This is a genomic window from Cohnella silvisoli (assembly GCF_021190915.1).
Classification (GTDB): Bacteria; Bacillota; Bacilli; order Paenibacillales; family Paenibacillaceae; genus Cohnella; species Cohnella silvisoli.
In genome coordinates this window covers 57,672-115,342 of sequence record NZ_JAIOAP010000015.1, presented here as the reverse complement: position 1 = coordinate 115,342, position 57,671 = coordinate 57,672, and the positions used below count along the sequence as shown (strand labels likewise).

Annotated in this window: 46 protein-coding genes and 2 riboswitches (2 of these 48 cut by a window edge); of the genes, 33 read left to right on the top strand and 13 right to left on the bottom strand. The window is 48.5% G+C overall.

Annotated elements, in window-relative coordinates:
- From K7P76_RS24450 to K7P76_RS24440, 3 genes are all read left to right on the top strand, one after another.
- Positions 1-123 carry the 3' portion of a DinB family protein gene (locus K7P76_RS24450; RefSeq protein WP_373692478.1) on the top strand. It extends 405 nt beyond the left edge of the window, so only the last 123 of its 528 coding nucleotides appear in the window; the start codon falls outside the window, past its left edge; it ends in the stop codon at positions 121-123.
- A 292-nt stretch (positions 124-415) separates the two neighbouring features.
- A complete protein-coding gene (locus K7P76_RS24445; RefSeq protein ID WP_232188102.1) occupies positions 416-598 on the top strand; it encodes a hypothetical protein in 183 nt (60 codons plus the stop codon).
- Positions 586-882, top strand: coding sequence for a type II toxin-antitoxin system RelE/ParE family toxin (locus tag K7P76_RS24440; RefSeq protein WP_232188100.1), 297 nt, complete (start codon positions 586-588; stop codon positions 880-882). The genes K7P76_RS24445 and K7P76_RS24440 overlap by 13 nt, the downstream gene beginning before the upstream one ends.
- A 146-nt stretch (positions 883-1,028) precedes the next feature.
- Here K7P76_RS24440 and K7P76_RS24435 read toward each other — a convergent pair whose 3' ends face one another.
- From K7P76_RS24435 to K7P76_RS24410, 6 genes are all read right to left on the bottom strand, one after another.
- Positions 1,029-1,823 (bottom strand): CBS domain-containing protein, encoded by a 795-nt coding sequence (locus K7P76_RS24435; RefSeq protein ID WP_232188091.1) that lies wholly within the window; start codon positions 1,821-1,823, stop codon positions 1,029-1,031.
- Positions 1,820-2,173 carry a hypothetical protein gene (locus K7P76_RS24430; RefSeq protein WP_232188089.1) on the bottom strand — a complete coding sequence of 118 codons (354 nt, stop codon included), beginning with the start codon at positions 2,171-2,173 and terminating at the stop codon, positions 1,820-1,822. The genes K7P76_RS24435 and K7P76_RS24430 overlap by 4 nt, the downstream gene beginning before the upstream one ends.
- A gap of 13 nt (positions 2,174-2,186) precedes the next feature.
- Complete coding sequence (locus tag K7P76_RS24425; protein WP_232188087.1) at positions 2,187-2,942, bottom strand: EAL domain-containing protein; 756 nt, start codon at positions 2,940-2,942, stop codon at positions 2,187-2,189.
- 31 nt (positions 2,943-2,973) lie between these two features.
- Positions 2,974-3,058, bottom strand: a riboswitch (cyclic di-GMP riboswitch).
- A gap of 160 nt (positions 3,059-3,218) precedes the next feature.
- Complete coding sequence (locus K7P76_RS24420) at positions 3,219-3,395, bottom strand: hypothetical protein (protein WP_232188085.1); 177 nt, start codon at positions 3,393-3,395, stop codon at positions 3,219-3,221.
- A 72-nt stretch (positions 3,396-3,467) separates the two neighbouring features.
- Positions 3,468-3,556, bottom strand: a riboswitch (cyclic di-GMP riboswitch).
- A gap of 396 nt (positions 3,557-3,952) precedes the next feature.
- The gene (locus K7P76_RS24415) at positions 3,953-5,029 is read right to left on the bottom strand and encodes a phosphodiester glycosidase family protein (protein WP_232188083.1); all 1,077 of its coding nucleotides are present in this window, start codon (positions 5,027-5,029) and stop codon (positions 3,953-3,955) included.
- Positions 5,026-5,457, bottom strand: a complete 432-nt coding sequence (locus K7P76_RS24410; RefSeq protein WP_232188075.1) for a hypothetical protein — start codon at positions 5,455-5,457, stop codon at positions 5,026-5,028. Before K7P76_RS24410 ends, K7P76_RS24415 begins: the two co-directional genes overlap by 4 nt.
- A 245-nt stretch (positions 5,458-5,702) precedes the next feature.
- Here K7P76_RS24410 and K7P76_RS24405 point away from each other — a divergent pair, with 245 nt between their 5' ends.
- The 7 genes from K7P76_RS24405 to K7P76_RS24375 all read left to right on the top strand — a co-directional run bounded on the left by K7P76_RS24405 (position 5,703) and on the right by K7P76_RS24375 (position 19,658).
- Positions 5,703-7,463, top strand: a complete 1,761-nt coding sequence (locus tag K7P76_RS24405; protein ID WP_232188073.1) for a sensor histidine kinase — start codon at positions 5,703-5,705, stop codon at positions 7,461-7,463.
- A 6-nt stretch (positions 7,464-7,469) separates the two neighbouring features.
- Positions 7,470-9,128: a response regulator transcription factor gene (locus K7P76_RS24400; RefSeq protein WP_232188066.1), complete on the top strand. Its 1,659-nt coding sequence runs from the start codon at positions 7,470-7,472 to the stop codon at positions 9,126-9,128.
- A gap of 95 nt (positions 9,129-9,223) precedes the next feature.
- On the top strand, positions 9,224-10,948 hold the full coding sequence (locus K7P76_RS24395; RefSeq protein ID WP_232188064.1) for an extracellular solute-binding protein: 1,725 nt from the start codon (positions 9,224-9,226) through the stop codon (positions 10,946-10,948).
- 94 nt (positions 10,949-11,042) lie between these two features.
- Positions 11,043-11,924, top strand: a complete 882-nt coding sequence (locus K7P76_RS24390; protein ID WP_232188347.1) for an ABC transporter permease — start codon at positions 11,043-11,045, stop codon at positions 11,922-11,924.
- 18 nt (positions 11,925-11,942) lie between these two features.
- Positions 11,943-12,827, top strand: a complete 885-nt coding sequence (locus K7P76_RS24385) for a carbohydrate ABC transporter permease (protein ID WP_232188061.1) — start codon at positions 11,943-11,945, stop codon at positions 12,825-12,827.
- A 36-nt stretch (positions 12,828-12,863) separates the two neighbouring features.
- A complete protein-coding gene (locus tag K7P76_RS24380) occupies positions 12,864-14,120 on the top strand; it encodes a Gfo/Idh/MocA family protein (protein ID WP_232188059.1) in 1,257 nt (418 codons plus the stop codon).
- A gap of 345 nt (positions 14,121-14,465) precedes the next feature.
- On the top strand, positions 14,466-19,658 hold the full coding sequence (locus K7P76_RS24375; protein ID WP_232188057.1) for a metallophosphoesterase: 5,193 nt from the start codon (positions 14,466-14,468) through the stop codon (positions 19,656-19,658).
- Positions 19,659-19,733: 75 nt separating this feature from the next.
- Here K7P76_RS24375 and K7P76_RS24370 read toward each other — a convergent pair whose 3' ends face one another.
- Genes K7P76_RS24370 through K7P76_RS24355 form a run of 4 tightly spaced genes read right to left on the bottom strand, consistent with a single transcriptional unit; the run spans position 19,734 to position 23,740 of the window.
- Positions 19,734-20,606, bottom strand: a complete 873-nt coding sequence (locus K7P76_RS24370) for a carbohydrate ABC transporter permease (RefSeq protein WP_232188055.1) — start codon at positions 20,604-20,606, stop codon at positions 19,734-19,736.
- Positions 20,596-21,516: a carbohydrate ABC transporter permease gene (locus tag K7P76_RS24365; RefSeq protein ID WP_232188053.1), complete on the bottom strand. Its 921-nt coding sequence runs from the start codon at positions 21,514-21,516 to the stop codon at positions 20,596-20,598. Before K7P76_RS24365 ends, K7P76_RS24370 begins: the two co-directional genes overlap by 11 nt.
- Positions 21,509-22,864, bottom strand: coding sequence for an ABC transporter substrate-binding protein (locus K7P76_RS24360; RefSeq protein WP_232188044.1), 1,356 nt, complete (start codon positions 22,862-22,864; stop codon positions 21,509-21,511). The genes K7P76_RS24365 and K7P76_RS24360 overlap by 8 nt, the downstream gene beginning before the upstream one ends.
- Before the next feature lie 30 nt (positions 22,865-22,894).
- Entirely contained in the window at positions 22,895-23,740 is an 846-nt protein-coding gene (locus K7P76_RS24355) for an AraC family transcriptional regulator (protein ID WP_232188034.1), read from the bottom strand.
- Positions 23,741-24,006: 266 nt separating this feature from the next.
- Between K7P76_RS24355 and K7P76_RS24350 the strand changes: the two genes are divergently transcribed.
- The 5 genes from K7P76_RS24350 to K7P76_RS24330 all read left to right on the top strand — a co-directional run bounded on the left by K7P76_RS24350 (position 24,007) and on the right by K7P76_RS24330 (position 29,239).
- A complete protein-coding gene (locus K7P76_RS24350; RefSeq protein ID WP_232188032.1) occupies positions 24,007-24,855 on the top strand; it encodes a DUF72 domain-containing protein in 849 nt (282 codons plus the stop codon).
- A 23-nt stretch (positions 24,856-24,878) separates the two neighbouring features.
- On the top strand, positions 24,879-25,868 hold the full coding sequence (locus tag K7P76_RS24345; RefSeq protein ID WP_232188031.1) for a Gfo/Idh/MocA family protein: 990 nt from the start codon (positions 24,879-24,881) through the stop codon (positions 25,866-25,868).
- 154 nt (positions 25,869-26,022) lie between these two features.
- Positions 26,023-27,417, top strand: coding sequence for a sialate O-acetylesterase (locus K7P76_RS24340; RefSeq protein ID WP_232188029.1), 1,395 nt, complete (start codon positions 26,023-26,025; stop codon positions 27,415-27,417).
- An 80-nt stretch (positions 27,418-27,497) separates the two neighbouring features.
- Positions 27,498-28,313, top strand: a complete 816-nt coding sequence (locus K7P76_RS24335) for a nucleotidyltransferase domain-containing protein (RefSeq protein ID WP_232188027.1) — start codon at positions 27,498-27,500, stop codon at positions 28,311-28,313.
- 113 nt (positions 28,314-28,426) lie between these two features.
- Complete coding sequence (locus K7P76_RS24330) at positions 28,427-29,239, top strand: alpha/beta fold hydrolase (protein ID WP_232188026.1); 813 nt, start codon at positions 28,427-28,429, stop codon at positions 29,237-29,239.
- A 189-nt stretch (positions 29,240-29,428) separates the two neighbouring features.
- Here the strand turns inward: K7P76_RS24330 and K7P76_RS24325 are convergent, their stop codons facing one another.
- Entirely contained in the window at positions 29,429-31,810 is a 2,382-nt protein-coding gene (locus K7P76_RS24325) for an AraC family transcriptional regulator (RefSeq protein WP_232188024.1), read from the bottom strand.
- 552 nt (positions 31,811-32,362) lie between these two features.
- On the opposite strand from K7P76_RS24325, the gene K7P76_RS24320 reads away from it, so the two are divergent.
- The 9 genes from K7P76_RS24320 to K7P76_RS24280 all read left to right on the top strand — a co-directional run bounded on the left by K7P76_RS24320 (position 32,363) and on the right by K7P76_RS24280 (position 44,361).
- The gene (locus K7P76_RS24320; RefSeq protein WP_232188022.1) at positions 32,363-33,262 is read left to right on the top strand and encodes an ABC transporter permease; all 900 of its coding nucleotides are present in this window, start codon (positions 32,363-32,365) and stop codon (positions 33,260-33,262) included.
- A gap of 12 nt (positions 33,263-33,274) precedes the next feature.
- The gene (locus K7P76_RS24315) at positions 33,275-34,177 is read left to right on the top strand and encodes a carbohydrate ABC transporter permease (protein WP_232188020.1); all 903 of its coding nucleotides are present in this window, start codon (positions 33,275-33,277) and stop codon (positions 34,175-34,177) included.
- Positions 34,178-34,272: 95 nt separating this feature from the next.
- The gene (locus K7P76_RS24310) at positions 34,273-35,829 is read left to right on the top strand and encodes a DUF3502 domain-containing protein (protein ID WP_232188018.1); all 1,557 of its coding nucleotides are present in this window, start codon (positions 34,273-34,275) and stop codon (positions 35,827-35,829) included.
- A 94-nt stretch (positions 35,830-35,923) separates the two neighbouring features.
- Positions 35,924-40,705, top strand: coding sequence for a stalk domain-containing protein (locus K7P76_RS24305; RefSeq protein WP_232188016.1), 4,782 nt, complete (start codon positions 35,924-35,926; stop codon positions 40,703-40,705).
- Positions 40,706-40,845: 140 nt separating this feature from the next.
- Complete coding sequence (locus K7P76_RS24300; RefSeq protein ID WP_232188009.1) at positions 40,846-41,139, top strand: hypothetical protein; 294 nt, start codon at positions 40,846-40,848, stop codon at positions 41,137-41,139.
- Positions 41,140-41,559: 420 nt separating this feature from the next.
- A complete protein-coding gene (locus K7P76_RS24295; RefSeq protein ID WP_232188007.1) occupies positions 41,560-42,387 on the top strand; it encodes a helix-turn-helix transcriptional regulator in 828 nt (275 codons plus the stop codon).
- Complete coding sequence (locus K7P76_RS24290) at positions 42,384-43,052, top strand: phytanoyl-CoA dioxygenase family protein (RefSeq protein WP_232188005.1); 669 nt, start codon at positions 42,384-42,386, stop codon at positions 43,050-43,052. Before K7P76_RS24295 ends, K7P76_RS24290 begins: the two co-directional genes overlap by 4 nt.
- 179 nt (positions 43,053-43,231) lie before the next feature.
- Positions 43,232-43,729: a hypothetical protein gene (locus K7P76_RS24285; protein WP_232188003.1), complete on the top strand. Its 498-nt coding sequence runs from the start codon at positions 43,232-43,234 to the stop codon at positions 43,727-43,729.
- 269 nt (positions 43,730-43,998) lie between these two features.
- Complete coding sequence (locus K7P76_RS24280) at positions 43,999-44,361, top strand: winged helix-turn-helix transcriptional regulator (RefSeq protein ID WP_232188002.1); 363 nt, start codon at positions 43,999-44,001, stop codon at positions 44,359-44,361.
- A gap of 66 nt (positions 44,362-44,427) precedes the next feature.
- On the opposite strand, the gene K7P76_RS24275 is transcribed toward K7P76_RS24280, so the two are convergent.
- Positions 44,428-45,498 carry an SDR family oxidoreductase gene (locus K7P76_RS24275; protein ID WP_232187993.1) on the bottom strand — a complete coding sequence of 357 codons (1,071 nt, stop codon included), beginning with the start codon at positions 45,496-45,498 and terminating at the stop codon, positions 44,428-44,430.
- Between the two features lie 276 nt (positions 45,499-45,774).
- Between K7P76_RS24275 and K7P76_RS24270 the strand changes: the two genes are divergently transcribed.
- The 5 genes from K7P76_RS24270 to K7P76_RS33520 all read left to right on the top strand — a co-directional run bounded on the left by K7P76_RS24270 (position 45,775) and on the right by K7P76_RS33520 (position 52,807).
- A complete protein-coding gene (locus tag K7P76_RS24270) occupies positions 45,775-47,592 on the top strand; it encodes an RNA polymerase sigma factor (protein WP_232187991.1) in 1,818 nt (605 codons plus the stop codon).
- Positions 47,589-48,704: an extracellular solute-binding protein gene (locus K7P76_RS24265; RefSeq protein ID WP_232187988.1), complete on the top strand. Its 1,116-nt coding sequence runs from the start codon at positions 47,589-47,591 to the stop codon at positions 48,702-48,704. The genes K7P76_RS24270 and K7P76_RS24265 overlap by 4 nt, the downstream gene beginning before the upstream one ends.
- The gene (locus tag K7P76_RS24260; RefSeq protein ID WP_232187986.1) at positions 48,704-49,834 is read left to right on the top strand and encodes an extracellular solute-binding protein; all 1,131 of its coding nucleotides are present in this window, start codon (positions 48,704-48,706) and stop codon (positions 49,832-49,834) included. The genes K7P76_RS24265 and K7P76_RS24260 overlap by 1 nt, the downstream gene beginning before the upstream one ends.
- A 156-nt stretch (positions 49,835-49,990) precedes the next feature.
- Positions 49,991-51,334 carry a helix-turn-helix domain-containing protein gene (locus K7P76_RS24255; protein ID WP_232187984.1) on the top strand — a complete coding sequence of 448 codons (1,344 nt, stop codon included), beginning with the start codon at positions 49,991-49,993 and terminating at the stop codon, positions 51,332-51,334.
- A gap of 15 nt (positions 51,335-51,349) precedes the next feature.
- Positions 51,350-52,807 (top strand): VOC family protein, encoded by a 1,458-nt coding sequence (locus K7P76_RS33520; RefSeq protein ID WP_232187974.1) that lies wholly within the window; start codon positions 51,350-51,352, stop codon positions 52,805-52,807.
- A 148-nt stretch (positions 52,808-52,955) separates the two neighbouring features.
- Here the strand turns inward: K7P76_RS33520 and K7P76_RS24245 are convergent, their stop codons facing one another.
- Positions 52,956-53,420: a MarR family winged helix-turn-helix transcriptional regulator gene (locus K7P76_RS24245; RefSeq protein ID WP_232187966.1), complete on the bottom strand. Its 465-nt coding sequence runs from the start codon at positions 53,418-53,420 to the stop codon at positions 52,956-52,958.
- 176 nt (positions 53,421-53,596) lie between these two features.
- Here K7P76_RS24245 and K7P76_RS24240 point away from each other — a divergent pair, with 176 nt between their 5' ends.
- The 4 genes from K7P76_RS24240 to K7P76_RS24225 form a co-directional block, all read left to right on the top strand.
- The gene (locus K7P76_RS24240) at positions 53,597-54,475 is read left to right on the top strand and encodes an SDR family NAD(P)-dependent oxidoreductase (RefSeq protein ID WP_232187964.1); all 879 of its coding nucleotides are present in this window, start codon (positions 53,597-53,599) and stop codon (positions 54,473-54,475) included.
- A gap of 45 nt (positions 54,476-54,520) precedes the next feature.
- Entirely contained in the window at positions 54,521-56,731 is a 2,211-nt protein-coding gene (locus K7P76_RS24235) for an MMPL family transporter (protein ID WP_232187962.1), read from the top strand.
- Between the two features lie 282 nt (positions 56,732-57,013).
- Positions 57,014-57,220: a hypothetical protein gene (locus tag K7P76_RS24230; protein ID WP_232187960.1), complete on the top strand. Its 207-nt coding sequence runs from the start codon at positions 57,014-57,016 to the stop codon at positions 57,218-57,220.
- Between the two features lie 103 nt (positions 57,221-57,323).
- A protein-coding gene (locus tag K7P76_RS24225; RefSeq protein WP_232187958.1) for an ABC transporter substrate-binding protein crosses the window boundary here: on the top strand, positions 57,324-57,671 show its beginning. Its footprint extends 1,032 nt past the window's final position; only the first 348 of its 1,380 coding nucleotides appear in the window; its start codon is at positions 57,324-57,326; its stop codon lies beyond the right edge, outside the window.

The window sequence follows — 57,671 nt, the reverse complement described above, 5'->3', positions numbered from 1 at the left end:
AAAGAAGAAGAGTTCTGGTATAAAAAACAAGCTAATCATTATTTTATGTGGTTCCACGTTTTTGAAGATGAAATCAATCATAGAGGTCAGATCAGAATGATTAAGAAGAGACTGAAGGTATAACAAAGAAGATTTGAGCTTCACCTAACACCATATTCACGCATCGGGCCATTCGGCCCTCGGTCCGGCAGATGTTAGAAGCGGATTCGAAGAGGCATCTCAGCAGCAGGAAGTAAATTCAGCCGGACACGTCCTTCCCCCTTAGATAGGAGCTATCTAAGGGGGAAGGACGTCGTCAATACAAGAACGTTATACGAAACATGAAGTCAAGTCAGAAGTGCAATAAGCAACTAACATCTTCAGCATTTGTGTATTATAATAAAGTGATAATTCAGACCAAAAGAGGTGATCTCTAATGAGTGTAAAAGATGAAGTGATAAAACTGATTCAGGATCTTCCTGATAATGCTACGGTTGAAGATATATTATATAAATTATATGCACGAGCTAAGATTGATGAGGGCATCAATGAACTTGATGCTGGTAAAGGACTAACCCATGGAGAGGCAATGGATAAAATAAAAACATGGCTGAATTAATATGGTCCCCAAGGTCTCTTAAGGACCTTGAAATAATTTACGAATACATTAAACAAGATTCAGTTGAAGCTGCAAGTGAATTTGTTAATGAACTGATCTTCGAAGCCATAGGGATCACAAACTTTCCTTACAAGGGGAGATCAGTACCTGAATTAAAAAAAGACCAAATAAGAGAAAAAATCTATAAAAGCTATCGAATCGTATATAGAATAACAAATGCAAACATAGAGCTAGTAACGTTTTTACACCAATCTAGAAGACTCATAAGACAAGAATTTAAATGACATCATGACGTTTGATAATCATGATGTCTTTCGTTTTTGAAAGAGCTTTGTGAGCTAGTTCAAGTATGCTTCGTATATTACGATATTCACGCTTTTTTCAATAGGATGATTATCATCACTAATGATCTAAATGACCGTCTCCACTATTACCTACCAATAGAAAGCTTTGCTTTCGTAGATAATAAACTGGCTCTGGATATGAGTTCGCGTAAAGGCAATTGAAAAAATTCAGGCTCGTTCCTCTCGTTTACCCATCCCACGTCAGCCGAAATGCTGACCTTTCCGATAATCAATTGATCGGATAATTCCTCGATTAATTGTCGGACGGTTGAATCCGACTTCATCGTAATGACGGTAAATTCGTCACCGGCGTAACGGCAAATAAAATCCTCAGGTCCGAAAAGCGATCTAAGCTTGTCGGCAAACCCTCGAATCATATCGTCCCCGACCGGATGGCCGAATTGTTTGTTCACTTCGCCGAAGCGGTTCAAATCGACAAACAAAAGCTGGAAAGGCTCTCCGCGAGCCAATAATTCTTCCCCTATGGCATGAATGTAAGGAGAACGGTACATCTTTGTCATCGAGTCATTCCATTCCGCTAGTTTAGTAACTAGCGATTCCCGAGTCACGATGCCTGCAATCTGATCGTCTTGAACGACTATGAGTCGTTCGATGACTTCTTGTTCCATGGTACGTAGAGCATCCCATAGAAAAGCATGCATCGGCACGCTGACAGGATCCGGCGTCATCGCATCGGCCACGATCCGGTTAGGGTGAGCCGCACGCACATCCCGAGAAGTAATGATGCCGGTAACCTGGCCGGCATCCATCACCACCAGCGATCCGATGCGGAGATCTGCCATTACTCTCGAGGCATGCCAAACGCTTTTACCAGAAGATACAGTATGTACAGGCACGGTCATGACATCGGCTACTTTCAAGACATATCCACCTCACGGTGTACCGAAACTTCGACTTTTAATTCCGAACGGATTACCATGGAGTCACTGATCATGTTCTCCGTTTCCTCCATGATAATGCCTAACAGCACGTTCTCGTCCAGCATTTGCAGCAATGAATTGCGGACCAAGACGGCTTCGATTTTGGGATGCTCTATTTTGATGATGGAAAATTGTTCCGGGGACAATGCTTCTGCCATTCGGCGTACCGCTTCCGGACCGATCGGAGCTCTTTTTCCAATGATCAATAAATCCTGCATGGGAGGCATCTCAAACTCGGAAAATTTTAAGGACAGCATGGCTCTTCTTGAATAATTAGTTCTGGGATCCAATTCAATAACTCCCTTAATCTTCGATTGAGCAGAACACCGTTAGAGAAGTGCCTGGCAGAGGTTGAGGTTTGGTCAACAGATAACCCTGACCGAGCGTTACGCCTAGGTTATGAGCCTGAAGTAAATCCTCGGGTTCTTCAATTCCCTCCAATATGAGGTTGGATTCATCTGCGCAGTAATCCACGAAGAACTTTATCATTTTCTGTTTCTTTTTGCTGCTGGACAGATTTTTACCGAAAAACCGATCCATTTTAACGAAATCTGGGGTAAGCTCGATCATTCTCTTTAAGGTAGTGGCCCCTTCTCCCACGTCGTCGAAAGCAATCAAGAAGCCGTGTCTTCGCATAAGGTTGATATTCTGGGTAAACAAACGGTTATTCCAATCATCCATTTCCGACCTTGATTCATTGATTTCGAACACGATTCTGGGGGACAATTCCCCATATTGCCGTACGACCTTATCGAGGAATACCGGAAAAGCTTCTTCGATCAGAGTTGAGGGGAAAATGTTGACGAATAAATATTCGTTCGATTCCCTTCGGTCGGCTGTGGAAAAATAAAAAGCAATCGCGTTGTAAACGGACAAAGTGTCGAGATCGAACAATTTGCCCTGTGCTGTTGCAGCTTGAAACAGTTTATCAGTCCCTGCGATGGTTTTGCTGCGGATCAGCGCTTCATAACCTAGTATTTGTCTGCTGGGGAGTTGACAGATCGGTTGAAAAAGGTGGTAAAGGTCATCTTGTGCGAATAGAGCCGTGATCGTTGGCATGAATGGCTTCCTTTCTGGAAAGAACGACAATTTCGGCAACCCGGCTGCCTTAGACGGAAATCTTTAGGCCCGTAGTTTTGCGCCCCAATCTTTCAAATGGTTTGCGATTATCCAACTGAATGTACCCGCCGAAAGGACTAGTTTCGATCCTTTATACCTACTCTATTCGATTCGCCATATAACGACAGATTCCTACAAAACATATGTTCCTTTTTACAGAATTATGTAGGAAAGCCGCTCTATCCCTCTTTCGGATGAGCGGCTTGTCCAAAAATTTTAATGATAGGTACGAACAATGGATGTGTAGATAATTTCCAAAGACTGAATAAGTTCTTTTAATTCGTTTGAATCCAGGCCCATCACGATGTCTTTGGCTAGTTGTTCAACCCAGTAATCGGGTGGCTCATTTCCTTCGGAATAGGAAATGGAATCCGAGATTTTAAGCAGCGGCATTATTGTCCCCCTGATCGATTCGAATTGACAGCAAATAATCGCGTCATGATCAAATAGGGTTTGAAATCACCCTTTGGTAGCTTGGCGATCCTAGTTCTTCGCAGAACCTTAGACCCATCGCTTTGCGTCCTTGCCTTTCAGCAAGTCTGCCTTTGTCAGTGAGTAGAGATAGTCGGCTGTACATTTAACATAACAGGGTTAATCTCTTGTAGTCAATAAGGACCAATTCATTTGAACTATAAAACGACAATAATTAGGTCTTTATGACTACTAATTGTGCCGAAAGAAGGTCAGTCTGAGTGGTCTAGCGACGCATCGGCCTCCGTAACGATCAATAAAGCCGCTACAGCCCCCGTTACTAAGGTAAGTTGTGCTGTAACGGCCAATTTGATCGTTTCAATGCTCAAAATGTCTCTATTGATATTCGTTTGTCCTCCGTAACGGCCTTTTACACCTTTTCGACAAATATGAAACACGCAAAGAAGCGGCGAGGGGCAGGAATAAACCCGCCCTCTGCCCAATCAACTTCATGGAGAATTTGGGTCTTTATTGGCTGTTTACTTGAAAAACAAAAAATTCGTAGGAAGCTTGCGAAGCTGGCCATCGGAAGGATTGTTGATCACGCGTCCGTTGAACACGAGCGACGTTGAGCCGCCGCCGTCCAGGTTGTATGCGTCTAGGGCGCCGTAACGTTGCAGCAAAATCTGCATTTCGGCCAAAGTTGCGCCGGAGCTGCCTTTCTCGTTGTAACCGTCGGCGACAAGGAACAGCAATTGGTCATCCTTGTAGCTGGCGATAACCGTTCGCGGCGCTCGCTTCGGGCTGTTTTGCCATTTGGCGGGAATCGCCGTCTTCTGACCATTCTTCAGAAGCACCGGCACGAAGGATGCCCCGAACTTAGGGCCAAGCGCGTCCAATTGCTCCTTGCTTGAGAATTGGCCTCCGACGAGCTTGTTGTCGCCGTTAAGCCCAACGAAGAACAAATCCTTATAGGTAGCCTCAAAACCCCCTATGTACTTCCTGTTAACTACGGTTGTACTGAGCGGATACCGTTTGCCGCCGCTATCCGCGAACCCTCCGGCATTGACTCCAACGGCAGCTTTATACCGATTAACCGCGGCAAGAGTTGTCTCGGCTCCGCCGTGCTTATCATTGCCAAGTACGAGTTTCACCGCATCTTCCTTCTTTAGCTTGATCTTCAAGGCATAGCTTCGGAAGTTCTGCGTTCCCAAGTAGAACAGTTGAGCTTGAAGCTTGTCCGAGCGTATCGTGGCAGCCGGGCTTCCCAGCTTGCTGGTAATTCGTCTATCGTAAATTTGATAAGGTCGTGCGGCTTGAGTCGAAGCAAGAGATGCAATCTTCTTCATATCTGCATTCGTTTGATTATACAGCTTCAGTTGCTTCTGTATGGATTTGCCGGTTCCCTTGGCAATCGCTTGGGCTTGTCCAAGCCCCTCTAATGCTTTGGCGCTTGCCGCACTCTGGTTTACCGATTCGACGGTTCGCTGCGGAAACGAGTTTTCCGGCAGTTCGACCCGAATATTCGCGGCGAGCAGCCAAATCATCATCCCAAGAAACGGGGAGCAGGCCAGGAGGATCGTCCGATTGACATAACGAATCGTTGGCGCGCTCATTTAAGCACGTCCAACGTTTTTTTCAGCTCGCTGAGCTGTTTCTTCACTTCAGCCAGCTGCGTATACAGCTTGTTGCTATTGTCCATCTTACTGTCGGCATTGTCCTTCGTGAACGTAAGCAATTCGTTCAAAGCTTGGATTTTACCCTCCATCCGGGTAAGCTGCTCCTTGTAGCCATTTTCCAGCTTCGTCAATCGGCTGTCGTAATCCTGTTGCATGACGGAGATTTGGCTGGCCGTTTGGCGCTCCAAATCCGCGGACACCTGACTTTGAATGCGGTCGGAATAGGCTTTGGCGCCTGCAACTCCGGCTCCAATTAGTACAATCCATACAATGAAATAAAGGATAAGAGCGCTTCTTGTTTTTTTCCTGGGAGGCGTCTTCGGGTAAGTGTCGGGGTAAACGTCTTCAATCGCGGATTGTCTCATTTTTTGTTCTTTTACACCTCTCTTGTTGTCTTCGTATAACCGGACTTCAGAATGACTTGACCTACTATGAACGAAAAAAGGCTGGAAAAGTTGCGGATGTCATGGGATTGTAACATACAAGTGTTAAAACTAGGCAGCTAATCGCACAAAGGATATCAATCCAGTCAGGTCGAATAGTTAATGCTTAAAATCCAAGCCCCTATTGTGATGGCATCGTCAGGGTAATCGGTATGAGGAGGAAGGGTATGGGGAGACTCGCGGCGCTTTCCAAATTGCATGTCTATCAAAAGGTTATTATCGTATTCGTGGCGATGATAGCTCCTGTTTACTTGATCAATTTATGGATGAATATGATGGGTCTGTCGTTCATTAAAGAGGACGTTTCGAATTCGATCAAATCCAACGTCAAATTTTATTCGAAGCAGTTGGATGATCAGATCGTGTTCATCCGCAACCTGCAGCTGCAGTTCTTAAACGACGTCGAATTGCAAAAGCTCAGCTTTCTGGGGAAGAGGATCGACGGCTTCGAGGAAATGCAGCTGGTTAACCGGGTTAGAGACAGGTTGTCGACGATATTAAACTCCAGCAACTATGTGATGAACGTCGGCGTATACTTGAAGTCTTACGGCAGGACGATTTCCACCCAACACGGCATCGTCAAGCTGCCGAATCAGGAGCACAACTTGATCGCGACGTATTTGGAAAATCAACCGGTCTCTTTTCCGTATTTCCATAACGACAAGCTGTATTTTATCGAAACGGCCAACAATTCTACTATCGTCGTCTATCTGGAAGTATCCGTCAACAAAATGAAAGACACTTTAAGCCAGCTTGTTCAATACTACAACGATTCGGGGGCAATGCTGGCCGATGAACGGTTCCACCGCACGATCACCTTAAAGATTGATGACGAGGTAGCGGTACGTATTCAGGAAGGTATTTTACGGCTTCCGCCTGCAAAGTCTTACGACAGCTTCCTGCTGAAAGTCGATGACCGGGGCAGCTATAGAATTACGTACGACGGTATCAATTCGCTAGGATTAACGCTTTATACGTATGTAAACGAAAATGAAATTACCGGCCCGTTAAAACAATTCAACATTTGGTTCATTATTCTTTCTATTGCGTCCATCTTCGTCATCATCGTGTTTGCATTTTCGGTCAATTGGATGATTCACAAACCGCTTAAGAAGCTCATATCGGCGTTTAAAATACTGGAAACGGATAACTTGAACGTGTCGATCCGTCCGAAAGGCGGCAACGAGTTCAGTTATTTATACCGCAGCTTCGACCGGATGGTCGAAAAGATGAGGCAATCGATCCAAGAAAATTACGAGCAAAAAATCGCTCTGCAGCATTCGGAGCTGAAGCAGCTGCAATCGCAAATCAACCCGCACTTTCTGTACAACAGCTTTTTCAACATTTACATGATCAGCAAAAGCGGCGATATCGACAACGCCACCTTGCTGGCGCAAAAACTCGGCAGCTATTATCAATTCATTACGCGCAGCGGAAAGGACGAGGTGCCGCTCGATCAAGAATATCGCCATGCGCTCGATTATTGCGAGATTCAGAGCATCCGCTTCTCGAACCGGATCCATGTCGAGGCCGAACCGCTGCAGGAGTGGTGCAAGTCGTTAATGGTTCCGCGTCTGATCATCCAGCCTGTAGTCGAAAATGCCTTCGAGCACGCATTTGAGCAAACTTACGAAAACGGGGCGCGGCACCGCAATGTACGGTTATCGGTCGCATTCGGCGGCGGGGGCGAAGACGTGCTTCGCATTACGGTGGAGGACAACGGGAACGCGTTAACCGACGAATCTCTGGAAGCGCTAAGGAAGCAGCTTGACGATGCATCGAACGCGCCCGAGAAGACGGGATTGATCAACGTTTGCCGGAGAATCCGGTTAAAGTTCGGGCCTGGCAGCGGAGTGTTCGTTTCCCGCGGAGCTTCGGGCGGGCTGAAAGCGGACATTGTCATCGATTATTTACGTCATGGAGGCTGAGAGCGAATGTACAGGTTATTGATCGTGGACGACGAACCGGCTATTGTCGACGGATTGGTGCAGCATTTTCAAGAATTGGAAGACATCGAATTGGACGTTTGCAAAGCGTATTCCGCAATCGAAGCGCTGGCTATAGTCAAAAAGACGAAGATCGATCTCGTCATCAGCGACATTCGAATGCCGGGCAAAAGCGGCCTGCAATTGGCGGACGACGTTTTGTATTATTGGCCTGCCTGCAGGATCATCTTGTTGACCGGTTACAGCGAGTTCGATTACGTCTATTCGGCTATTCAAAAAAACGTGGACAATTACATCTTAAAAACCGAAGGCATGGAAGCGATTGTCGGTGCGATTAAAGCGGCGGTAAGCAAGCTCGACGAGGAAACCCGCAATAAAGACATGTTAGAGCTGGCTAAACGGCAAATGGCGGCGGCCGAACCGCTGCTGAAAAAACAATATTTCGAAGCGCTGTTGCTCGGTGAAAAAGCGTCGGATATCCGGCATTCGGCCTATTTTGCCGATCTTGCTATCGACATGGACGATGAGCGGCCGCTCCTGATCGTAGTCGGCAAGGCGGACCGAAGCGCTCGCGATGAGACGTATACGGAGAAGCTTGATCTGTACGATTCGATCCAGGACGTATTTGCCCGTCAACTTCATTCTCTGTTTGCCGTCGAACAAGCGGTTCACGACCATTCGTTGCTCGTCTGGTTTGTTCAGCCTGCAGCGGATACGGATAAATTCGCGAGTACAGACGGAGGCACGGATTGGCGCGGCATCACGACCTATTTGAAAGGAATGCTCGAGCCGGTGCAAAACATATGCCGCAGCGTTCTCGGCGTAGAAGTATCGTTTGCCTTGTGCCGCAGCGAAGTCGAATGGGACGGAATAGGCAAAGAGTACGAGCTGCTGAAATCGGCATTGAAACAGCATGCGGTGTTCGGGCAGCCGATGGCCGTTATTGATCTTGGGTTGCCCGACGGTTTGTTTAAACCGGAGGCTGCTAAGCCAGCGGCGGATGCAAGCCAGTTCAACAAGAAGCTGGGGGAACTGACGAGAAGCTTGGAAAAGGGCGATGAGGCGAACGCCGATCAATTGGCTAAAGTGCTGCTGTCCGAGATCAAAAACGACCTTGCCGCCAATTATTTGCTCGGGATGGAGCGGTATTATCATTTTCTGCTGGCCTTTATCGGACAGATGAACGATGTTCTACCCGCCGGATTGCCGGTTATGGATTTGCCGATTCAATGGGGGGCGGCTGAAAGCCAATTTGCCGGACTTGTGCAGACGATTTGCAACCAGCAAAAAGCGCAGGTGGAAAAGGGAGAGAACATGCTTGTCGAGCGAATCCACCAGTTTATCGAACATAATATGGGCGGCGACTTGTCGCTTGCGCGAATCGCGGAAGCCGTCTATTTTAACCCCTCTTACTTGTCCCGTTTCTATAAACAGCTGACCGGCCGCAATTTATCCGATTATATGAATACGGCGAAATCCGAAGCGGCGCAAAGCATGCTCGCGGAAACGCAGCTGAAGGTAAACGAAGTGGCGCTTCGGCTCGGCTTCGAGTCGCCCTCATATTTCACCGCCTTTTTCCGCAAAATGACCGGAAGCACGCCGCAGGAATACCGCGATAGGAGAAGTAAACAAAACAGAAGCATGTAAAGATGTTTATATTGTTGCGGAAGTCCCCCGGCCTCTATGATAAATATGTAAAGTGCTTACACCGAAGAATACATCAAATTAATGGGGGAGAACGTATGAGGAAAAAGTGGGCAAGTTTCGTTCTGGTCATTGCATTTATCATGGCATTCTCGGTACTCTCGGCTTGTGGAAGCAATGATGAAAAATCGTCCGATCAGCCAAAGCAAGAAAGTACGGCATCTGCGGACGGTACCGGCAAATCGGACGAGACGCCAAGTGCGACGACAGAAGCGGCCGATCCGTTCGGCAAATACGCGGAAACGCTGACGGTCAAGGAAGTGCTTGGATACGGACCTCCGGAAGATCCGAAGACACCGTCCGGCCTTACCCCGGATCAAAACGCGTATATTAAAGATTTGAAAGACAAATTGAACATCGACCTGAAATATATGTGGACGGTGCCTTCCGACCAGTACGAGCAGAAGTTCTCGCTCACCGTCGCCTCCGGCGATTTGCCGGATATCATGGACGTCGATATCCGCAACTTCGAGAAGTTCAAATCGCAAGGCGTATTGGCCGATTTGACCGAGGCATACGAGAAATACGCGTCCCCGACATTGCGGAAGTTTATGGAGTCCGATGGCGGGCAAGCGATGAAATCGTTGTCGCAGGACGGCAAACTGTACGGGATTCCAGGCTTCGAGGAACCGTTCCTGTCGACGCAAATTATGTGGATTCGCTCCGATTGGTTAAAAAACGTCAACATGGAAGCGCCGAAAACGATCGACGAATTAGAGAAAGTGGCCGAAGCGTTCACGAGCGGCGACCCGGACAAAAACGGCAAAAAAGACACCTACGGACTCGCGATCTCGAAAGCGATCATCTCATGGGGCTTCGATACGCGCGGCTTATTTAACGGCCATAACTCGTATCCGGGCGGGTGGATTAAAGGCAGCGACGGCAAACTGGCAGCGGGCGAAATTCAACCGGAAACCAAAACCGCGCTGGAACGGCTGCAGGGCTGGTACAAAAAAGGGATTCTCGACAAAGAATTCGCGTTGAAGGACGACAACAAAGTCGTTGAAGATATCGTTGGCAGTAAGGTCGGGATCGTTTACGGCGAATGGTGGTATTCGAACTGGCCGCTTAACCTGAACCGCGACAAAGATGCGAACGCCGACTGGATTGCAGTGCAGATTCCCGGGATTGACGGCAAGCCGGGCAAATCGCTTGTCCCAAGGGTGCGGATGGGTCACATCGTGACCGTGAACAGCAAGTTCAGCAATCCGGAAGCGGCGATCAAAATGATTAACTTCTATATCGATAAGAATTCGAAAGCGTATTACGACACGAATAAACCGGAGAACGGCTATGTTTATAACTGGTTCGTGCCGAGAATTTACAATCCTGTGGAAATGGAAACGATCTACACAGAAGTAAACAAAGCTTTGGAAAGCAAACAGGATCAAGTCAGCGAAGACGTGCCTTATTTCATCAACGTTCAAAAACCGCTGGATGCGGCGAAAAAGTTTCTGGCCGGCGACAAAAGCGGTTGGGGTCTATACATGAGCCGCGTATCACCGGATGGCGGCTGGGGCGTGACACGCAAAATCCGCGACAATAAGGATTATGTATATAACGAGTTTTATGGTACGGCAACGGAAACGATGGTGGAAAAGGGAGCGCAGCTTGACAAGATGCTCGGCGAAACGTTTACGAAAATCGTCATGGGCGCGCCGATCAGCGAGTTCGATAAGTTCGTAGACAGCTGGAAGGCGCTTGGCGGAGACGATATTACGAACGAAGTTAACGATTGGTATCAAAAGAATGCAGTGAAGTAATGAAGAGGGGGAGAGGTTCGATTGGCGGCCCTCTCCCGTTTTTTATCTTAGGAGGTTGCTCATCGTGAAAGGCAACGCGATCCAAAGGCGGAAAATGAGATGGGAATTTCCGTTTCATATGATGTTATTGCCGGGTGTGCTCGTGACGCTGGTTTACGCATACGGACCGATGTTCGGGATCGTCATGGCTTTTCAAAAGTTCGACCCGGTGCTTAGTTTCTGGAAATCGAAATTCGTCGGATGGAAAAACTTCCGTTATATATTTCACCTGCCCGAATTTAACCAAGTGTTATGGAATACGGTGCTCATCTCCGTGTTGAAAATCGGGTTCGGGCTGCTGGTGCCGCTTTTATTGGCGCTGCTGTTAAATGAGTTAACGAAAAACGGGTTAAAGCGGATCGTCCAAACGAGCATATTTTTGCCTTTCTTTCTCTCATGGACAGTGCTTGGCGGCGTACTTCTTGAACTATTTATGTTGAAAGGGCCGATAAATTCGCTGCTATCCGGAGTCGGCGTCGAGCCGATTATGTTTATGGGCGATGGTAACTGGTTTCGGGCGATCATCGTCGGCTCCGACGTCTGGAAAGGGATGGGCTACAACATGATCATTTTCCTGGCGGCGATTGTCGGCATCAATTCGAGTTTATACGAAGCCGCCGAAGTCGACGGAGCGGGGAAATGGAAGCAAATGATCCATATTACGCTGCCGGGAATGGCGCCGATCATCATTTTGATGGCCACGCTAAGTCTTGGCAACATCTTAAATGCGGGTTTCGATCAAATTCTGATCCTATACAATCCGATCGTGTACGAGCATGCGGACGTTATCGATACGTTTGTGTACAGGCTCGGTATTTTCAGCCAGCAATACGCGCCGGCGGCGGCTATCGGTTTGTTTAAATCGGCGATTTCGTTAGGGTTGGTCGGATTCTCCTATTTTCTTGCATACCGGTTCAGCAATTACCGGATTTTCTAAACGGCTGGAGGAGCGAACGTGGTTTACAAAGCATCGCTGGGCAGAAAAGTATTTACTTTCGTGAATGTGCTGTTTTTGGTCGCGATAACGCTGCTGGGCATATTGCCGTTCGTCCATTTGCTGTCGGTCAGCTTAAGCTCGAACGTGGCGGCAATGGCGGCGGAAGTGAAGCTGTGGCCGGTAGGATTTACGTTCGAAGCTTATCATTATTTGGGAAAAAAGGTGGAATTTCTTCGTTCGCTGGGGGTGTCCGTGGAGCGGGTCGTGCTCGGTACGATCATAAACATGGTGTTGACCGTCCTTGCAGCGTATCCGCTGTCCAAGAGTAACGAGCAGTTTCGTTTTCGTACCTTATACGTCTGGTTTTTCGCGATTACGATGTTTTTCGGCGGCGGGTTGATTCCGACGTACATCGTCATTAAGGAAACTGCCTTGTTGAATTCGATATGGGCGCTCATATTGCCAGGCGCTTTAAACGTATGGAATATGGTCATGCTGCTCAATTTTTTCCGGAACATCCCGAAAGATATGGAAGAAGCGGCAACGATCGACGGCGCAAGCCAGTGGTCGATATTATGGAGAATCTATTTGCCGGTATCTTTGCCGGCGCTCGCCACCATCTTGTTGTTTATGATGGTCGGTCATTGGAACTCGTGGTTTGACGGCATTCTGTATATGAACTCTCCGGAAAAATATCCGTTGCAAAGCTATCTTTCAACGCTCGTCACTTCGATCAACAAAAAGGCGATTTCGCTCGACGATTTGAATGCATTGGAGAACGTCAGCGAGAAAACGCTGCGTACGGCGCAAATCTTTCTCGGCGCGCTGCCGATTATGCTCGTATATCCGTTTTTGCAAAAATACTTTATTAAAGGGATTACCGTCGGCAGCGTAAAAGAATAGACAAGGTTGTCATTTGGGATAGGAGTTGAGAGCTGCATGGGTAAAGTAAAGGTGGCGTTAATCGGCGCAGGCTTGCGCGGACAAAATTACGTCGAGTACGCCATTGAACATCCGGACGACATACAGCTTGTGGCGGTGGCTGATCCGAACGGTGACAGACTGGAGAAAATAAAGCAGCGTCACGGTGTGGCCGATGCTAATTGTTTTGCCGATTGGCGTGATTTGCTGGCTCAGCCGAAGCTGGCCGACGCTGTGCTTATTTGCACGCAGGACAAAATGCACTTCGAACCGACGATGCGGGCGCTCGATGCCGGGTATCATGTACTGCTCGAGAAGCCGATGTCGCCCGATCCGCATGAATGTATCGAAATGGAGAAGAAAGCTCGGCAGACGGGGCTTTCCTTGACGATCTGCCACGTGCTGCGCTATACGAATTTCTTTGGGACGATCAAGCGGCTATTGGATGAAGGCGCCATCGGTCAATTGATGTCAATCCAGCATAACGAGAACGTCGCCTATTGGCATCAAGCGCATAGTTTCGTGCGGGGCAATTGGCGCAATACGGCGGAATCGAGCCCGATGATTCTGGCGAAGTCATGTCATGACATGGATATTTTGCTATGGCTCGCCGGTGCGGATTGCGTGCGGTTGTCCTCGTTCGGCACGCTGTCGCATTTTACGGCTGCTAACGCTCCGGTTGGAGCGCCGAAGCGGTGCACGGACGGCTGTCCGGCTGCTGACGAATGCTTGTATTATGCGCCGAACGTCTATTTGAACGATACGTCCGGTTGGATGGCGTTGGCGATCAGCGATGATCACAGCGATGAGGCGAGGATGAAGGCGTTGAAGGAAGGGCCGTATGGTCGCTGTGTCTACCATTGCGATAACGATGTCGTTGACCATCAGGTCGTCAATATGGAGTTTGCCAATGAAGTGACCGCCGCGTTTACGATGACGGCTTTTACGAAAGAGTGCACCCGAACGATCAAGCTGATGGGGACGAAGGGTGAAATCCGCGGCGCGATGGAGAAAAACGAAATCGAATTGATTCGCTTCGCCGAGTACAAGTCGGAGTTGATTTCTCTAGACATTCCCGGCGGTCATTCGGGTCACGGAGGCGGCGATGAAGGATTGATGCAAGATTTCGTTCGGCTGCTGCAGGATGGCGGTAACGGCAAAGAAGGGCTCACCTCGGCACATACATCGGTGCAGAGCCATTTGATGGCGTTCGCCGCCGAACGGTCAAGGGTAGAAAAAAAGGTGATCGAGATGAAACAATTCGCGGTAGTGTAAATTGCATGCGATAGTCTAGAAATTTAAAACTCGAATGAGTAGGTTGTCCGGGAGATCAGCGATGATCGGAGGGCAACCTTTTTGATATGGAACGAGTCCCCATACGCCCGTAATGCCGATTCGGCATCGAGGCACTAGGCTTTTAGACAGCGCAGCAAACGGAGTTAATCATACGCTTACAAATTTAACGAAAAGTTGACAAGAAGATCGGTTGAAAAATTGGAGACAGAGGAAAATATGCAGAATAACTGAGTTTATCTCGTGATAGAGTGAGTGTGTCCGTACAGCAGGTGCTGTTTCGGGTCAGTCATGATCATTAATCCAAGTGAGAGGGGATTTCTTCAAGTGTACAGAACAACAATAACGTCTAAGCTAACATCGGCAATTTTGGCACTTCTAATCGTTATTTCCGGACTCGCTATACCTAGGAGCGCTATGGCGGCAGCTCCTGCGGCACTTCCGTCGCAAATCGCAATCAGTATAGCCGGAGGCGCACAAGCAGGAAAGTCGGCGATGAGTTTTAATTGGGTAACGGATCCGGCGGTGACCGCTTCGGAAATTATTTACGGTACATCCCCCGATCTGGCTGACGGAGTCAAAAAAAGCGCCGCAATGAGTGCTCCGGTGGCCACAGATATTTTTCCAGAGAATAAGCGGACTGGCTTTAAAGAGATCCATGCCTTTAATGTGGTTATTCAGGATCTTTCGCCTGAAACCAAGTATTATTACAAAGTCGGCAACGCCAGCAGCGGATACAGCGCGATCGCCAGCTTCACCGCTCCTGTGGATCCTGCCGGCAATAAGCCGTTTTCTTTTGTTGTCACTCCCGATACACAAGGGTATTCTGTGAGTACGTTTGACAATACAGCTAAGTTATACGACTATATCAAGGCAAATGAATCGGACTCTGCGTTTCTTCTTCATATGGGTGACATAGTAGAGGACGGGAATGTTTCTGACGAATGGCAGTGGTTTTTCGAAGCAGCTCAAAATCTTTCAAGTACGCTGCCCATCATGGCAACACCGGGTAACCATGACGGTGCATCCTATGACAGAGATTTTGTACAGTATAAATCAAGATTCAACCATACATCTTTACGGAAACCAAGCGGTCTGTCTTCAGTTGCTGCTGGAACCGTATATTCCTTTGATTATGGAGACGCCTTGTTTATTTCTCTTAATTCTTTTGCATCTTCCTCTGACAACGCAATACAGTGGAATTTTGTAGCAAATGAAGCTGCAACAACCTCTAAGAAATGGAAAGTCGTATATTTTCATGTTCCACCGTATGACCCGGGGACAAGTCACTATGCAATCGATAATGTGACAGGAAAAAAACTTACCGATGCAGGCATCGATCTGGTACTCTCCGGTCATGAACATGCCTATGCCAGATCCACTTTAAAGACAACCTCATCTGACGCAGGCACAGGAAGCATTCAAAAAGCAAAATTCGGCGAAGCGCCTACCTATGTCATAGGCGGATCGGTATACAACTATGCTTACAGCCTGGACACCCGCGACACTTCCTGGAACGATTATTTTTATGACCTTCGCATCGACAAAAGCAGTACAGGCGGCGGAGCCATATATTCACCCGGTGTGTACAGCAAGGTTGAGGTTACGAGCAATGCGATCATTTATAAAACGTACTATAAAGCGACAGGCTCTGAAAATCCTTTCCGTGTCATCGATGAATTCACCATTACGAAATCAGGGGATACAATATCGCAGCCGGCAGGCGGCGGTAAAGCGCCTAACTCTGTAACCTTCTTGTTCGACTCCATTAAGCAAGAGGCGGGAAAGTATATTGCGCGCTTTAACTGGGTAACGCCGGTAACAACGAAGTCAACGCAACTCTTTTATGCGAAAAAATCAGACTTTCAAACCAATGGCGGAAAGTTTACAAATGTTGTTGTGGGAACCAATAAAACGGTAGACCTCTCAAGCGCCATTGCAAATGCGAACTATAATAGCGCAGGGACGGCGTACTCCATTGCGCCGATCCAGAGCCATAAGGCGGAGACAGCCGTACTTGAACCGGGTACGGAATATGTATACAGCGTTGGTGACGGTGCAACGAATGTTACAAGCGTAGGTTCACCTGCCAGCTTTAAAACTCCTGCCAGCAATCTCGATACTTTTAATTTTAACTGGGTTACCGACGTACATGCAGCTAGTAACAATAGTGATGGTCATAATGACAAGGCTCTCAATCAAGCATTTGATGATTTCCCGAATGCCTCGTTTATTCTGAGCTCGGGCGACCAGGTCACCTATGGTTTCGACACCTCGGAATGGGATAGTTTTTTTGAGTCAAATGCCGATACGTTTGCACGTGTGCCGCTATATATGGGGACAGGAAATCATGAGTACGACGGTGCAGGCAACAGTTGGGCCCCGAATAGCAGCTGGGACCCGGTGGACCCCACGTTGCAAAACCTTTTGGGACGCTATAATCCGCCTAAAAACGGCGCATCATTTTACGGCGGCGGCGACGGTACGCAAAGAATGGTAGCGGGTATGGACAAAATGCAGTTTGAGTCTAGCAACTACTATTTTGTTTACGGCGACACGCTTTTCTTAATGATGGACTATCAGGACCAGAACAATGCCTCACAAATAAAAGCACAGCAGGATTGGATGAAGTCGGTCGTCAAACAAAACCCGACCAAATGGCGTGTTGCGGTTATACACAAATCTCTTTTCGGATATCGTATGGCAACCCCTGTCGCATCCTGGACAAACACTTTCGATGAAGCGGGAGTCGATGTGGTGCTTATGGGACACGACCATCTCTATGTCCGCACCAAGCTGTATGCGAATGGCGCGAACATTGAGCCGCAGACTTACGGCAATGGAACAACCTATATTACGAACTATTCCGGAAATAACGACAGACGCGGGCCTAATTTCTTAAGTAACAATAGGGACGCTGCAAAAATGGCTTATGTCGATGTAAGAGCAATAGGACCCGGATTTTCGAATATTTCCATTTCACCAACCGAAATCAGAGTGACAAGCAAGGGATATGATGCCAATGGCACATTGGTAAACGGGGATACCAACGCACTAGTCACGAATAAACCGCGTACGCCCAATTTATCGGCATGGAATTATCCCGCGGTCCCGCAGGACGTCAACGAGTTGACGATAACGAATGTTGCCGTTACAGGGATTGCTAAAGAAGGACAAACCCTGAAAGCAGCCGTTACTCCTTCAAGCGCTACCGCTGCATTCAAATGGGAACGCTCGACGGACGGCACGGCGTGGACAGCCATTGAAGGAGCGACAGCATCGCAATATACGATCAAAACGGCGGATGTCGGTTCGTATTTGCGCTCCGTTGCTACGGGAACGGGTTTCTATAACGGAGTCGCAACAAGCACCGCCACAGCCAAAGTCACGCCTCTTGCCGGAAGCGGCACTGCAACCGTAAAAATCGGAACGGCAAGTGAGTTGGCTGCATTTTCGGAAGGGTTTGGCAAATCCGCCTATCCGATTGACGGAAAATACGAGTTGTCGGCGGATATTGATATGAAGGACGTTACATTTGCAGCAATCGGCGGAGGCGCCGCTCCAACTCCATTTTTAGGCACATTCAATGGAAAAGGGTACACGGTACGAAATCTCAAAATTTCGAGCAGCAACAATAGCACAGGCTTCTTCGCCTATATAGGCACGGGCGGCAGAGTCGTAAACGTTAAATTAGCGAATGCGGATATTACCGGCGTCAACAGCACAGGTGCCATCGCAGGAACTTCCATCGGAACGATTGAAAACAGCTATGTAGATGGAAAAGTAACCGGTGTTGGCTATACTGGAGGTATAGTAGGACTGCTCCATGCGGGAACCGTGCGAAATTCCTCCGTATCCGCAGATGTTTATGGAAATACAGTTGGAGGCTTGATTGGAGGTTCAAACTGGAACAATTCAGGTTCTCCTCTTACCCAAAAAGATACGACAACGGGAAAAGTCATTCTTAACAACTATGTGAATGGTACGGTCTCAGGGCTTGTCGGAGGTCAATATTTCGGTGCTGTTATTGGAGATATGGGCGGTTCTTCGGGAAGTCTGCTCCAAACCTTTAATGGCAATGCGGTGTCCAATGCAGTAAACGGGGTTACACCTGGTAAAATAGCAGGCTATTGGTCCGGCAGCAGGCCGATCATTGACACGAACCAAGTCAATTACTATGACAGCGCCAAGTTAAGCACAAGTGGTCTGCCTTCGGGTATCGTCGCTGCTTTCGCAGGAAAGGCGGCCGCCGATTTTGCTGAAAAAGCAACTTTCGAGGCTCTGGGATGGGACTTTACTAACGTTTGGGATTGGGATGCAATGAATAACAAGCCCGTCCCGCGAGTGCTTGATATTGGCGGCGGAGAAGAAGATAATTTCGTAACCATTATTGCTTCGGCAAGTTCGGGCGGGACGATTTCTCCAGACGGATATGCTTTGGTTGAGCGCGGACAGAGTCAAAAGTTCACTTTCACGCCAAACCAATATTTTGAAATCGACACCGTAAAAGTTGACGGAGTGGTAAACACTGCGGCTGCTGCGGCAGGCGAGTATACCTTTAACAATGTTACTGAAGTACACAATATTGACGTCACCTTCAAGCTTTCCGATGCCACTTCCGGCGTTGCTCCAAGCCTTGTCTCAACAAGCGCATATTACAACAAGGCTGTTGAAGCACATATTTGGGTAACGGTAGATTTTGGTCAAGGCGCCTTGGGAATTCAAAAGGAAAACTGGCGGAAAGCGGTAAAAAGCGTGAAGATCATGAAGGACAATGCACTGGTTCTTGATGCCGCTGGCTGCTATTGGTTCCCAAGCACAGGTTACGGCGCACCACCGGAACGGCTTGAAATTGCATATGACGACATAAACAAGCTTCCTGAGTATGGTAAATTAGTTCCAGGGACATATGACCTTGTTATTACCTTTGCAGACTTAAAATCCAGTGTATACACCATCCCTCTGACAGTAGAAGATAGGAAAGTCTCTGCCCTCACTGTAGATGGAGGTACAATTACGGTAGACGGAGCTGCGGTAGACAGTCCTGCACAGATTAAGGAGAACTCGCAAGTTACAGTGACGGCTGCTGTTCCAAACGGACAACGCTTTGTAAAATGGACAGCGACAGGACTTGCAAATGAGAGTTATACAGCAAATCCACTTACATTTGCGATGCCGGCAAGCCAGGTTACTTTGAAGGCTGTGTATGAAATCTTACCAATCAGAAATGCGGATTTGAGAGATCTTACGGTGGACGGCACGAAAGTAAGCGGATTTAGCGCCGACAAGACGAGCTACACGGTGAGTGTGCCGAAAAACCAATCTTCCGTGAGGGTTACGGCAACTGCGGCCGATGCGAAAGCTACTGTTGCAATTGCAGGCGGCGACAAACTAAAAGTAGGAGACAACACCGTAACTGTGACCGTAACGGCACAAGATAAAAAGACGACGAAAGTTTACACGATTATCGTAAAACGTGTTGACAAGGTAGGCGGTGGCAACGGAGGCGCCAACAAGTAAGTTTTATACGATCTTTAACGTCAAGCCCCCGGCATATGAGCCGGGGGCTTGACGTAATTAATTAGGTTGTCAAGCTTAAAATGAATTTGATCTTTTTTGGAAAACAACAACGGGATTGTCCCTCAAAAAATATCGCTGTGTGAGGAAGAAGAGCAGCAGCAGCGGTAGCAGCGCTATAGTCGATGCAGCCATCACATGCGGCCAAGGCGTCGCGCCGTATTGGGAGGAGAAGCTCGTAAGACCAAGCGCGACGGGGTACAGCCGCTCGTCGTTCAAATACAGCAGCGGACTGAACAGATCGTTCCAGCGCCCGATAAATTCCAGCAGCAGCGAAGTGACTAGCGGAGGAACGGAAAGCGGGAGCATAATTCGCGTATAAATTTGCAGCCTGCCGCCCCCGTCTATTTTCACGGCGTCCTCAAGCTCCCTTGGAATGCCCGTGTAAAATTGGCGAATCAGCAAAATATAATAGGCGCTGCCTGCGAACGCCGGAATAACCAGCGGCAAGTATGAATTGATCCATTGCAGCTCGTTGAACAACAGGTATTGCGGAATCATCGTCGCATGCCCCGGGAGCAGCAGCGTGGCTAATGTCAAAACCATCAAGACTTGGCTTCCCCTTGCGGGCAGTCGCGCGAATGCATATGCGGCCAGCGAAGAGGCGGCAACGGTCGCGAGTGCCGTCACGCCGGCGTACCAGAAGGAATTAAGCAGAAAGCGTCCCAGCGGAGCCATCTCGAAGATGTGGACGTAATTGTTCCACTGCGGCTTTGCCGGGAGCAGTCTCATGGGATACCGGTAAATTTCCGCCGTCGATTTGAGCGAGGCGGACAGCATCCAGAGCAGCGGGAAGCAGATGAAGCCGAGCGCGGCATACAGGAACGAATAGCGCAGCGCGCTTCGGCCTATTCGCACGAAGCGCGCTGTCCGGTTTGCTTCAAACAACATGGCGACGTCCTCCTTTATTGCTCGCTGCCGGTTTATTCTCGTAATAGACGAACGGTCTGGTCAAAGCCACGATCAGGCAGATCGACGCGAATGTAAGCAGCAGCAGGATCCATGCCATAGCCGAAGCATAGCCCATGTCGAATTGAAAGAAAGCGGCTCTGAACAAGTAATAAACGTAGAAATAGGAACTCCATTCCGGTCCGCCTTTCGTCACGATATAAGCGGGCGTAAAAACCTGCAAGGAGGAAATAACGTCCATAACCGCATTGAACAGCAACACCGGCGACAGCAGCGGCAGCGTAATCTTAAACAGCGTCTTGAGCCTGCCCGCTCCGTCGATCTTGGCTGCGTGAAATAACTCGGCTGGCAATACTTGCAGCGCGGCTAGGAAGATCAAAGTCGTACTTCCGAGCGAAGTCAAATCCATCACCACGATGGAGGGGATAACGGATTTCGGATTTTGCAGCAGCAGCGGTCCTTTCAGGCCTAGCACGGAGGATAGAAAGGTATGGATAAAGCCGGAATGAGGGTCCATGAGCGAGGACCACAGCAGCGCGACGGCGATTCCCGACACGAGGCTCGGCAGGTAATACAAGGTGCGCAGCAGCGCTTGTCCGACAACGGCGGAATGGAGCAGAAGCGCAAGCGCAAGCGTGCTAACGAGATGAAACGGCACGGCCAGCAGCGTATAAGCCAAAGTTGCCTTCAGTGATTTGGCAAGCAGCGCGTCGTTCAGAAGCGCTGAATAATTGTCCAACCCCGCAAACGAAGGAGGCGCAAACAGCGAGTAATTCGTAAAGCTGAGCAGACCGGAGGCGATCAACGGCTCGCCGCTGAACAGCGCAAATCCGCATACCCAGGGAGACACGAACAGCCAGAAGGCGACGGTATCCTTCCTCGACTCATTCAAGATGCAGGGACTCAAGATTGCGCTGCATATCGGCCAATCCTTCCTCTACGCTTGTCGTTCCGTTCCACACGGGCCCCAGGCTTTGATTCATCGTGTCCAGAATGATCGGATAATAGGCAATCAGGTGGTTATCCGCTCTCCGTCCGTACTTGAGCGCCCCTTCGTGTACTTCCTTGAGGTCCCGCGCGTCCATGTCAAGCTCCGCGGCCGTCGCCTCGTACCATTGCGTGAGCAGGCCGGATTCCGCAGGCGTTCGGCCGACATCCGTCATGTAGCTTCCGGCGCCGCCATCCGGAGAGGTCAAGAACTTGACGAATTCCCACGCTTCGTCAGGATGACTCGTTGCTGCCGAAATGGACCAGGGATCCACATACAGCGGCACTTGTCGACCTTCATGATAAGGCACTGCGGCTACGCCCCAGCGAAAGTCCGCGCTCTGGTAAGAGCGCAATCCCCATCCGCCCGTTATGGTCATCGCGATTTTGCCGGACAGGAACGGATTGCCGAGCGTATAAGCCGAGCTAAGCGCCTGATGGCTTGGGGAAACGCCGTCCGTGAGCGCAAGTTCGCTGAAGTAGCGGATCGCGGCCGTATTTTCCGCGGTGACGACGTTCGGTTTGCGTATCAAGCCGGTTTCATAGGCGTCGGCGGGCAGCAGATCTCCGCCGAACGCCCAAGATAACGCATTGGGCGAAAGCTCGTGCATGACGCCGTAAATATGCGTCTCGGGGTTATCGGTTGCCAACGTCAGCCGGCGGGCAACGTCTCTCATCGTCTCGAACGTCCATGTCGTATCGTCCCAGTTCGTCGGCGGGTAGGGGAGCTGTGCCTGATCGAACAGATCCTTGTTGTAATAAAAATAGGTAGCGTTGCTGATGTAAGGGACGCCGTAAAGCTTGCCGTTCACTCTGTAAATGTCCATCATCTTTACGTCCAATCCGTTCATTTCGGCCTTGCTGTTCTCGTAATAGGGAGATAAATCCAGCAGAGCGCCCATTTGCAAATAGGTGGCGAAGCCGCTATCCGCCTGATTCGGATTCCAGATGTCCGGCGCATTGCCGCTTGCGATCAGGGCGGCGAGTTTCTGATCGAACTGTTCGTAAGGAACGTTCAGCAGCTTGATTCGGATATGGGGGTGAGTGTGCCCGAATTCGGCGACTGTCTTCTCCTGCCACTTGTTTTTGACCGGATCGGTGGACATCAACCAGACCAGCTCCGCCTGCTCCGAAGCGGCCGGCGAAGACGCGGCTCCGAACCCGCCGCCGGCGCACCCCGCCAGCATAGAAAGAATGACCAGGAAACAGCCCGCAAGCCGCAGCAGGCGCCGCAATCGATTATTGTTGAACATGATGAGCCTCCTCGTTCCTTTGAACATATTTCAGTTTTTTTCGCCCATTGTTCTGCGATACTTGAGTGGAGTTACGCCTGTCAGCTCTTTGAATACGCGGCCGAAATGCGTCGCGTTGTCGTAGCCGGTTTGCTCGGCGATTTCGGCAACCTTGAAGCTGCTCGACTTGAGCAGCTTCTTGGCTTCTTTGACCCGGACGTTGTTTAAGTATTGCACGAAGGACAGGTTGGTGCTGTTTTTGAACGTTTTGCAGAAATAGGAGGGGCTGATATCGAAGTTTTCCGTAATGCTGTCAAGGGTGAGACGGTCCGCATAGTTGCGGTGGATATACTCGACGATGCCCCATATTTTTTTATGAATCGGCGTCGTTTCGGCGGCGGATGCTTGTTGAATGCCATTCAGCTTGCGCTGAACGAACAGCATCAGTTCAAGAAGCAGAGCTTTCAAATATTGGTCGGAAACGGGATCTTCGCTTTTGTACTCCGCGATCATCTGATCGAACAGCGACTCGATCTTATGTTGATCGCCCGTATTCAGCCGAATGGCGTTGAAGGGCGTGTCGAAGTTGGCGAACAGCCTGGACATCCAGGGGATGCCGAGCAAATCGTTGGCGAACTCCTTTTTCATCAGCAGAGTAACGCGTTCGAACGGCTTGGCTTGCGGATTGATTAGCTTGTGAAGCTCGTTTTTATTAATTAGCAGCAGCATGCCGTTGAGGATGTGGTAGGTGGTTTCCTTGATCAGATAACTCAGCTCGCCCGAGATTAAATAAAGGATTTCATAACCGTCATGGTAGTGCAGATTGGGCATTGCGGACTTCGTGATATTTTTGCGGCTGATGTAAAAATGAGGGGATTCGTAGAAATCGGCTTTCATACGAGGTGCTCCTTCCTGATGTTCTTTCTTGAGTATAAAGGATATTCTGAATCTGGAGCTTCGCGGTCGGCAGATTTAATCGTGCGCTTACAATTTTGACGAAAAGTTGATGATAGTATCCGTTGAAAAATCGGGGTATGAGGAAAATGTGCGGAAAAGCAATATTTCGCGCCGCGAGCCAAGAGGCACTTGAAGTATGTTCTGTAAAGTTTTACTATCAGGGTAATGTTAATTAAGCGTCGGCGAATGGAAGCGAAGGTGAAATCATGATTCTCGTTGGCTTGGCGGGATGGGGGGACCACGATACTCTCTATCCGCCAGGAACCGGAGCGAAGGACAAGCTGAGAGGCTATAGCGAGCAATTGCCGATCGTGGAGATGGACAGTTCGTTCTATGCGGTCCAGCCTAAAGATCGAATGGCCCGATATGCACAGGAAACAACGGAAAGCTTTCGTTTTATCGTGAAAGCCTATCAGGGGATAACGGGACATTTGCGGGGAAAACCCTATTATGAGAATGACGATGACATGTACTCGGCGTTTCGCGAAAGCCTTGAGCCTGTTATGCAAGCGGGCAAGTTATCCGCGGCGCTGTTTCAATATCCGCCTTGGTTCGACTGCACTAAGGAAAATGTTCGCGTGCTCCGAGATACGAAGAAGAGGATGGAAGGATACCCTTGCGCGCTAGAGTTCCGCCATCAGAGCTGGTTCGTGCCGGAATTCCGGGAGAAGACGCTCTCGTTCATGAGAGAGGAAGGCTGGATTCATAGCGTTTGCGATGAACCGCAGGCCGGTGTGGGATCAGTGCCTACCGTACCGGAAGCGACTCATCCGGAGTTTACGCTCATTCGGATGCATGGAAGGAACGTTGGGGGCTGGAGTCAGAGCAGTGCGCCGAACTGGAGAGAGGTTCGTTATTTGTACGATTATAATGAAGAAGAATTGAGCGAATGGCTTGATCGAATCGAACAATTGCGCACGCAGTCTACGGTAGTGGGGATTATTTTCAACAATAATTCCGGTGGACATGCGGCAGGAAACGCCAAACAGCTTATGCGCATGCTGGATTTACCTGTTCAAGAGCTGCCCATGCAAATCGATCTATTCAACCTCTAAAAAGAAGGGAACATCACAGACTCATGATCAGATTCGGCATCATCGGAACGAACTGGATTACGGAAGACTTCATTAATGCAGCTCGTCAGATCGGGGATTTCACGCTAACCGCCGTGTACTCCCGCACGGAAGAGAAAGGGCGTCAATTCGCGGGTAAGCACGATATTCCTAACGTCTATACGAATCTGGAACAATTCGCGGCTAGCTCCGAACTGGATGCCGTCTACATAGCGAGCCCGAATTCCCTTCATGCGGATTATGCCATCTTGTGCATGAATCATGGGAAACATGTGTTGTGCGAGAAACCGCTTGCCTCGAACGCGCATGAGGTGCGGCGAATGTTGGAGGCAGCGAGCGTTAATGGCGTGGTGTTGTTGGAAGCCATGAAGTCTACTTTTACGCCGAACTTCCTCGTAATCCAGAATAATCTACATAAAATCGGGCCCGTCCGCAGGTACTTCGCAAGCTACTGCCAATACTCTTCGCGTTATGACATCTATAAGAGAGGCGAGGAGATCCCGAACGCGTTTAACCCTCTATTTTCGAATGGCGCTTTAATGGATTTGGGCGTGTATTGCATTTATCCGCTAGTCGTTCTGTTCGGGCAGCCCGAGCGGATCCAGGCAAACGGACTGATGCTAGACTCCGGTGTAGATGGGGCGGGAAGTCTGCTGCTCTCCTATAAAGACATGGATGCGGTCATTCAATACTCCAAAATCGTCGATTCTTATGCGAGCGCAGAGATTCAAGGGGAGAACGGGACGATCGTGTTCGATAAAATCAGCAGACCGGACAAAGTGCAAATCCGATATCGCGACGGCAAGGTCGAGGAGCTCACCGAACCGCAAGCGGACAATGCGATGTATTACGAGGTTCAAGAGTTCATTCAGTTGATTAAGAGCGGAGCCAAGCAATCTTCGGTTAACTCCCATGCGAATTCCTTGAAGGTTATAGAGATCATGGATGAAGCTCGGAAGCAGATAGGGTTGATCTATCCTGCGGATCGGATATAGGGGAGTCGCCGTGTCTGTAGTCACCAGGTTAATCGACGAATATGGCGGCGCTATGCTTTACAGGGGTATGGCAATTATTGCTTTACTAGGGTTTCTATCGGGATTATATTTGGTTAAAAAGCCTTTCGAAAACTCATAAACGGTGGTGCGACAAATGGGAAATGAACAGATTGGGGTTATGATCAAACAAGGGCCGCAGTCGTGGTCGATTATTCAACAGCATAATGGTGCAGCTTCTGTTGAGCTTGCGGGAATTTGGTCGATGAAGGATAAGGTAGCGGCAGCGCAAGTATGCGTTCGTGTAGTTAGAGAGGACTCGGCCGAGACGGTTCGTGACTGGGCGTTGGCAACGATGGGAGAAGGGCAAACCTGGAGTGTCCGGTTAGAGCAGGTGCCTGCGGGGGGATTGTACCGTATCGAGACGTGTTTGCAAATCGACGGCAATCGAGAGATTGAATGGGGCATACGCGGAGATATGGTACACCACGTAGGCGTCGGTGATCTATGGATCATTGCCGGACAGAGCAATGCCGCGGGTTACGGTAAAGGGCCTATTAACGACGCACCTGAGATGGGTATTCACTTATTCCGGAATAACGGGCAGTGGGACTTGGCAACCCATCCCTTCAACGAATCGACGAACACGCTTCATATCGAGAATCGCGAGACGGCTAATCCTGGCCATTCTCCGTTTCTCGCATTTGCCCGGCTCGTTAAACGGGAAACCGGCTATCCGATCGGTCTTGTGCAAACCGCTCTTGGCGGATCGCCGCTGCGAGCGTGGAATCCGGAGGAAGAAGGTACGCTTTACCGTAATCTGTTGAATATCGTGAAGGCGGCAGGCGGATCCGTTAAAGGAGTTCTTTGGTATCAAGGATGCAGCGACTGCAATCCGGACGAGAGCAATACTTATGCGGAAAGGTTCGGTGTCATGGTCGCGGGGTTAAGGCGAGATTTGAAGGATGCCATTCTTCCCTTCATGACGGTTCAGTTAAACCGTCACACTGCATTTAATGCCACGCTCGAAGACAATCGCTCATGGGGCACGGTGAGGGAACAGCAGAGAACAGCTGCGCGAACGATTCCGCATGTCACCCTTATTCCGGCAATCGATTGTTCGCTGTCCGACGAAATTCATAATAGTCCCGCAGGCAATCTGCTCATTGGAGAGAGAATGGCTAGGGCGGCTCTTGCAACCGTCTATGGCAAAGAGATCCACTACAATGCACCAGAAATCAGCGAAGCTCGAATCGTCACGGACGAAGCAGGCAAGCAGACGTTGGAAGTCGTTTACGATCATGTAGGCGGCTATCTGTTATCCATCGGACCGAATCAGCCGGTCTTCACTTTGGAAGACGAAGAGGGCAGTGTCCAAGTGCTTGAGTGGTCAATATCCGGCAAAAACACCATTCGAGTAACTCCGGAGCGTCCTCTGAAGGGGCAAGCCTATGTTAACGGGGGATACGAAAGAAACCCGGCGGCTTATTTTCCTCTCGATAGCTTGACCTATATGCCTCCTCTGGCCTTCTACCGTTTTCCTGTGAAATAAACCATTTAAGAGAGCGAAGCGGTTAAACCGTCACGCTCTCTTTTTTGAATGAAGTTATAACAAATACTGGGGGTTCAAATATGAATGAGTATCTTAAGAATAGCGGAATCAGAGAACATCATAAGAAAGCCATTACCTACCTGATCAATCGATTTCAACAAGATTCGGATTATTTGGCTGTCATTATAGCTGGCTCGGTAGCGAAAGGATTAGCACGGGAAGATTCTGACATTGATTGTTATTTGGTTGTTGAAGATAAGCACTTCGAAGAGCGAAAACAGAGAGATCATTTATTTTATTATGAAGAAGAAGGGTGTGAGTACAAGGGAGGGTATTACGACGGGAAAATCATTAATTATGCGTTTCTGAGAGCTGCGGCAGAAAGAGGAAGCGAGCCAACACGAGCTTCTTTTGAAGGGGCGTTGGTCGCATTTTCCCGTATACCTGAATTGACTGAGCTTGTTAGCCGCATTGCCGTGTATCCGGAATCTAATCGGGAGAGAAACTTTTCGGATTTTTTCGCTCAAGTGGAGTTGTACGGAGGCTATTTTGCTGATCGAGCTTTAACGTTGAACAATGCGTACTTATTATCACATGCGGTCAGTCAAGTTGCATTATTTGCAGGGAGACTGATTCTCGCTTATAACCGAATATTGTTCCCATGCCATAAATCAATGATGATTACCTTGGAAAAGGCACCCAAAAAACCAGATTCGTACATGAAGTTGCAGGAGTTGATGCTTAGGAACCCTAATAAGGAGACGATTAGTGCATTTGTCGAGTGTGTTCGTTCCTTCCATGATTGGGGAATTACGCCATATGAAGCAGTCAGCCGTTTTATCGTGAATAACGAGTGGAACTGGTTGGATCATGAACCTCCCATTAGCGATAGGTAGGATGTTGCTGGGAGAATGGCGAATCGAAAAAATTATTCCATCATGTCGATTCATTCGATATCTATTCGTCGTTCATATAGAAGCAAAATCTAGTACACAAAAGGAGACATACCATGTACTCAATTACTTCAAAAGACGGCACCAAGATCGCCTATGACAAAAAGGGTCAAGGACCGGCGCTCATCCTGGTAACGGGTGCGTTCAGCTACCGTAATTTCCCGGGTCAGGTGCAGCTGGCTAATCTGTTGTCACAGCACTTCACGGTGTTCAACTACGATCGCCGCGGCCGCGGCGATAGCGGAGACACGCAGCCCTATGCCGTAGAGCGCGAGTTTGAAGATCTTCAAGCAATGATTGATGAAGCTGGCGGCTCGGCGTACGTATGGGGTTTGTCATCCGGGGCGGTTCTTGCGTTGCAGGCAGCAGCCAGGGGGGCAAACATCACGAAATTGGCTCTGCATGAACCTCCGTTCGTGGTTGAAGCTACAGACCGCAAACCGCCGAACAATTTCGACAAACACGTTGCTGAGCTAATTGCCGCTAATCGCCGGGCAGAGGCCATCAAGTACTTTATGACGCAGGGGATGGGTGCTCCTTCATTCGTTGTCGGCTTGATACGTATAATGCCAGGCGTGTGGTCTAATCTCATGGCTGTTGCTCACACTCTCCCCTACGACGCGGCTTTGTTGGCTGAATATTTGGACGGAAAGCCGCTGCCTGCCGAATTATGGCGTACAGTCACGATGCCAACGCTGGTGCTCGAAGGCATTGAGAGCCCGGCTGCGCTGCGTCATGCCGCCCAGGCACTGGCCAACGTGCTCCCTAACGCGCAATTGATGAGTAAAAAGGGACTTGGCCATACCAAGAAACTTAATACCAAAATCATTTCATCGGAGCTTACAGCATTCTTTGTAGGCGGAAAATAGGAGGTATACACAAAGCGGTAGCCCGCAAAGCCAAGATGAAGGGATTTTTGTAACATGTTCATCGGACAACCGTATGATGGAACAAAGCGTCTCCTCCCGGAGACGCTCAGCCTGTTGAAAAACCTCAACAGACTATTCCATTTTCTTTAACGGATTACCGCGTTAATTTGTTTGGGGGCGAGAACTCCCCTAAATCCTATCGGGTTGACTTCGTGGAGCCTCCGCCGTTTGTTCCGCATAGTGCTTTAGTACATATTCCTTGGGAGTAACGCCAAATTTTTTTTTGAACAGGCTGAAAAAATACGTTTCATTGGCCACGCCAATGCGCTCCACAATTCCCCTGATGCTACTGTTCTGCTCCAATAGCAATTCTGATGCCTTTAATAGACGGGTTTCGTTTATATAATCGGCTACAGACATTTGCTTCCCCGCTTTGAACAGATTTCCTAACTTGCGTGATGAAATCTTCATCATGGAGGCGATTGAGGCCAGACAAATGCCCGGATCGCTATAGTTGGTCCAAATATAATTCGCTACCGTCTCCACAACATAGGCATCCAAGGAGACTGTAACTGGCACCTTGGTCTCGTTTTGTAACGCTTTCTTCACAATACTAGACAGCTCCCACTCGATTTCGTTCAGAGTTTCCTTCTTGCTCAAATGAAGAGAGAGGGAGGAAAGCTCGATAAGTAGGGAAGAGGATGAAGGATGGCCCTCGATGTCGAGGCTTTTCTTGACAGCTTCAATCAGTGCAAAAATAGCCGTCAAAGCATGCTGATACTCCAAAGAGCGGATTTTCTCAAAGATGGCGGTTAAGCATGCCCGTGCATCTTCCGCCTCTTTGCCTATCATCGCACCGTGAAGCTGTCTGATCAGTGCAGAGGGGACTTCGCTTTGCCCACTGGAGCGATCAAAATTGCAACTGTCGGGATGCAGGATAGCACCATGCCCATATTGAAAACGGTACGAGGACTGATTCAATGTTTGGTTATATAGGGCAAATAATTGGACGAATTCTTCTGTTTCTCGGCTGATGGAGACGGTGAAGCTGAGCTTGTAGAAACGCCTCACTGTCTGTCTGGCTTGCTCCAACAAGGGTATTAGATCTTCGGGAAAGTCCGTATCATCAGGAACGCCCACAATAAACCCCACATGGTCTTCCTTCAAATCAAGCCCCTCATTTGCGAAGGAAGGTGATAGCCATTCGGATACAATGTTTAACAAGGCAAACCGGATAGCTTCTTGAACCTTGGTGGAATATTGCTCTCGGAATCGGCTGTAATCGTCGATTTTTAATAGCACCACGGCGTAGGTAGCCCTGCGTGGTAGAATGATACCGGTCCTGGCGAATACCTCCTCCAACTCATACCAATTCATCAGAAGTTTCTCCGTTAAAAAACGTCTAAGCCAATAATGCTTCTTTACGTCCCGATATTGGTAATGCTCGTCCTGATAGCTTTGCAGTGTGGTCATAGATTGCTTGAACACATGGTCCAGGTAGGATATTTCATCTCGGTGCTCTCTTTGAACGAAGGGGGCGTCTTTTCCGTCTGAAACCAGTTTGACGAGCCTTCCTATAGGCATGTAGAGCCTCCTGGCTACAAGCACGGAGACGATAATGGAGGCGCCCAGAAAGACAGCTGTAATGAAAAGGATGGAAGATTTAAAGCTGTTCAGATAATGATACACCTCAAGAGCCGGTTGAATTTTCAGAAAGGTCATACCCATGGAGCTGTTGTCCGCATACGTAATCAAATATTCTTTGTTATTGTTACTTTCCACAAAGGAACCTTGTTCCCCTTCCAGAGTTTCCGTAGAGAGGCGGCGGATCAAGGCTTCTTTCAACCAATCCGGTTGCTCCCCGATGTCCCCGACGGTATTAATGAGCCGATTGTCGCGGTCCATTATAAGAATATGAGCCCCTTTTCCAGGATCGATCATATTCACTTCATGCAGACTGTCCAGAATCCACTCAGCCTTGATGTTGATGACAACGGCACCGCCGTAGCTGCCGTTTTCCGGTTTCTCGAACATAAAATAGGAAAATACAGGCTCACCGACCTCACGACCGTTTACCAGCTTGCCTAGATTTCGGTAGACAGGTTTCAATTTGGGTAGGGGCGTATCCTCATCAAATAATGCTTTAATCAGCGGATCATCGAAAAAAACAGGGGAACCGGTATTGTAGAAAGACCGGGTCTGTGGATTGTAGACGCTGATGGAATGAACGTATAAGTTGGCCGATGTAACCGTGCTGGATGCCTTGTTCATCTTCAGGGCGATGGCGGACATGTCTTCACTTTGGCCGAACATGATATCGCTGATATCCGGATTCAGATAAAAAGACTGAGTCAAGCGGACGATGGATTCATTCATCTGGCTCAGATTGTAATTCACTTGATAGACGATCTTGCGGCTGCTGATGCTGTCCTGGCTGCCTAATAGACTACGGGCGTTTCCGTATAGAATCGCCGCAAGTATGCTTACCAGCAACAGCACGGCAATACTGGTAAACGCTATCATCTTCATAAGCAGACTTCTTGTTCTGAGCCATGCTATCACATCTTTCATGGGGGGTGCTCCTTTTAGATAAGCGGACGATATAGCTCCAAGGATACCGGAAAGGGCGGCGGTGTGTACAGGAAGAAGACAAAACTCAAAAGAAACGACAGTTTTTAAAGGAAAGAAACAGTCCCCGGTTATCTTCCCGCCTTTAGTAAAGCAAGCAATTCATCCACATCAACAAATGCAAGTGCTACCGAGGTGTCCGTCGCCCATTAATTAACGGCAATTTTGCCAGTGTCGGCATCTGACAGAGCAGCGCAAGGGGAGTAAATAGAACGAACAATACTCGAAAGGGACGTCGTTTTTTGAATAGATGAATGGTGTTTTTGGGGATTTATGAAAATATTGCGAGGGTCGGCAGTGGTCAAACAAGTACATTTTCAGATTTTAAAGAATACGCGAATATCTGTATTTACGGTCATTTATCAGAGGAATCGTCAAAGTTTGAAATTTACATGCCTCGATAGCGGGCGTACAGTTAGAGCTAGCAAATGGGCCGGCGCGGACCTGGGAAATGGACTATAAATAAACGCGAACCGGCAAGGAGGAGAACTGGACATGAAAACTTTAAGGAAAAATGGGGGACTGCTGTTGCTGGCGCTGCCAGGCATCGTTGTGCTTTTTATATTCCAGTATGTTCCCCTATACGGCCTGCTGTTGCCGTTTAAAGACTATCGATACGATCTGGGCATTCTGAACAGCCCTTGGACAGGGTTTGATAATTTTACGTATCTTTTTAACGGAAACTCCCTACAGCGGGCGCTGCGAAACACGTTGTCCTATAATTTTGTGTTTATTGTGCTTGGGACATCCATTTCCGTTTTCGTGGCACTGCTTTTTCGGGAGTTGGGCCGAGGCGGCGTTAAAGTGTATCAGACGGTTTTGTTTATCCCCTATTTTATCTCCTGGGTGGTAGCAGGTTTCGCGTTCAGGGCACTTCTGGATATGGATTATGGCGTGCTAAACCAGGTGCTAGGCTGGTTCGGGCAGGAACCCATTATGTGGTACAACGAAGCGAAATATTGGCCTTTCATTCTGATAGTGGCAGCTGTATGGAAAGGTTTGGGTTATTCGGCGGTTATCTACTATGCGGCATTGATGGGCATCGATTCGGAATATTATGAGGCCGCTAAGATTGACGGTGCGAGCCGGTTCCGGCAGGCGATATCAATCTCCGTGCCAATGATCGCACCGATAATCATTATGCTTGTCATTCTAAACATCGGCAAAATCTTTTATAGTGATTTCGGATTGTTCTACAACGTTACGCTTAATTCATCCCAGCTGTATCCTACAACGGATGTTATAGATACCTTTGTTTATCGTTCTTTAATAGACATGGGTGATCTCGGAATGGCATCAGCCGCAGGTTTTTTCCAATCCATCGTAGGCTTTGTGCTGGTTCTCTTGACCAATTACATTGTACGGAAAGTTAATTCCGACAATGCACTATTTTAAGGAGGCCCGATCTTGAATACATCGACAACCAAACGCCCTCCGGTCTCATGGGGACAAGTATTTACTCATCTGGGATTTATCGTCTTTTGCGCTGTGTCCTTATACCCGTTCTTGGTGGTAGTGGGCACCTCGTTCCAGAATGAAGGCGAGATTATCCGTAAAGGGTATTCTGTTATTCCTAGTCTATTGGACTTTTCCGCTTACAAGATGATTCTTCATGATCCGACAACGCTGATCCGTTCCTATATCGTCACCATAGGGACAACGGCATTAGGCGCCATCGCTGGTTTGTGGATTACTGCCAGCTACGCCTTTGCCATCGTCCGCAAGGATTTTGCCTATCGGAAGCAGCTCTCGTTTTATGTCTTCTTCACTATGTTGTTCAACGGCGGCATGGTACCCTCTTACATTCTTATGGTGCGCTGGCTGGATCTCAAAGACACCATCTGGGCGCTGGTCCTGCCCATGCTTATCAGTGGTTGGCACGTGATGTTAATGAAGGGATTCCTCCAGTCAGTGCCCGATGCGCTGTACGAATCCGCCAAAATTGATGGTGCTGGAGAATTTACCATCTTCACACGCATTGTCCTGCCGCTGGCCAAGCCAGCTCTGGCTACTGTAGGTTTGTTCCTCCTGCTGGAGCATTGGAACGATTGGTGGCTGACCCTTTTATATATCGAGAATGAGAACTTGATGAAACTGCAATATATTCTGATCAGGGTGCTTAGGAATATGGAGTTCCTTAACAGCGCAGAAGCTATGCAATACGGTCTCGTTAAGGAAGGGCAGCAAGTGCCAAGCCTTGGGGCACGGATGGCCATGTGTGTGCTTGCGGCAGGACCTATGCTGGTGGTCTTCCCGTTTTTCCAGCGTTACTTTGTTCAAGGCCTGACTGTCGGTGCAATCAAAGGGTAAGCAGTCAACCGGTACGGTTCCAGTTTCGGAAAATAGCCTGTTTCATGGGCATTTTCATATAAGCAATTGTAATTCATACTAAGGGAGGCTCTAACATGAAAGAGACACGCACCAAAAATCCTAAGAAAGCGACCGATCGGGTTATTCAATGGATCGCAGCGGGAGCAGTACTGGCCGTTGCTCTAACCGGCTGCGGAAGCGGCAATGAGGGTAACAATTGGGACAAGGCTTCGGTCCAACCCGAGACATCCGCAAATGCAGACAAACCGACGGAAATCGCGAATGTAAGTTGGTACATGCTCAAACCCATCGATACGATTAAGAATCAGGAATCGGTGGAAGCGGAAGCCAATAAAATGCTGGAGGCAGTCAACGCCAAGCTTCATATCAATTTTATCGACAATGCCGCCTGGGAGGACAAAATGAAGCTGATGTCGGCCTCTGGAGAGCCGTATGATCTGGTGCTGACATCAAGCTGGACGAATTCGATCAGCAACAATGTAGCCCGCGGAGCTTTTCTGCCGTTGGACGATCTGCTTCAAGAGTACGGTCAGGATATCTTGAAGAAAGTGGATCCTCGGGCATGGGACGCGGTAACTTACAACGGCAAAATAATGGCTATACCTGCTCAGTCCCCGTATTCTGCTCCAGTGGGGTTCGTTTTCAAGAAGGATTTGGCAGACAAATACAATCTGGACTTCCAAAACATCCACAAATTAGAGGATCTTGAACCGTTTCTGGAACAGATAAAAGCGAATGAGCCAGGAATTATACCACTGTTAACTACCAAAAAAGTCACGGCAGGTATTGTGATGAAGGAACATACGGATGTAACCAAGGGTCTCAAGTATAATGAAAATACCGGTAAGCTCGTTTGGGATACGGACGTTCCTGAATGGCTTGATTTCTTCCGGGTAACGAACAGGTTCTACCAGAAGGGCTACATCGCCAAGGATGCCGCGTTGAAGACAGATTATACGGCGGAGGCTAAGTCAGGCAAGTACGCGGTTATGAGGGATTCCGGAGGATACACTGCTGACGGGTCCAAATCTACGACCCTTTATGGTTTCCCTACGGTTGAAGCATTGGTGGGTTATCCTATTATTGCCACCGGCAATATGACCGGTGGGGCAACTGCCATCAGCAAGACTTCGCCTAACCCCAAGGCAGCCATGAAAGTGCTGAATGAGGTGTGGAAAAATCCAACTTTGTCCAACACCTTGGCCTATGGACTAGCGGATAAAAACTATACGATTGAATCCGGTGCAGGTACTGACCATCCGAGAGTTGCCCCAAAAACGGGAGCTGAACAAACCTGGGCTATCTGGCACAATTGGTTGGGACCATTATGGGATCAATGGGATTCCAACTGGAATTCAACTGCCGCCCTGGAAGAAATGCAGAAAAACAACAATGAAGCCAAAACCTCGGCATTGCTGGGCTTCAACTTCGATGCGGAGCCGGTGAAATCGGAAATAGCCCAGGTGAGCGCCGCTTATACGGAGATGGCGTCCATCCTGAATACCGGATCGATGCCCGACTTTGACGCATTCATCGCCAACATGAAGAAGAGACTTTTAGAAGCGGGATTGGATAAAGTGGAAGCGGAGGCGCGGAAACAAATCGACGCCTGGTTGTCAGCGGCAAAATAAAAACAACAACTGCAATCGTACGTAATCCGGTCGGGTGGTCTGGAAAAGGAAGGCTCCCGACCGGCTAAGCGAAAAATACGAAGGAGGGACAGTAATGAAAAAAAACTTGTTGCTTACACTTGCGCTTGCGGTAGTTATGTTTATCTTATTGACAGTTTGGCAGATTACCCCGCTTGAAGAAGTACGAGCGGAAGAGAACGGAGTCACGGAATCAGAGGATGAAGCTGCTTATTTAATCGATGAGAATTTCTCGTTTCTATTCAAGGGGACAGCCAATAACGATTTGTATGCGTCTGGTTGGGATGTCCGAAGGGCTGGCGGGAGTATATCGTATGGGTATCTGGACTGGTTTAAAATCACCGATACCAGTAACCTTTTGCCTGTGTCCTTAAGCCGTTCTTTCATGCCTAGTACAAATGGTAAGGTCACGCTTGAATTCCGTATAAAGCTTATGGCAAATATGGAGGGCACCAAGGTACAGCTTGCTGACGGAAGCAATGAAAGCGTAACCATTTCTGTCTATGGTGGTAACTTAACGCTAGACACGCCTTCCGGCTATCAAACACTGCAGCCATATGCCCTGAATACCGAATACGGCGTGAAGCTGATAGCGAATTTGGATGCAGGTACATCGGATGTGTACGTTAACGGTTTACTGAAAGCCTCAGGAGCTCCTTTCAAATCGAACACCGGCGGCGTGGACAACATCCTCATTTCAACTGGGGTCGCCTCGAAAGGGGATTTATTCCTCTCTCCGATCAAGCTGTACAAGGGGTATGCGGTGAATGAGCGATTCATTTCCGTCAAACCGGGTATGCTGCCGGGAGACTGGTCTTACACCTCATCGGGAGGCGAGTTTTCTGTAGAGGAGCTCCGCAGTTCCATACGGCCTGACAGCTATAGTCTGAAAGCTGATGCGGAAGAAGCTACAGCGGATATGCGATGGACAAAAGCTGTCCCTGCCCAGTCCGGCGACCTTGTGTTGGAGTTCAAAGCCAATCTTCCTGACAAGCAAGACGGCTTTCGGGTGGAGTTAGGCGATGGACCGGCAGACTCGGTAGCACTTGTCACAAGCGGAGGACAGATCGGCTACGTGAATTCTTCCGGAGCAGTGGTGACGCTATACGATTATTTGCCCAATATGTGGTATCATGTGAAGCTGATTCTAAACCGATCGCAATCCAAAGGCGATATTTACATTAATGGTAAGCTCAGGGCTGAACAAGTGGAACTGAAGGTATTGACATCGAACCCGGATCAGATCGGTTTTACGATTCCCGAAGGCGCGGTTGCATGGCTGGACGATGTGTTGCTTTACGACCAGCCTGCGGCGCCTTCCGACCCTGTACCGGCTCCGATTTTGCCTGACGACTCTGATTATGAGATTGGCATGCAGTCCTGCTCCTTGTGGCGAGAGGGCACTCATTACGGTTGGGACCGCATTAATCCATATCCCAATCGCGTCCCGCTTTTGGGCTATTATGACGAAGGAAATCCTGAGGTAGCAGACTGGGAGATTAAGTGGATGGCCGAGCACGGCGTTGGGTTCCAGCAGTATTGCTGGTTCCGACCGACAGGCGGCGAAGGTAATCCAATTAAAGATCCTTATCTTGCGGAAGGACTCCATGATGGATTTTTTAACGCGAAATACAGCGATTTGCTAGACTTTACGATTATGTGGGAAAACGGGGCTTCTTTTGCGAAAGACAGTGCTGACTTCCGTAACAATTTAGTGCCGTATTGGATCGAATATTACTTCAAGGATGATCGATACCTGAAGATCGACAACAAGCCGGTGATCTCCATTTACAGTCTCAGCGGTCTGAAGCGGGATTTCGGCAACAGTCTGACGGCGGTCAAGGAGGAACTTGACTATCTGCGCAGCGCCGCAATCCAGGCGGGCTTCGACGGTGCCATCATTCTTAGCTCATATAAGGGAACCTATCAACAGGAGATGCTCGATATGTCGGCGGCGGGCTTCGACGCAATTTATGCTTATGACTGGGGGCTGTTCGGTGGAAATCCCGGTGTTGCCCAAAGCAAGATGGAACAGCAAAGGGATGCAGATGCCATTGATCTTGTAGCTACGTTGAGCATGGGCAAGGACTTGCTTCCATGGGGAGGTTTGAAGGGGTATTTCGCTACTCCCGAACAATTCAAGTCGTTAGCGTTATGGACCAAGGATGATTTTATTCCGTCACTTCCCACAGGCAGCCTTGGGAAACGAGTCGTCATGCTAGACAACTGGAACGAGTTTGGCGAAGGACACTTCATCATGCCTACAGATTTAGAAAGATTCGGGTATTTGGACGCCATCCGCGATGTATTCGCAGAGGAAGGCCCTCATGTAGATGCTTCGCCAACTGCCGGACAGAAGGATAGGTTAGGAACGCTCTACCCACCGGGACGGACGCTTCCCAATCTAATGGCGGCCGAACCAACAGTCGGAACCGGGTTTGCGGAAAGCTGGTTGTTTGATACTCCTGGCGATAGCGAAGGCTGGACGCTAGAGAAGCAGATTGACAATCTAATTGTTGCGAACGGCACGTATTCGGGGGAATCTGTTGGTAATGATCCGGGTCTGATGTCTCCTCCGGGCTTAAACTTTCTAGCCGAAGATGTCCCTTATATTAAGCTGAGGATGAGCAGCGAAGTGGAGTCGGAGGGGCAGATCTTCTTTATCACTTCAGATGACGGCGCTTGGAGCGAGGATAAATCCACCAGATTTTTTGTGGCTCGAACGAATGGATCCTTTACGGATTATCTGGTACCTATGTGGAACGGAAAAAAGTGGTCCGGCCAAATTACACAAATTCGCATAGATCCTATTACCAGCCCAGGCTCTTTCAGTATTGATGAGATCAGCGCCGTACAGGTTTCAAATGCAGAAAATAGAATATACATTGACCAAAAACTAAAGCGTGTGAAGCATGCGCCGGAACTGAGCGGCAGTACGGTGATGGTTCCTGCTGCAGATGTATTCTCACTCACAGGGACACCGACGGAATGGGATCCCGCGGAGCAGGCGCTGATCGCGGAGAAGGACGGCAAGGTGCTGAAGTTGGAGGCTGGCAACGCGGCGGCTTCAGTAGGACTGCAGACCGTTGTGCTGCCGGTTGCGCCCCAACTTCTGACGGATGGGACATTGATGGTTCCTATAAAATTTTTCCAAGACGCTTTGGGATATGTTGTGAATTGGGATGGAGGAGCCAAAAAGCTTTCCATATACACGGATTCTGTCGTGTGGAACTTTGACAGCATCCAGGGGTGGACAGCTGACAGCCAAATTTCTGCACTTGCGGCAAGTGGCGGCAAAATGACGGGCACTTCCACAGGCACAGAACCGGCGCTTTTATCTCCTAGTGAGCTAGGTATTCCTCTAGAGGCAGTCAAACGCATCCGTTTGACTGCCATGAATGGCACGGACGGCAGCGAGGCGCAAATCTTCTACCGCAAGACGGGAGAAAGTGTCTGGAACACAACACAGGTGCTGGAGAGACCGGTAGTGACAGAGGATACGATATACCGGGAGTATGTATTTGATCCCACAGCGGTTATAGCATGGAACGGTGTTTTGGACCAATTAAAGGTCATTCCAGCCAATGGGACAGGGCCATTCAGTCTGGATTCCATCGTACTGGATTTGAAAGAGCGGGCAGCCATTAAAGGAGAGAACCTGATTGTAATGCCGGGCTTCGAGGATCAGACTATAAGGAACTCCGGATATCTTAGCACCTCTCAGATTACGACTTCGGAGGCATACAGCGGAAGACAGTCGCTGAAGGTTACCGCACAGGCGCCATATGCTTCAATCATTTTCCCGGCAGCTATCCAGAAGGGGCAGGATTACTATTATTCCGTTCGAGCGAAGCTTGGCTCAGGTACTGCCTCAGGGACGTTATTGCGGCTTTGTCTGGTTTATAAGGTGGACGGCGTGAGCAAACAGTTTTATTTTGTCACAAGTGAACCTCTTAGCACTACAGGGTGGAAACAGGTTCAAGGCGTTTACAACATCAAAGAGACGGGAACTGTAACAGATGTCAACTTCTATGTGTATCCCGACAAGCCTGCAGCGCCGGGAATTTATTATCTTGACGATGTAGAGGTTCGTCCCATCAGCTACACCCCGACGTCCCAATGGGTGTACGCCACGGGAGTAAGCTTGAACAAAACCACTCTATCTCTCAATATAGGTCAAACTGATGTCCTGTCTGCGACGGTGCAGCCGCTTACGGCAGTGCAACGGGAAGTGCTGTGGAGCTCCAGCAACCCGGCAGCGGCCACTGTGGATGCGAACGGGGCGGTGTACGGAGTGGCATCAGGTACGGCAACCATTACCGCCCGCTCCCTGGATGGCAACTACTCCGCATCATCTGTGGTTACGGTTACTTCGCCTCCGGTATACGGGAGCAATCTAGTTACAGACCCCGGATTTGAGGATAGTGTCACCCATTATTCAGGGTATGCGATTACGCAGCAGTTGACTCAGGCGGAGTCTCACAGTGGCACTCAGTCACTACTAGTGACTAAGAACAATGTGTATGGAAGCATACATTTCCCGACTGCCACACCCATACCCAACGGTCAGACCTTTTATTATTCTGCCTGGGCTAAGTTGGCTCCGGGATCTACCGCCGGTTCTGTTCTGCGAATTTGTCTTAACTACAAGGTAGATGGTGTAAATAAACAAATTGCTATCCTGAATAGCCCGGCACTGAGTGAAAACAAATGGAAGCAGGTATCGGGCACATACACCATTCAGGAAACGGGAGTGCTTACAGATACGTTCATGTTTGTGTATACGGATTTTCCAGCAGGAACAGGAAGTTACTACCTCGATGATGTGGAAATCCGTACGGTGACAACAGGTCCATAAGACTTCCTGCAGGTATTGCGCGAAGGCCGGGATAGTAAATTGTCCCGGTCTTTGTCGACAGAGCAAAGAAGAAAGGTAAAATCAAGTAGACTACCAACAAATGTATGTGAATTATATCACATAATTTAGGGGTGGATCGAATGAGAAGATATGTAATTCTATTTACTCAAGGGCTTATTTGGAACAAAGAGAAACCATTTTGGGAACAACAATGGAATGGTCATAAGGAATATTGGTTAAAAATCAGAGAAGAAAATAATGAACTGAAAATTCATTCTGGAGGCCCTTTTTCAAACCATACTGGAGGAATGATAATTATTGATATTGAAGATGAAGGAATATTAAATGGTTTAATCTTTAAAGATCCTGCAGTAGAAAATTTTTTGTTAAATCCGGTAGTATATCCTTGGCAGCCTGTTGTAAGTGATTTTTAAGAAGAAATCGCATCACGGCCGGTCTTCCGGACACAAATTTTAAGTAATGAGAACTGTATTTTCTTTCAAATGCCGCAAGAGATATTAATTGGCTCAGGAGTTATCGTACCACGATTCCATAGGGAAAATGTTTTTGAACTAACTGAGATTGAATGGGCAGATGCTAACGGAACACTTGAGCCGGCTACCACTGTAGCCGGCTCATCTTTGATGTCGTCAGTTTTTAAAATTGAACCTTCTTTATGCTGATGATTCTCACACAATGGTATTAGGACGAGCATAGCAGGGGCCTCTTTGATATGCTTGGCAGAGCAGCCCATAATAAATGATCATCTCAGACACAAAAAAGCCTCTCCCATGCATTTTCAATTAAATGGGAATCAGTTATTTTAGATAGAGGACAGAGGTGGAGGTATAGCGATGGCGATGATGGAAGAGGGACCGGTTCCAACCTTTAAGGTAAAGGAATGTTATGCAGGAACGATCACTAATCCGCCTGGCCAACTATACGGACCAAGACCTCAGCGAGAACTGCAGCTCGTGCTCCTGCATACGGGATCGATGTTTCTGGATATCGATGGGCAGGTGACCGAGGTTCTCCCTGGCCACGTAGTTCTGCTCATGCCAGACACAATGATACGTATTGCTTTCTCGGAAAAGACAGAAACTTGGCATCGTTGGATAACGATACACTCGTACGAGATCGAGGAGGACGTGTTGGTACAATTGGCGCGGCTGCCGGGGATACTGCCTATATCGGAGCGGATGAACCAACTTGTCGATATTCTCGTCGGGCTGCAACAGCAGGATTTTCCGGACAGTACCGTTCGTCATACGCTTGCTCTGGGCGCATTCCAGCTTTACGCCGAAGAGTGCGGTAAACATTTCGCTTCTAACGTTCACCCGGCGGTATCGCTCACAAAATCGTTCATCAAGGAGAGATTCCGCGAGGAACTGTCATTGGCTGAGCTCGCCAATGCCGCCCTCGTGTCGACAGGACACCTCCTTCGTCTGTTTCGTCAACATGAATCTCTGACACCTATGCAGTATTTATGGAATTATCGGGTGCTGCGGGGAGTCGAACTGCTTCGTACGACCGGCTTGCCTATAGGAGAAGTTGCTGAACGCTGCGGTTTTAAGACCTCTTACCATTTCGCACGAATGATAAAAAGTACTGTCGGCCTTACGCCAACTGAAATCCAGAAGAACGAGAAATCATTTTCTCCAGAAGGAGTGTTCACCGCGTGAGTAACTTAATAAAAGAAAAGTTTGCCCAAGAGGGTTATGTCGTTATCAATAACTTATTCTCGATTCAAGAGGCTCAAGCATATAACGAGGAGTGCAAACGCATTCTGGAAACGAAAGACGTTGGCAAATCCGGGGTGCTGGTCGGACTGTCCATCCTTAGTCCGTTATTCAAAGAGGCGGCAGCTCATCCGCGTTTAGTTGCTTCTCTGAAAGAAATCATAGGCGATCATGTTATTTTCCTAAGCGACAAAGTCGTATTCAAAAATGCGGCAACGGACTTCGGTTCGCCTTGGCATCAGGATTATCCGTATTGGAAAGGCAGCCATAAATATTCGGTGTGGATCGCACTGGACGAAGCTACGCCGAGTAATGGTTGCTTGAGGATCGTTCCCGGATCTCATTTGCAGGGGTTCGTCTCACATGGAGCCGAAGCGACCGATGGCAACGGTTTCGTGAACCGCATTAGGACAGAGGATCTCGATTCGTCGAAAATCATAGATCTAGAGGCTTCGCAAGGCGATGCGATCATCTTTCATGATCTCCTTTTCCACGCTTCTTATCCTAACGTCTCGGGCAAAGATCGCTGGGCGCTCATCTCGACCTACAAGGACGGCACTCAGGAAGATCCTGAATACGAATGGGCAGGGGCGGCTTTCAGCGTGTGAGTTGAATTTAGAACATTGGGCTGTCCCTTATAGTCGGCTTTCAACGGATGATCGATACTTGGAAAACGGCTGCCGCGAGGCAGCCGTCATTGCGTTAAGCAGGCAGGTAAACGCAACTATATTTTCCAGTATCCGTCTATATCAGTGATTACGTCGACTAATTGTGGGGTGTCAGATAAATGAAAAGAATGGTACCAACTGTTTTGTTTATATGTATGATAATTAGTGTTTGTGTACTTAGCCCTAATAAAGCGTTTGCTTGTAGTTGCGGCGAACCCAGCGTCCAAGAAAGATTCGAGCTATCTAGCGTCGTGTTCACAGGTACTTTGGTTAGTAAAGATAAAGAAGGCGGAAATATTTTTAGTGTAGATAAGGTCTGGAAGGGCCACCTCGCTGATAATTATGTGATTAGCGGTTTCTTTGGAATGTGTGGAACTGAATTTGAAAAAGGAAATAAGTATTTAGTTTTTACTGAGAATTTGAAAGGAAAAGAAACAACCACTCTTTGTAGTGGCAATAAACTAATTGCCGAGGCAAGCAAAGATATTCGAGCCCTGAACCATCTAACAGAACCCGAGAGTGTTAATAAATATTTACTAATAATACTTGCTGTATTTGTATGCGCAATAACAATCTCAATGGTAATATTTAGAGCTAAATTACGGTTCAAAAAATAACGCATAGAAAAGCAGGCTGCTATGGCAGTCTGCTTTTCTGTGTACAAGGGTTGCTCAGTTGCGAGGGGAGCGGCGCAGACAGCTAGTTAACCGCGGCTTTCTCCGTTTCCGGTTGAATGGCGCCCTTCAACTTAAACAGCGAAACGATAATCGCCATGCCCACGAGGAGCATTCCCTTATTCCCCTAATGCGCATTCGTGCAATATGCGGGTTACAGTTATAATGTCAATAACGAGCACTTAATGGCCAAAGAAGGGAGGCAGGGTGTAATGGAAGAGTCTGATAAGATTTACAATACTGCGGTAGAAGCAACACTGGAGGTAATCGGAGGGAAGTGGAAACCTGTGATTCTCTTCTATCTTACATTTGGCAAGAAACGTAACAATGAATTGAAAAGCTTGATCCCCTCAATTACTCAAAAAATGTTAACGCAGCAACTTCGGGAGCTTGAAGAGGAAGGCGTTATCTTTCGGATTTCATACAATCAGGTCCCGCCAAAAGTCGAGTATGAGTTGACGGACTACGGATGGAGTCTAAAGGAGATCCTGCATCTGATGTGCAGTTGGGGGGATTCGCATATCGAGAGAAAGTACGGGGGGAAAGCTGTCGTTTTGTCAAATCCGCAGTTTTAAGCTAAACATAACGTAATGAAGCCGACCTCATAAACAAGGCCGGCTTCTCTTATATCATACGGTAGGTTATGGGATAACTTTGCGCCGGCGGAAGTCATCGAAGATGTTCATAAACATCGCTTCGGTGTCGATGAATTCGTGAAAGCCTAGTCGACGGGCTTTCGTTCCGTCGGCGAAGAAATCGTAATCCCACGAGAACACGAAATCGCCGAATCGCCAGGAAGATACGTCATTATAAGAATTCGGAGCAAGCCCATGCTTCTCGACCATTTTGTTCCAAAGCGGCTCCTTGTCCGCCATGACGACGTCCAATGACATCTGCAGCGGAGGTGCCGTCTCTAGACCGAAGTAGTGAGCGATCTTCGGCCATAATTCGTTCCAGCGGAACAGATCGCCGTTCGTGATGTTGAACGCCTTATTGGCGCAACGCTCATCCGTCGCCGCCCATACCGTCGCCTTCGCGAGGAGCCCGGCATCAGTCATTTCCAAGAGACTGTCGTACGCGCCCGGCTTACCCGGAAACCGCAGCGGAAGTCCAAGCTCCTTCGAAATTGAGGCGTAGATCGCAATAACCATGGCAAGGTTCATCGGATTTCCAAGCGAGAAGCCACAAACTACGGAAGGACGGAGCGCCGACCAAGTCCAAGCCTTGCCTTGTTGCCGTTGTTCTAAGAAATTTTGCTGATCAACATTGAACTCGGGCGGCATGTGGTTAGCGTCCGTCTCCCGAGCTGGCGTCTTGAAAGGACCGAGATGAGCGCCATATACTTTATATCCCTGCATTAGACTGATGTGTATCAAGCCCGGCGCGATCGGTTCAATAGCTTCTACGACGTTCACCAGCATGGCGAGGTTGGGTGGAACAAGTTCCGCCCAAGTCGGACGGTCCTGATAGGCGGCATAGAATATGTGCGTTACCTCAGTTAGACCGTTTAGCTTCTCACGGCTGTCGTCTATATCGAGCAGGTCCGCAGCCACATACCGAACACGGCTGTTAGACTCTCCGCCTCGACGAGATACGCCGATCACGTCCCAATCGGGGAGAGTAGTAAGGTGATCGATGAGGTTGCGGCCGATAACACCATTTGCGCCCACGACCAAGGCGACTTTGCGGGGTGTTGCAGAATCGTTTTTCAAAGTGTTTCAGCTCCTTCAGTACTGTGCTTTGATATTGATATTGTTATTCTGCATGAAGGAACTATACATGAGAAGTACGCACTTTGAAGTGACATAGGCACTTTTTTGTAATCCAGCAGTTCTGAGTAGTGCAAAAGTTAAAGGATAATTAAGCACATAAGCCGAATTATTTCTCGTTATATCAAGGACGAACAAAAATAATTTTTAAATACTGTTCAAATCGAACGATTGGGCGGCATCCATATAATTAGGGCGATGAGAAGCGAGGAGGCAAGCATGGCATTCGAAGCGGAAGACAGAGCAAGTACGGCTAACAAGGCGGTACCCGCCGGGATGACGTCCGCCGATCGGGATCAGTCACTGGTGGAGCGTGCGCAACAAGGGGACACCGAAGCGTTCGGCGAGTTAATCGAGCAGCATCGCAATAAAGCCCGAGGGTTAGCGGAGCGACTGACAGGGGATCCCCACATGGCCGACGACGTTGTACAAGATGCGCTAATACGTGCATTTATGCACATGGGCTCGCTCGTCGATACTAGTCGGTTCCTCCCCTGGTTCTACCGCATCGTGCGTAACCAGGCAAATATGCGATTGCGCCGGGGCGGTCCGCACCGGAAAGAACAACCGTTCGTTTCCATACTCACCTCTTCTGAGACCAATAGCTCACGGGTTGACTGGGAGGACCTAGACAGCATCCTCTATCATCTGGCTCGTACGGCGGCCGATGCAGCGACGAGGGAACATGATCCGGCGGAGCATTTGCTGCGCAAGGAAATGTACGAAACGATTCATTCGCTGTTGCATTGCTTGAGCCGCAAGGAACGCGATATTTTCAAGGCTTATTTTTTCCGCCAACTGAGCCCTGACGAGATCGCCGACATGTACCGGATGACGACTGGCTCAATCTACACGTATATCCACCGCTCTCGCCAGAAGCTCCGCAAGGAGCATGTTCGTGTCTCACTCGGCCTATTGCCTGAGAAGAAGGAGGGAAGCGGATTGGCCAGACACAAGCTGCTTGAGATGCCGGCTTGGCAGGCAGATCCTCCAATTATGTCGACATTCGTGAGCAATATCGGTCGAATGCTCGCCGCAATAAGTGACCAATGGGAAGCCGCGGAATTCATGGGGGTGTCCACCTTCGCATTCCGCATGAAACTCTCGGACAAAACGACGTTCGCCGACGGCATCTACGTGTTTGATTGGAGGGCCGTACTGCAGGAGCTGATGAAGGAAATCGGCTATGAGATCTCGATTCTCTGCGGTCAACTGGCGGACTCGCCCGTGCCTCTGCTCGGGGCGGTGGAGCGGTTCCCGATCGTGCTGCGGATTGAGGAGGCGGTGATTCCGTTTATCCGCAAGCACATCGACGTCGGGAAGCCGGTACTGTATTTCGATACGCGGGTTACCAAACCGTATGTGCACGAATGGTCGGTTATCTATGGGTACGATGATGGGGCGCGTGTCGTTCATCTTACCGATCCGATGCTGCCAGAAGGTAAAATTCTTTCGTACGATGATGTGACAGACAATCCCGTGCGGTTTTTGGCTGGTTTCGGCAGTAAGCTGGAACAGGCGGCGGGGAAAACTGCGAGGAGATCAAGGGAGACAAGGGCACGCGAGCAAGCGCTGCGGACGATCCGGTTCGCAATCGACTACGCAAAGAACGGCTGCGACTATCGACCGCGAACTTCCTACTTGAATTACACGTCCGGGCTCGCAGCATATGATCGCTGGATCGGTCACCTGCAAAACCCGCATATCGCGCCGAACCGGTACGGGATGGGACAGTTATCCGCCGTATATGCCGAGGCGAAGCGTTATGCGGCGCTTTATTTGCGGGGCGTACTTCTTGATGGAGAGGCGATGCGGCTGGCGTTGCTGGCGTCGGAAGCCTATGAGCAAACTGCAGACGCGATGGATGAACTCAGCCGGCTTGTGCCGTTCATCCGGACGTCGGAAGTACTGTCACCGGATATGCGCGAAGTTTGCGTCGTGCATTTGGAGAAAGCCAAGATGTTCGAAAGCGCTGCAATTGGTTATCTAGAGAAAAGTATCGCCATAACGGCCGGGGAAGAGGGAAACGGACAATGAAAGAGCTGCGGTTTATGACGGAGTTTCAACATTTGCAACAGGTGGCGGATGCCAAGGAGTCATTCGAAAGGGCCAACCCTGGTGTAACAATTGTCATCGAGCAATCTACCGATCATTTTGAATCGAAGAACGCCTATCTATCCGATGAGGCGCCCGATATCATTGAGTCGGGCGGGTGGGCGCTGTTTAACAATAAAGACATGTTCGTCGATCTGAATCCTTATGTCGCAGATGCCGAGGGACTCGAAAAGGATTTTTACGAAGGACCAATGCGGGTCGCCCGCCACAACGGAATGCTGCCCGGACTGCCGGTCGACGTCAGCATACCGCTCATCGTCTTCAATAAGGAAATGTTCGAACGTGCTGGGCTTACTTTTCCCGCCGAGGATTGGACATGGGACGATTTTATCGAGGTGGGTAAAAAACTGACGATCCGTAATGAGCAAGGCGTAGCTTCGCAGTTTGGCTTTGGGATAGGCGTGGATATCGAGTGGTATGAGCCGTTTGTTTTCCGGAATGGCGGAAGCTACCTGTCTCCGGACGGATCGACGGCGAGGGGATATATTGATAGCCAGGCCACTATAGAGGCGATCCGCAAGATGATTGACGCGTATCGTGTACACGGGATTATCCGGAAGCCGGACGAGCCTTCCGAAGCAGGTCAACTTCACGAGGGTTTTGCGATGATCTTCGGTTTCATGTGGTTTACCGGCGGTCTGATTTATCACAAGATCGATGATAAGTTCGGGGTGGTCGGTCTGCCGAAAATGCCTGGAGGCGATCAGTCGAACATGATCTACATGGGCGCGGCCGGGATTATTTCAAAGTCGCAGTACCCGCGCCTAGCATGGGAGTTTCTGCGCCATTATATCATTGAGCGTCATTCTTGGCCGCTCCCGATCACGCGATCTCAGGCGAAGGAGCGCGGTCTAACCGATCATCGCCTCTGGTCGCGTTACATGAAAGAGCTCGACTGCGTACGTCCGAGCGGTTATTACCTAAGCGAGAAGTGGAATTCGTCACGTCAATTGATCAACGAGGATATCAACAAGATGATTCTAAATGGTACCGATGTGTCCCAAACGCTGCGGTCGTGGACGAGGTTCGCATAATGGGAGAGCAATTGACGGAAATAAGGTTCATGACGGAGATTCCACACTATTTGCATATCTTAATGGAAGCGAAAGAATCTTTCGAACAAGCCAACCCGAACGTAAAGTTGATTATTCAACAGGCTGTTGACGATTTCGAATCGGCGAAGGCATTGGAATCGGAGGAACCGCCCGACATTATCGAATTGGGCGGATTCCCTGTCGGCAACCCCGACGGTCTGTTTATCGATCTGACCCCCTATGTCTCAGAGCTAAAAGGGCTGGAGGAGGATTGGTACCCGGGTCTGCGACAGGCTATCGGCCATGGAGGAAATTTGCCCGGATTACCGCTCGAAATCATGATGCCGCTCATCATGTATAACAAGGAGATGTTCGATCGGGCTGGACTCACTTATCCGACCGATGAATGGACATGGGACGAAATGATGGAACTCGCAAGAAAGCTCACGATTCGCGATGCTGAGGGAAGAACATCCCAGTATGGATTCGGAATCGGCGTTGATATTGAGTGGTGGGAGCCGTTTATCCTGCGTAATGGCGGCCGTTATGTATCGCCGGACGGGTCGACAGCCAGAGGATACGTGGACAGCCCCGCAACGATTGAGGCCTTTCGAAAGCTTATCGATACCTATCGTGTGCACAAAATCATTCGAATGCCGAACGAACCTTCCGGATTGGAAGAAGGCCGTAAGCATGAGGATGCAGCTATGAACTTTACGTTCGGGTGGCACTTCTTCCATCATCCTGACCCAGATCACAAGTATGCTGTAGTCGGATTGCCGAAAATGCCGGGCGGGGTCGAAACGAATATGCTCTATATGGCCGGGGCCGGCGTCACTAAGAAATCTGCGAACCCTCGCCTGGCTTGGGAGTTTCTGAGCCACTACATTCTTGCCAGCCGTTCTTGGATTTTACCGAATACGAGATCTCAGGCGTTACAGCAGGGATTAACGAATCACCCCGTTTGGTCGCGCTACCTCCAAGAACTCCATCATGTCCAGCTTGGTGCCTTTTTCCTGAGCAGAAAATGGAACGCCAGTCGCCAGTTGGTTAACGACGACATTAATCGGATGATTCTTGAAGGCGTTGACGTGGCACAAACGTTGCGGTCGTGGACGCGATTTGCTTGATGGAAAAGGATGAATCTTTAAGCAGGAATCAATCAAGAATGAGCAGTTCGCCACGGCGTCTGCTCTTTTTCTTGATTTCTGAGAATTTTGAACATAATGGGGATAATTTCCTCTGGTATAATGATAATCAAAACGACATGGATAACAGGTGAAACAATGAGTTACGTGGAGTCCGTGCAAAGGGCGATAGACTACATCGAGGAACGATTGGATGAGGAGCTTGATCTTTCTTTGATTGCAGAGGAGGCTTTTATCTCGGTCGCTCAATTGTACCGGGTGTTCTATGCGCTCACCGGACATCCCGTCAAAGACTACATTCGCAAAAGAAGGATGAGCGTCGCCGCCAATCACCTGCGGAACTCGAAACGTACCGTGGAGGAGCTCGCCTGGGAGAGCGGGTTTGAGTCTTATCATTCATTCGCCAAGATGTTCAAGAAGATCGTTGGGTTGACGCCGGCCGTCTATCGCAAAGCTGACATTTTCTTCAGCTTCGAACCTATCCGCCTGCATGAGCAAGTCGCCTACAAGGAATACAAGGAGCAATCGGAGCTATTTCCAGACGTAAGAGTTATCCGCTTCATGCCGGACAAGATGTACGTCTATCTGCATATTTCCAGACAGCAAGCAGGAATGGAACATGAGGCCTTCCGGATTGTTAGCGAAAAGCTCGGAGCGCTTGAGACAGCGAGGAATTTTAAGCCCAAGTTACGGATTTTCGGCTGCAATGTCGATCTTCCCGAAGAAGACGGCGAACCCCGATTTGGTTACCGCGTGCTCATTGCGGATGGAGAAGAGTGGATTGTTGAAGGTACTTTTACTGAGGAATCATTCGTTGGTGGGCTGTATGCCGTAAGAAAGATTGTCGCATCTCCCCCAGAGACCGTTCAAGACGGATGGAACCGGCTATTGTCCGAATGGTTGCCGAAAAGCACATTTGAAATCGGCACGCATCAATACATCGAAGAATTCATCGCTTACAACGGCAAGGTAACGAGAATGAAACTGTATCTTCCCGTACAACGAAAGATTCATAACGAACCGATTGTAGTCGTCGAGCTTTCGGAGATACAGGCCTTTTTCTGCCGAGGATACGGAGCCAAGGCTCAAGCGGTAGCCGAAAAAAGGCTAATCGATTGGTACAAAAGTGGGTCTGATGAAAGCCGGCAGGCGAATCTAGGGAAATACTATATGACCTTTCATTACGGCAATCAAGATTCGGAGCAATATTGGTGGGAAAATGGGATTCTGATAGGTGGTACGGATGCTCCTGACCTAGAGGGACTGGAAAAGAAATGTTTTGGTTACGGTTCTTATGCCTGCTGCGTTTCCAAGACTTACGGCTCGTTGACCGGTGTTCTTGATAAGATGCTCCGCTGGATTGCAACCTACGGTAACTATCGGTTGGATGAAGAGCGGCAGTGGTTTGCGGAATATCATCCATTCGACGGCATGAACGTGGAGCGGGATACCCTTGTTAAAATCTACATTCCGGTCATATAAGGAGAGTGCTCAGAAGTGAAAAAGTCCGCAAAGAAGGTTCACGAAGAAAACTATCAACCGCAATATGTCACTCAGGCTTTCAAAGTCATTATGGGCCAAGCCGGAAAATCTTCGGATCGTACGCAAGAGCCACCGGCCAGCCTTTCGAATGGACTCGAGTCGGGTATCGATCTGATGACGCTGGTACAGCTGCCCGCAACCCAACTTAAGCGAACGGTTACATTCTATGTTGAGGTTTTGGGATTGCGGTTGGAATATCCGGAAAGACCGATTGAAAGCAATACTTTCGTGCAAACGACGCCCAGGATCGGCCCGGGATTGCATATCCTTGAAACTCCGAATTCGGAATTTCGTCATCTGCATGGAACGGTAGACGGAAAGTTGAAGGAATATCTAGCTTTTTACGTCAAAAGTTTGGTTCAGCTTCATGAACGGCTATTGCAAGCGAAGGCTGAGATCGTAATGGAACCGTCGGACGGTTATATGTCCTTTTTCGATCCCGAAGGCCATCTGATCGGAGCATACGAGCGAACCGATTCCGGTATCAACGATCGGTTCGAATCCAACATAACCGGTTTCCGGCACGTTCCGATGCACGTCGCAGATCCGGTGAGAACGGCAGTATTTTTCGAGCGTGCGCTTGGGTTTGAAAGAGCCCTACCGGATGAGGATGCGATCTATCTGGCGGTGAATAGCGGCGAAATAAATCAGCCGATGATTCAACTAGTCCAAGCGGCAGACCCAGAGAATCCGCAGCCCATGCACTGGATCCTCGACGGCCGCCCGAAGCACGGGCTGGAGCTGCACTCGAAAAATATTGGGGCGCTTAAGGAACGTGTGGTGGAGAACGGCGGGGCATTGAAGGAAGAGTTGGAGTTTACCGGCTGCGGCGGCTATCTTAAGTTTTATACGCCCGACGGCCATTACATCTGGGTAAATCAGGATCGAAGTTATCCGGACAGCTTCAAGCCAGAACGGGTGCCGACTGCATTCAAAGTACATGCCGTTGGAACAACTAACCTACATAAAGGAGAGGAGTATTCACAAATGGAAAATACTAAAGCTAAGGTAATTTTTTACGACAGTTTGCAAGTGAGGCTTGTATCTGACCTTGAAAAATCGTTAGCTTATTATCGCGATGTGCTTGGTTGTGAGGTCAATTATTGGGGACATGCAATCAGAGGCGGAATGAAATTAATCCTCCAGCAAGCAATGCATCCGAGTGATGTCAAATCCAATCAAGCATCGGCCAAACGGGATAATTATCCGACAGATTGGACGGGTCCCGATATGGGCTGGGACACGTTTGTACACATAAATTACGACGAGTTTGATTCGTTAATAGAAGAAATGAAAGCTAATGGAGCCAACATTATTTTAGGACCGATTGAAAAAACTCATAACAACGGCATGTCATTCAAAAATCTGTACATTCAAGACCCGGATGGTTACATCATTGTTTTCGGACAATAACAAAGATCAGTATACTGCGGACTTGCAAAACAAAGCTTTATCGGATTAATAGTCAGACTGAAGGTTAGTGGAGAAATATTGGTCGAAGAAAAGGAATCCAGCGACTGGATTCCTTTTCTTTTCTGTGTTTATTGAGGAAGAATAATCATTATTTGTGATCGTAGCCGTTAAAGAGTTTCAGCATTTCGATAAAATGAATGAGTTGTTCATCGTCCCATTTTGAAATACGTTCATAAAATACGGATTCTTTCTCTTTGAGAGCTTCAATAGTCCTTTGTCGTCCAAGATCGGTCAGTGATAAAAGGACTCCACGGCGATCGTCAGGAGAAGTTTCTCTAGTCACATAACCCATCAGCTTGAGTTGATTGACGAGGCGGCTAACTGAACTGCGGTCCATGGCTGTTGATTCCGCTAAAACGGAGGCACTCGTTGGACCGAATGAAAAGAGCCAACGGATTATCAGAAAAGAAGCAGGCTGTAATGAGGAGTCGAAACGTGCTGCGGTTCTGACATTTAGCGCGTGCGAAGCACTAATGAGTGCATTTATCTGTTCGCCGAGATTCTGTTCCAACTGCGTCCTCGGAATGATATTGGATGGTTCATAATTATGCATAGTTCACCTCAAATGAAAAATAGTTGACATATATCAAACAATAATCTATAGTTGATTTATATCAATTATATAGCGACATTTGTTACCTGTCAAAGGATTGAGACGGGTATAGCGGTATAAAGCAAATCATCAATTGTTCTTTTGACTTTGAATTACTGCTACGAGGAGGAGACAATATGAAGTCTAACGATATTGTTGTAATAACAGGCGCCACAAACGGTCTTGGACAACTGGTTGCAATTGAACTAGCAAAGCGCGGTGCACATCTTGTATTGACTGCCAGAAGCAAGAATCGAGCGGAAACGACCAGAAAAATATTAAAGGATATAATGCCCAAAACAGAAGTTGACTTTTTCTACGGTGACTTATCGTTAATGAAGGACGTCAGGCGTGTCGGAAACGAGATTGCGGCTGCCTATCCAAAGATTGATGTTCTGGTGAATAATGCAGGACTGCATGCATTTGAACAGCGAATTACTTCCGAAGGTTTTGCGGAAATGATAGCGGTGAACTATTTGGCCCCGTGGCTATTGTCACATACTTTACAGCAATCTTTAGTTAAGGCAGGAAATTCCAGGATCGTTAATGTTGCTTCCGAAGCATCACGCAGACACGGTGAACTTAAACTACCCGAGGATTTGACCCAAACAGCTACTTTTAATCTCAAAGGTTCGTCTGAGCTTTATGGAAAAACGAAGCTACTTGATATTATGTTTACCGCTGAAATAGCACGTGAACTGAGTGGAACCGGAGTCACCGTTAATGCGCTAGATCCAGGCTTTAATGTAACGGGTCTCGGACGTGAACTTTGGTTTGCATCAATGCTTGAGCGCATTTTGAAGTTATTACGTATCGGAGATCCACGTAAAGGAGCAGACATTATTACTCGTTTAGCTATAGATCCGCAGTATCAAGGAGTATCCGGTGGATATTTCAAAGTTGGAACTGGCAAGTCAATTATGCCTGTATACCCTGGCGGAGATGTCAATATGCAGAAGAAATTGTGGAATGATACAAAAAACTTGTTACAACACAGAGGATTCCTACTTCAATGAATGGTTATAAATGTTTACACAAGCAGACGCACAAGGAGAGTAGTTATGTCTAAATATCTCTATCGTTTTGGAAAATGGTCTTATCGCAATCGTCGTTCTGTTATTTTTGGTTGGATTGCTTTTTTGATAACGGCGTTTATAGTTGGTTCAACCTTTGCCGGTCCAACCAGCAATGAATTTTCCATTCCAGGAACAAAAGCTCAAGAGGCCATTGACCTGCTTAATAAGGAATTCCCCGGAGCTAGCGGAGGAAGCGTTCGAATGATCTTTGCTGCGCCGGCAGGTCAAACTTTAGAATCTGCAGATATTAAAAAAGCAATTGCAGCGACTCTCGAACAAGCTAAGAAGGATACGGAGGTTGCGGTAATCCTCGATCCTTTCAGCTTGCAAACGATAAGTCCAGACAAAACCATCGGCTTTGCGGATATTATTTATAACACGGAATCACAGAAAGTAACTAAGGAATCTATAGATAAAATAGTAGAAAGCGCCAATATTTCTCGTGATTCAGGAATTCAAACAGAGTTTGGTGGATCGGTTAGGCTAGCTAATTTTGAAAGCAATCCAGCTCCAGAACTCGTTGGAATAATCGTGGCTTTTGCCATTCTTGCTTTTACTTTTGCATCTTTGCTAGCGGCAGGATTACCTATTATCACAGCTATCGTAGGTGTCGGAATTGGCATTATGTGCGTATTATTCGTTTCCCGATTTGTTCCCATGACTTCAACCGCTACTATCCTAGCAATAATGCTTGGTCTGGCTGTCGGTATCGATTATGCGCTATTCATCATCTCTAGGCATCGTCATCAGCTTGCTGAAGGTCTAGAAATCGAAGAGTCAATAGGGCGTGCTGTCGGCACCGCAGGCAGTGCGGTCGTCTTCGCCGGATTAACGGTCATAGTTGCGTTAGCGGGTTTATCCATAACCGGAATTCCCTTCCTCTCAATTATGGGATTAGCCGCTTCATTCACGATTTTAATCGCTGTGTTCATCGCAATTAATTTAATGCCGGCTGTGCTCGGCCTGGTAGGACAACGCATTAGTCCTGCAAGGACGTCGCGTTTATTTCGTAAACCGCCTGCATCCGCTAGCCAGCAAACCGTCTCCTTTCGCTGGGGGCGCTTTGTCTCTCGCCATCCCGTAATTATTTTACTCATTGGCGTATTGTTCTTGGTAGTTATCAGCCTTCCAGTACTACACATGAACTTAGGTTTACCTGATAATGGAGCCTCGCCTAAAGAATCTACGGAATATAAGGGCTATGACTTGCTTTCAAAAGGCTTTGGTCCTGGATTTAACGGACCGTTGGTCGTCGTTATAGATGTGTTAGGAAAAAAAGATCCGAAGGAAGCCTCACAAGCCATAATCAAAGAATTATCTGCATTACCGAATGTCGCATCTGTCGCAGAGCCTATTTGGAATCAAACGAATTCGATCGCGCTCGTAAGCGTCATCTCACAAACGGGTCCCAACACCACGGAAACCAAAGATTTAGTCAATACTATTCGCAATAATACGGATTCAATTCAGAAAGCTGAAGATGTGAAGCTTTATATTACAGGTGCTACGGCTGTGAATATCGATGTATCCGATAAATTGAATTCTGTCTTACCTGAATTTGCTTTAGTCGTAGTCGGCCTCGCGCTTATCCTCTTGGCATTGGTATTCCGTTCTGTGCTCATTCCGCTTAAATCGGTAATTGGGTTTTTGCTGAGTCTGACGGCATCAATGGGTGTGGTCGTATTTATTTTCCAAGACGGTCACTTTTTGAACCTATTGGGAATATCGCAACCTGCGCCCATCCTTAGTTTACTTCCCATACTTGTTATAGGTATATTGTTTGGACTAGCCATGGATTATGAAGTTTTCTTGGTTAGTCGGATGCGTGAGGAATATATTCATACTGGGAAAGCGCGCGAATCGGTTATTATGGGTATCGGACATAACGGTCGTGTCGTAACCGCTGCCGGTTTGATCATGGCTGCTGTTTTTTCAAGCTTCATTTTCACCCCGGATCCGGTTACGAAAGCCATAGGCGTAGCCTTAACATTTGGCGTGTTAATCGATGGATTTATCGTACGAATGACACTTGTCCCTGCGGTTATGACAATTCTAAGTCGTTCTGCATGGTACATTCCAAGGTGGTTGAATCGTATACTTCCTAATATTGATATTGAAGGGGAATCCTTGCTTGAACAGTTAACTATTAAAGGGAGCGAACCTGTACCAGCAAAGAAAATGCGTGAATCCAGCTAAGCTGTTGAAAGCGGCAATTAAAGTCATGCGTCAAAATGCCGAGAACCGCTCGGAGACATAGTGCAGCCAGCAGCCGACACATACGTAGAAACAGGTCAAGTAATGGTGTACACCTTACCTGACCTGTTATCTTTGTCTCAATCCAGTATAATTCTCTGTTCCCTAACTTCCGTCGGAAAAATAACTGTTTTTTCATTAATCCACTTTGGATTATTTAGGGCATGCTGAACGATTGTTTACCTGATATTCAGGGCCGGGCGACGGCGGAGCAGAATGACAAAAATGAAGCAAAAAAGAAAGTGGCGGCGTTCCAGGAGCTGGCGGACGAGGATCCCGCATCTGGACGTGCAATGGTTGCAGGACGAAAGGGAGCTCCATCTGAAAGTGATGGGCCCCATCCAAGTGGAAGTTCTGGCGCGTCCCGGTTCTCCGGATAATCCATATCCGACATCGGGATTATCCATTGCGAACGCCATTCGCTTTTCTTAGAATGAAAAAGTGCACAATAGCGCGGTTACGCGAACCGCGAAATACCCTAAAATCCGCAAGTGCAATACACTCATTTTCAAACATTCTAAAGGAGGGTCACAACATGTCTCATTTAGTTCGGCGGAGCAAATCCGCCATCGCTTTGGTTCTATCCGTCATGCTGGTTCTGCTCCTTGCCGCCTGTGGCGGCGGAAATAAAGATAACAATGCCGCTTCTTCCGGATCGTCGTCGCCGTCCGCAAGTCCGTCCGCAAGCGAGGGCTCTGCCTCCGGCGAACAAGTCACGATCAAATATTGGACGTGGGTCCCTTCCGCGGACGATTACAAGCCGATAATCGAAGCGTTCGAGAAATCGCACCCGATGATCAAGGTTGATCTGACGGTCATGTCCTCCTTGGACTACCAACAGAAGCTTCCGATTTCCCTTTCGACGGGCGAAGAACTCGACGTT

Bases quoted from the DNA above. Each gene is read 5' to 3' on its own strand.
- K7P76_RS24445 (WP_232188102.1), top strand. From the start codon at position 416: ATGAGTGTAAAAGATGAAGTGATAAAACTGATTCAGGATCTTCCTGAT.
- K7P76_RS24440 (WP_232188100.1), top strand. From the start codon at position 586: ATGGCTGAATTAATATGGTCCCCAAGGTCTCTTAAGGACCTTGAAATA.
- K7P76_RS24425 (WP_232188087.1), bottom strand. From the start codon at position 2,942: ATGCCAACGATCACGGCTCTATTCGCACAAGATGACCTTTACCACCTT.
- K7P76_RS24420 (WP_232188085.1), bottom strand. From the start codon at position 3,395: ATGCCGCTGCTTAAAATCTCGGATTCCATTTCCTATTCCGAAGGAAAT.
- K7P76_RS24415 (WP_232188083.1), bottom strand. From the start codon at position 5,029: ATGAGCGCGCCAACGATTCGTTATGTCAATCGGACGATCCTCCTGGCC.
- K7P76_RS24410 (WP_232188075.1), bottom strand. From the start codon at position 5,457: ATGAGACAATCCGCGATTGAAGACGTTTACCCCGACACTTACCCGAAG.
- K7P76_RS24405 (WP_232188073.1), top strand. From the start codon at position 5,703: ATGGGGAGACTCGCGGCGCTTTCCAAATTGCATGTCTATCAAAAGGTT.
- K7P76_RS24400 (WP_232188066.1), top strand. From the start codon at position 7,470: ATGTACAGGTTATTGATCGTGGACGACGAACCGGCTATTGTCGACGGA.
- K7P76_RS24395 (WP_232188064.1), top strand. From the start codon at position 9,224: ATGAGGAAAAAGTGGGCAAGTTTCGTTCTGGTCATTGCATTTATCATG.
- K7P76_RS24390 (WP_232188347.1), top strand. From the start codon at position 11,043: ATGAGATGGGAATTTCCGTTTCATATGATGTTATTGCCGGGTGTGCTC.
- K7P76_RS24380 (WP_232188059.1), top strand. From the start codon at position 12,864: ATGGGTAAAGTAAAGGTGGCGTTAATCGGCGCAGGCTTGCGCGGACAA.
- K7P76_RS24370 (WP_232188055.1), bottom strand. From the start codon at position 20,606: ATGTTGTTTGAAGCAAACCGGACAGCGCGCTTCGTGCGAATAGGCCGA.
- K7P76_RS24360 (WP_232188044.1), bottom strand. From the start codon at position 22,864: ATGTTCAACAATAATCGATTGCGGCGCCTGCTGCGGCTTGCGGGCTGT.
- K7P76_RS24355 (WP_232188034.1), bottom strand. From the start codon at position 23,740: ATGAAAGCCGATTTCTACGAATCCCCTCATTTTTACATCAGCCGCAAA.
- K7P76_RS24350 (WP_232188032.1), top strand. From the start codon at position 24,007: ATGATTCTCGTTGGCTTGGCGGGATGGGGGGACCACGATACTCTCTAT.
- K7P76_RS24345 (WP_232188031.1), top strand. From the start codon at position 24,879: ATGATCAGATTCGGCATCATCGGAACGAACTGGATTACGGAAGACTTC.
- K7P76_RS24340 (WP_232188029.1), top strand. From the start codon at position 26,023: ATGGGAAATGAACAGATTGGGGTTATGATCAAACAAGGGCCGCAGTCG.
- K7P76_RS24335 (WP_232188027.1), top strand. From the start codon at position 27,498: ATGAATGAGTATCTTAAGAATAGCGGAATCAGAGAACATCATAAGAAA.
- K7P76_RS24330 (WP_232188026.1), top strand. From the start codon at position 28,427: ATGTACTCAATTACTTCAAAAGACGGCACCAAGATCGCCTATGACAAA.
- K7P76_RS24325 (WP_232188024.1), bottom strand. From the start codon at position 31,810: ATGAAAGATGTGATAGCATGGCTCAGAACAAGAAGTCTGCTTATGAAG.
- K7P76_RS24320 (WP_232188022.1), top strand. From the start codon at position 32,363: ATGAAAACTTTAAGGAAAAATGGGGGACTGCTGTTGCTGGCGCTGCCA.
- K7P76_RS24310 (WP_232188018.1), top strand. From the start codon at position 34,273: ATGAAAGAGACACGCACCAAAAATCCTAAGAAAGCGACCGATCGGGTT.
- K7P76_RS24305 (WP_232188016.1), top strand. From the start codon at position 35,924: ATGAAAAAAAACTTGTTGCTTACACTTGCGCTTGCGGTAGTTATGTTT.
- K7P76_RS24300 (WP_232188009.1), top strand. From the start codon at position 40,846: ATGAGAAGATATGTAATTCTATTTACTCAAGGGCTTATTTGGAACAAA.
- K7P76_RS24295 (WP_232188007.1), top strand. From the start codon at position 41,560: ATGGCGATGATGGAAGAGGGACCGGTTCCAACCTTTAAGGTAAAGGAA.
- K7P76_RS24285 (WP_232188003.1), top strand. From the start codon at position 43,232: ATGAAAAGAATGGTACCAACTGTTTTGTTTATATGTATGATAATTAGT.
- K7P76_RS24280 (WP_232188002.1), top strand. From the start codon at position 43,999: ATGGAAGAGTCTGATAAGATTTACAATACTGCGGTAGAAGCAACACTG.
- K7P76_RS24270 (WP_232187991.1), top strand. From the start codon at position 45,775: ATGGCATTCGAAGCGGAAGACAGAGCAAGTACGGCTAACAAGGCGGTA.
- K7P76_RS24265 (WP_232187988.1), top strand. From the start codon at position 47,589: ATGAAAGAGCTGCGGTTTATGACGGAGTTTCAACATTTGCAACAGGTG.
- K7P76_RS24260 (WP_232187986.1), top strand. From the start codon at position 48,704: ATGGGAGAGCAATTGACGGAAATAAGGTTCATGACGGAGATTCCACAC.
- K7P76_RS24255 (WP_232187984.1), top strand. From the start codon at position 49,991: ATGAGTTACGTGGAGTCCGTGCAAAGGGCGATAGACTACATCGAGGAA.
- K7P76_RS24245 (WP_232187966.1), bottom strand. From the start codon at position 53,420: ATGCATAATTATGAACCATCCAATATCATTCCGAGGACGCAGTTGGAA.
- K7P76_RS24240 (WP_232187964.1), top strand. From the start codon at position 53,597: ATGAAGTCTAACGATATTGTTGTAATAACAGGCGCCACAAACGGTCTT.
- K7P76_RS24235 (WP_232187962.1), top strand. From the start codon at position 54,521: ATGTCTAAATATCTCTATCGTTTTGGAAAATGGTCTTATCGCAATCGT.
- K7P76_RS24230 (WP_232187960.1), top strand. From the start codon at position 57,014: ATGAAGCAAAAAAGAAAGTGGCGGCGTTCCAGGAGCTGGCGGACGAGG.